At 36.5% G+C, this 49,967-nt stretch carries 40 protein-coding genes (1 of these 40 cut by a window edge); 21 read left to right on the top strand and 19 right to left on the bottom strand.

Annotated features, from left to right (window positions below):
- Positions 1 to 199 precede the first annotated feature (199 nt).
- Entirely contained in the window at positions 200 to 1,606 is a 1,407-nt protein-coding gene (locus tag CTN01_RS10530) for a sensor histidine kinase (protein WP_052666524.1), read from the bottom strand.
- 199 nt (positions 1,607 to 1,805) lie between these two features.
- Between CTN01_RS10530 and CTN01_RS10525 the strand changes: the two genes are divergently transcribed.
- The gene (locus tag CTN01_RS10525; RefSeq protein ID WP_244155947.1) at positions 1,806 to 2,441 is read left to right on the top strand and encodes a hypothetical protein; all 636 of its coding nucleotides are present in this window, start codon (positions 1,806 to 1,808) and stop codon (positions 2,439 to 2,441) included.
- Between the two features lie 76 nt (positions 2,442 to 2,517).
- Here CTN01_RS10525 and CTN01_RS10520 read toward each other — a convergent pair whose 3' ends face one another.
- The 3 genes from CTN01_RS10520 to CTN01_RS10510 form a co-directional block, all read right to left on the bottom strand.
- Positions 2,518 to 3,183 carry a response regulator transcription factor gene (locus CTN01_RS10520; RefSeq protein WP_045147394.1) on the bottom strand — a complete coding sequence of 222 codons (666 nt, stop codon included), beginning with the start codon at positions 3,181 to 3,183 and terminating at the stop codon, positions 2,518 to 2,520.
- Between the two features lie 162 nt (positions 3,184 to 3,345).
- Entirely contained in the window at positions 3,346 to 4,692 is a 1,347-nt protein-coding gene (locus CTN01_RS10515) for an ABC transporter substrate-binding protein (RefSeq protein WP_080896143.1), read from the bottom strand.
- Between the two features lie 2 nt (positions 4,693 to 4,694).
- Positions 4,695 to 6,674: a HAMP domain-containing methyl-accepting chemotaxis protein gene (locus CTN01_RS10510; RefSeq protein ID WP_045147396.1), complete on the bottom strand. Its 1,980-nt coding sequence runs from the start codon at positions 6,672 to 6,674 to the stop codon at positions 4,695 to 4,697.
- 341 nt (positions 6,675 to 7,015) lie between these two features.
- Between CTN01_RS10510 and CTN01_RS10505 the strand changes: the two genes are divergently transcribed.
- Positions 7,016 to 8,008 carry a lipoyl protein ligase domain-containing protein gene (locus CTN01_RS10505; RefSeq protein WP_107174364.1) on the top strand — a complete coding sequence of 331 codons (993 nt, stop codon included), beginning with the start codon at positions 7,016 to 7,018 and terminating at the stop codon, positions 8,006 to 8,008.
- 482 nt (positions 8,009 to 8,490) lie between these two features.
- Here the strand turns inward: CTN01_RS10505 and CTN01_RS10500 are convergent, their stop codons facing one another.
- Positions 8,491 to 9,678, bottom strand: a complete 1,188-nt coding sequence (locus tag CTN01_RS10500; protein WP_045147397.1) for a trypsin-like serine protease — start codon at positions 9,676 to 9,678, stop codon at positions 8,491 to 8,493.
- 428 nt (positions 9,679 to 10,106) lie between these two features.
- On the opposite strand from CTN01_RS10500, the gene CTN01_RS10495 reads away from it, so the two are divergent.
- A complete protein-coding gene (locus tag CTN01_RS10495) occupies positions 10,107 to 10,679 on the top strand; it encodes a PhnA domain-containing protein (protein WP_045147399.1) in 573 nt (190 codons plus the stop codon).
- 93 nt (positions 10,680 to 10,772) lie between these two features.
- Here the strand turns inward: CTN01_RS10495 and CTN01_RS10490 are convergent, their stop codons facing one another.
- Together CTN01_RS10490 and CTN01_RS10485 are read right to left on the bottom strand one after the other, a co-directional pair.
- Positions 10,773 to 11,213: an RDD family protein gene (locus CTN01_RS10490; RefSeq protein WP_045082238.1), complete on the bottom strand. Its 441-nt coding sequence runs from the start codon at positions 11,211 to 11,213 to the stop codon at positions 10,773 to 10,775.
- Entirely contained in the window at positions 11,206 to 12,624 is a 1,419-nt protein-coding gene (locus tag CTN01_RS10485; protein WP_052666526.1) for a coniferyl aldehyde dehydrogenase, read from the bottom strand. The genes CTN01_RS10490 and CTN01_RS10485 overlap by 8 nt, the downstream gene beginning before the upstream one ends.
- Before the next feature lie 205 nt (positions 12,625 to 12,829).
- Here CTN01_RS10485 and CTN01_RS10480 point away from each other — a divergent pair, with 205 nt between their 5' ends.
- A complete protein-coding gene (locus CTN01_RS10480) occupies positions 12,830 to 13,501 on the top strand; it encodes a glutathione S-transferase (protein WP_045147401.1) in 672 nt (223 codons plus the stop codon).
- 142 nt (positions 13,502 to 13,643) lie between these two features.
- Positions 13,644 to 15,974 carry a phosphocholine-specific phospholipase C gene (locus CTN01_RS10475; RefSeq protein ID WP_107342159.1) on the top strand — a complete coding sequence of 777 codons (2,331 nt, stop codon included), beginning with the start codon at positions 13,644 to 13,646 and terminating at the stop codon, positions 15,972 to 15,974.
- A 57-nt stretch (positions 15,975 to 16,031) separates the two neighbouring features.
- Here CTN01_RS10475 and speG read toward each other — a convergent pair whose 3' ends face one another.
- Positions 16,032 to 16,556: a spermidine N1-acetyltransferase gene (gene speG, locus CTN01_RS10470; RefSeq protein ID WP_005364831.1), complete on the bottom strand. Its 525-nt coding sequence runs from the start codon at positions 16,554 to 16,556 to the stop codon at positions 16,032 to 16,034.
- 159 nt (positions 16,557 to 16,715) lie between these two features.
- Positions 16,716 to 17,939, bottom strand: coding sequence for a XylR family transcriptional regulator (locus CTN01_RS10465; RefSeq protein ID WP_230626921.1), 1,224 nt, complete (start codon positions 17,937 to 17,939; stop codon positions 16,716 to 16,718).
- Between the two features lie 146 nt (positions 17,940 to 18,085).
- Here CTN01_RS10465 and xylB point away from each other — a divergent pair, with 146 nt between their 5' ends.
- From xylB to CTN01_RS10450, 3 genes are all read left to right on the top strand, one after another.
- A complete protein-coding gene (gene xylB, locus CTN01_RS10460; protein ID WP_045147403.1) occupies positions 18,086 to 19,537 on the top strand; it encodes a xylulokinase in 1,452 nt (483 codons plus the stop codon).
- A gap of 177 nt (positions 19,538 to 19,714) precedes the next feature.
- Positions 19,715 to 21,100, top strand: a complete 1,386-nt coding sequence (xylE, locus tag CTN01_RS10455; protein WP_045082244.1) for a D-xylose transporter XylE — start codon at positions 19,715 to 19,717, stop codon at positions 21,098 to 21,100.
- Between the two features lie 456 nt (positions 21,101 to 21,556).
- Positions 21,557 to 22,942, top strand: a complete 1,386-nt coding sequence (locus CTN01_RS10450) for an MFS transporter (protein ID WP_045130071.1) — start codon at positions 21,557 to 21,559, stop codon at positions 22,940 to 22,942.
- 220 nt (positions 22,943 to 23,162) lie between these two features.
- Here the strand turns inward: CTN01_RS10450 and xylA are convergent, their stop codons facing one another.
- Both xylA and CTN01_RS10440 read right to left on the bottom strand, forming a co-directional pair.
- On the bottom strand, positions 23,163 to 24,482 hold the full coding sequence (gene xylA, locus CTN01_RS10445) for a xylose isomerase (RefSeq protein ID WP_045147404.1): 1,320 nt from the start codon (positions 24,480 to 24,482) through the stop codon (positions 23,163 to 23,165).
- 146 nt (positions 24,483 to 24,628) lie between these two features.
- Positions 24,629 to 25,558, bottom strand: coding sequence for a LysR family transcriptional regulator (locus CTN01_RS10440; protein ID WP_045147405.1), 930 nt, complete (start codon positions 25,556 to 25,558; stop codon positions 24,629 to 24,631).
- Between the two features lie 117 nt (positions 25,559 to 25,675).
- On the opposite strand from CTN01_RS10440, the gene CTN01_RS10435 reads away from it, so the two are divergent.
- Positions 25,676 to 26,203 (top strand): NADPH-dependent FMN reductase, encoded by a 528-nt coding sequence (locus tag CTN01_RS10435; protein WP_045082247.1) that lies wholly within the window; start codon positions 25,676 to 25,678, stop codon positions 26,201 to 26,203.
- A 663-nt stretch (positions 26,204 to 26,866) separates the two neighbouring features.
- A complete protein-coding gene (locus CTN01_RS10425) occupies positions 26,867 to 27,625 on the top strand; it encodes a hypothetical protein (protein ID WP_045127569.1) in 759 nt (252 codons plus the stop codon).
- A 75-nt stretch (positions 27,626 to 27,700) separates the two neighbouring features.
- Here the strand turns inward: CTN01_RS10425 and CTN01_RS10420 are convergent, their stop codons facing one another.
- Complete coding sequence (locus tag CTN01_RS10420) at positions 27,701 to 28,879, bottom strand: MFS transporter (protein WP_107188288.1); 1,179 nt, start codon at positions 28,877 to 28,879, stop codon at positions 27,701 to 27,703.
- Positions 28,880 to 29,533: 654 nt separating this feature from the next.
- Here CTN01_RS10420 and CTN01_RS10415 point away from each other — a divergent pair.
- The 4 genes from CTN01_RS10415 to CTN01_RS10400 all read left to right on the top strand — a co-directional run bounded on the left by CTN01_RS10415 (position 29,534) and on the right by CTN01_RS10400 (position 33,106).
- A complete protein-coding gene (locus tag CTN01_RS10415; protein WP_045082250.1) occupies positions 29,534 to 30,208 on the top strand; it encodes a hypothetical protein in 675 nt (224 codons plus the stop codon).
- Positions 30,205 to 30,681, top strand: coding sequence for a hypothetical protein (locus CTN01_RS10410; protein WP_045147408.1), 477 nt, complete (start codon positions 30,205 to 30,207; stop codon positions 30,679 to 30,681). The genes CTN01_RS10415 and CTN01_RS10410 overlap by 4 nt, the downstream gene beginning before the upstream one ends.
- A 398-nt stretch (positions 30,682 to 31,079) precedes the next feature.
- A complete protein-coding gene (locus tag CTN01_RS10405; protein WP_039871986.1) occupies positions 31,080 to 31,742 on the top strand; it encodes a potassium channel family protein in 663 nt (220 codons plus the stop codon).
- Positions 31,743 to 31,762: 20 nt separating this feature from the next.
- Positions 31,763 to 33,106: a TrkH family potassium uptake protein gene (locus CTN01_RS10400; RefSeq protein WP_236687988.1), complete on the top strand. Its 1,344-nt coding sequence runs from the start codon at positions 31,763 to 31,765 to the stop codon at positions 33,104 to 33,106.
- Positions 33,107 to 33,186: 80 nt separating this feature from the next.
- Here CTN01_RS10400 and CTN01_RS10395 read toward each other — a convergent pair whose 3' ends face one another.
- The 5 genes from CTN01_RS10395 to phnW form a co-directional block, all read right to left on the bottom strand.
- Positions 33,187 to 34,596 (bottom strand): FAD-dependent oxidoreductase, encoded by a 1,410-nt coding sequence (locus CTN01_RS10395; protein WP_045147409.1) that lies wholly within the window; start codon positions 34,594 to 34,596, stop codon positions 33,187 to 33,189.
- Between the two features lie 143 nt (positions 34,597 to 34,739).
- Positions 34,740 to 36,899 carry an endonuclease/exonuclease/phosphatase family protein gene (locus tag CTN01_RS10390; RefSeq protein ID WP_211317080.1) on the bottom strand — a complete coding sequence of 720 codons (2,160 nt, stop codon included), beginning with the start codon at positions 36,897 to 36,899 and terminating at the stop codon, positions 34,740 to 34,742.
- Positions 36,900 to 37,065: 166 nt separating this feature from the next.
- Positions 37,066 to 37,875 carry a phosphonoacetaldehyde hydrolase gene (gene phnX / locus CTN01_RS10385; protein WP_045147417.1) on the bottom strand — a complete coding sequence of 270 codons (810 nt, stop codon included), beginning with the start codon at positions 37,873 to 37,875 and terminating at the stop codon, positions 37,066 to 37,068.
- Positions 37,876 to 37,904: 29 nt separating this feature from the next.
- The gene (locus tag CTN01_RS10380; RefSeq protein WP_045147607.1) at positions 37,905 to 39,269 is read right to left on the bottom strand and encodes an aspartate aminotransferase family protein; all 1,365 of its coding nucleotides are present in this window, start codon (positions 39,267 to 39,269) and stop codon (positions 37,905 to 37,907) included.
- 5 nt (positions 39,270 to 39,274) lie between these two features.
- The gene (phnW, locus tag CTN01_RS10375; protein WP_045082256.1) at positions 39,275 to 40,393 is read right to left on the bottom strand and encodes a 2-aminoethylphosphonate--pyruvate transaminase; all 1,119 of its coding nucleotides are present in this window, start codon (positions 40,391 to 40,393) and stop codon (positions 39,275 to 39,277) included.
- Positions 40,394 to 40,666: 273 nt separating this feature from the next.
- On the opposite strand from phnW, the gene CTN01_RS10370 reads away from it, so the two are divergent.
- Complete coding sequence (locus tag CTN01_RS10370; protein ID WP_045082257.1) at positions 40,667 to 41,680, top strand: putative 2-aminoethylphosphonate ABC transporter substrate-binding protein; 1,014 nt, start codon at positions 40,667 to 40,669, stop codon at positions 41,678 to 41,680.
- A gap of 66 nt (positions 41,681 to 41,746) precedes the next feature.
- Here CTN01_RS10370 and CTN01_RS10365 read toward each other — a convergent pair whose 3' ends face one another.
- Entirely contained in the window at positions 41,747 to 42,007 is a 261-nt protein-coding gene (locus CTN01_RS10365; protein ID WP_045127580.1) for a 4Fe-4S binding protein, read from the bottom strand.
- Entirely contained in the window at positions 41,994 to 42,602 is a 609-nt protein-coding gene (locus CTN01_RS10360; protein ID WP_045082259.1) for a molecular chaperone TorD family protein, read from the bottom strand. The genes CTN01_RS10365 and CTN01_RS10360 overlap by 14 nt, the downstream gene beginning before the upstream one ends.
- A gap of 124 nt (positions 42,603 to 42,726) precedes the next feature.
- Between CTN01_RS10360 and CTN01_RS10355 the strand changes: the two genes are divergently transcribed.
- The 6 genes from CTN01_RS10355 to phnR form a co-directional block, all read left to right on the top strand.
- The gene (locus CTN01_RS10355; RefSeq protein ID WP_045082260.1) at positions 42,727 to 45,189 is read left to right on the top strand and encodes a DmsA/YnfE/YnfF family dimethyl sulfoxide reductase; all 2,463 of its coding nucleotides are present in this window, start codon (positions 42,727 to 42,729) and stop codon (positions 45,187 to 45,189) included.
- On the top strand, positions 45,189 to 45,821 hold the full coding sequence (locus CTN01_RS10350) for a DMSO/selenate family reductase complex B subunit (RefSeq protein ID WP_045082261.1): 633 nt from the start codon (positions 45,189 to 45,191) through the stop codon (positions 45,819 to 45,821). Before CTN01_RS10355 ends, CTN01_RS10350 begins: the two co-directional genes overlap by 1 nt.
- A complete protein-coding gene (locus CTN01_RS10345; RefSeq protein WP_045147419.1) occupies positions 45,818 to 46,663 on the top strand; it encodes a dimethyl sulfoxide reductase anchor subunit family protein in 846 nt (281 codons plus the stop codon). The genes CTN01_RS10350 and CTN01_RS10345 overlap by 4 nt, the downstream gene beginning before the upstream one ends.
- A 221-nt stretch (positions 46,664 to 46,884) precedes the next feature.
- On the top strand, positions 46,885 to 47,958 hold the full coding sequence (locus CTN01_RS10340) for a putative 2-aminoethylphosphonate ABC transporter ATP-binding protein (RefSeq protein ID WP_045147420.1): 1,074 nt from the start codon (positions 46,885 to 46,887) through the stop codon (positions 47,956 to 47,958).
- Positions 47,959 to 48,066: 108 nt separating this feature from the next.
- Entirely contained in the window at positions 48,067 to 49,737 is a 1,671-nt protein-coding gene (locus tag CTN01_RS10335) for a putative 2-aminoethylphosphonate ABC transporter permease subunit (protein WP_211317082.1), read from the top strand.
- A 130-nt stretch (positions 49,738 to 49,867) separates the two neighbouring features.
- Positions 49,868 to 49,967: the start of a phosphonate utilization transcriptional regulator PhnR gene (phnR, locus tag CTN01_RS10330; protein ID WP_045147423.1), read on the top strand. It continues 602 nt past the right edge of the window; only the first 100 of its 702 coding nucleotides appear in the window; it begins with the start codon at positions 49,868 to 49,870; its stop codon lies beyond the right edge, outside the window.

Raw genomic sequence — 49,967 nt, 5'->3', positions numbered from 1 at the left:
AAATTAAATCAATTGAGTACGGGTGGCTAATACTATAAATCTATTGATTCAATAGGTAGTAATTATCAAGAGGTGAGAAATTTAATAATATTATTCTTAAAAAGAATTCGGTTATTATATGAGTTATTTAGTTCTATAAGTCATAATCAAAAAAAGTGATAGCCTGAAAGGATATCACTTTTTTTATTTTTATTTGAGGCTACTTTTTTGTTGTTTCTGTAACCGGTAATAATAGCGATATTTTTAAACCACCATCAACTGAACGACCCGCCTCGACTTGACCTCCAGTGACTTGCATCGCTTCTTTTACAATGGCGAGCCCTAAACCATAGCCGCCAGACTGTTTATCACGTGCCCCCTCTATGCGTGTAAACGGGTCAAAGATATGTTTTAAATGTTGCTTTGGAATGCCATCACCATCATCTGAGACCGATACAACAACATAAGACTTTTCCGTGTTCGTTCTTATACTGGTATGAATTGTAATATTGGCTTCACTTCCAGCATATTTAATCGCATTACCTATTAAATTTTTAATTGCTCGTACTAATAATCGCGCATCTGTCTGAACCATTGGCAGTGTTCTATCAATATCTTTAATGAGCGATTGGCCTTGCGCTTTAAGCTGTAGACATTGTTCAACCGTTGAATCACAGAAAGTTTGAACGTCGACAGGAATAAGCTTGATATTCGCTTTTGCATTTTCAAATTGACTAAATTCAAGGATCTCAGTGACGAGTTCATTCATCTCTTCTGATTCTTGCTCTAACCGATCCACTAAATGCAAATGCTCAGATGAGGTACGCTTTCGGATTAAATGTAATGATAAATTATGTCTAGCCAAAGGGGTTCGAAGTTCATGAGAAACATCACGAATTAAACGCCGTTGTTTCTCTGTTAATAATTGTATTTGATTGGCCATATTGTCGAAATCAGTCGCTAATTCATTAAACTCTTTTACTTTGTCTCCCATAACATGAGCGACACGCACTGAGAAATCACCATTCGCTAAGGTACGACTCGCTTGTCTTAACGTATCTAATGGTCGCTGCAAATAGCGTGCGATAATTAACGAAAACATTAAGGTGATCAGAATAGCAATCACTACCTGTATTAAGCCAAAATACAAAGAAAAATTTTTAGCCGGATGTAATTCATGAGGTAACTGAACCATCAATTTATTACCATTTTTTAGAGGTATCATAAAAATGGGTTGATTTACACGAGAATCTAAAATTGAATTTAATGGTCGAGCAAATTTCAGTTTAAACTTAAAATGCGGGTGCATTACTCGGGTACTTATCTCTTTGTTATCACTGTTAAGTGCAAAAGCATAATATTTTTGTTTACTCTCCCACAGAGCAAGTCGTTGCGGATCACCGTTTTCAGTAAGCAAAGGCTCTACATCTGTCGCCATCTTCATAATATCTTGTTGTACATGTTGAGGCACATGTAGCATGGTTTTAACTAGGGCTATTTCAGCTAAATTCTGAAGCCCTAATATGAGTAGTAACCCTACGGTAAAGTATGAAAAAAGTCGGAAAACTAAGCTTTGCTTATGCAAAGGAAGTCGATGCTTTCCTTGTATCACATTAGAAACACTCAATTGTTTATACTCCAAAACACTTGCTTCTCTTTTTATCTATAATAACTAGCAATTCAGCCTATCCTAGTCACAAAATATGAGCCTGAGATAGACGATACTGTATTTTTACATGACAATAGTTATAGCGTTTATTTTTAGCATTCATACTAATTTAAAATTATGCTTCTCAACTCTATTCATCACAGCAAAAGGAAGTTCTATGATGAAGACCATTATTAGTTTACTGACATTATTATTAGTCGGTTGTTCATCAGGTTTACAAGTCTCTGTTCCTGATTCAGTTTATGAGAATAATCAAGCCACAGGTTATCTTGTTGGTACTCTGGGTGCTAATACCGAATGGCCGAAAACAGGTAAAAATCTGATCACAACGATTAACATTCGCCCTCTAAACACCAACACTCCTAGTATTGCGGATAGTAATATTATTACGATCACCAATAACAATGAAGATGGGCATTTTGAAAATCCAACAATTAGCGGCCATTTGTTTAATATTGAGTTACCCGTTGGACAATACGAAATTTTCAGTATTCAACTGGAAGGCTCAGATGGTAATAAAACGCTGATCTCAAAAAACAACAGCAAAATGGATATTACATTTTCTATTAGTGCTAACCAAGCAAGCTATATTGGACAATTTCTTGCCGTTAGCCGTATAGCAAAAAGTGAACTTTGGAATCTTGAGTATCCAAGTGGGTATGGCTATTTACAGCATAGTTATGATCAACAACGTGATAAAACATTATTTTCTCAGCAATACCCAAAACAACAAGCGACTCCTTTTAACCTTGAATTACTCACTTTTACAGATAATCGTGTATTAAAGAATTGATGGTTGCTCTATTATCTAGACCGAAAAAATAAGACGATCATTGATCGTCTTATTTTTTATCTTTGAAACGAGCTCATTACTCCGAAACACACGAAGAATAGCTATACCCTCGCCCACGTATTGTTTTGATGTGCTGTTTAGACATTCCTGCTAATACCATTTTTCGACGTATATTACTGATATGCATATCAAGATTACGATCAAACGGGCTAAGTTCTTTCTTTAAAACGTCTTTTTGTAATGTGGCTTTTGAGACGACAATTTTATTATGCTTAATAAGGTATTTAAGCAGATCGAGCTCGGTACCAGTTAAAGGTAGGCGAGAAAGCTGACTTTCTAATTCAACCGATGATGAGGGCAAAGAATGACGCTGGCGCTCTAAACCGACTCTTCGTAAGATTGTCGAAATACGTACCAGTAATTCTTCGACTTTAAATGGTTTAACCAAGAATTGATCAGCGCCAGCCTGTAAACCATCAAGCATCGTTGTTTCATCTCCTAATGCTGTTAGCATAAGGATTGGTGTTGCAAAACGCTGACAAATACGACGAGCAACCTGCATGCCATCAAGTGTGGGTAACATTACATCAAGCAGTATCAGATCGACACCCGTTGATTGAAGATATGTTAACGCAGATTCACCACAATGAACGCAACTAACTTCATGACCTTCATCTTCAAGAACTTCAGTTAATAACGCACACAATTGAACGTCATCATCAACTACTAATATCTTCGACACAATACGACACCTAAACACAATGAAACTGCATATTAATCACCTGATAAACAGATAACAATATCTAATGCATCTATCCTATTAAGATAAATTAAGAATTTACCGCTACAAACAAAAAAGCGATGATCTATCTCTAGATAGTAGCTTTTGAAAACGCATATCTGGTTATTCTTGGCAAATTAAACTTGCAACTTTTGCTTCTCTTTGTGGCACATACCATGAATCTAACCCCGCTTGAACTAACTGTGTTGCTTGTTCTGGTGTCATTGTACCATTTAATACGGCAACACTGGTTTGATCGATTTGAGCCTCAAAACTCTGTTTACCCCGAGATAGAATCTGCGCAGCACTTCGGATAGTAGAATCACACTCATTACGCCATCCCATCATTTCCTTCGCTATCGGGTTTTCAACCTCGAAGAAATGGTTAGATAACGAGAAGAAACCAGGAATAGCGTTAGTCAATAACTCAGCATACTCAGCCGTTGTCATCCATTCTAGTAACGCTTTTGCCGCTGGATTATTCTGTGCTTTGGTATTTAACCCTATACCAATATCAGTATGATCACTGAAGTAACATTCATCACCGCGCTTTTCTACCGGAGGCGGAAATACGCCAAAATCAAGCTGCCCTGTAAAGGTGCTAATATCCCAAGAACCTGCAGGATATATAGCAGCCTTCCCTGTTTTGAACAATTCGATAGAATCGGCATATTTACGAGTCTGATACCCCTTACCTAAAAACTTATTCCAATTCGCTAACTCCTGAAACACTTGTCGGTATTTGGGTGAATCAAAACGCTCAGTGCCGTTAATCAATCCTAATCGCCCATCTTCGCCTTTCCAGTAATTAGGCCCTATATTTTGAAAACCCATAGTACTGGCTTCCCATTTATCATTCGTGCCTATTGCTAAAGGCACATACTGACCATTGTTTTTAATCATATTCAACACATGATTAAACTCAGCTGTTGTTTTGGGCGCACTTAAATCGAGTTTTTTAAATACTTCTTTATTAAAGAAAAAACCATGGATCACAGAGGCCATAGGTAAACAGAAGGTCTGTGCACCAGAATCAGTTTGCCAAGGACTTAATGCAAAGCTTGGGAAGTTTTCCATTCCTGCCATTTCTGTAATATCGCTAAGGTGCCCCTGATTAAACAGCTTTAGCGAACCATCAAATGGACGACAGGCAATCAAATCGCCAGCACTACCATTCGCGAGATTGGTATTCAAATCATCAAGAAATGAGGTCAACCCTTCTGGTGAACGATAGGTGATTTTAATATTTGGGTAATGCTTATTAAATGCTGGAATAATCTTTTCTTTCCAAATCGCATCATCTTGCCGCCAAGAATCAACCAATACCGTACCTTTTAATGAGGAATCATACTGTTGCGCACTCACCGATAGTGGTGAAAATCCAGCTAACGTGATACCGCTAATAACAAGGCTGCGACATAAGGTTGATTGAACCTTTGTATAAAAAGGGGAAGCCATTATCTGTTTCATATTTATACCTTAAATCGTTCAATCAATTGACGTTGCTCTGCAGCTAGTTTCGATAGCGATTCACTACTATTTGCAGACTCGCGCGCTTCTGATTCTGCGTTATAAGCAACACTCGCAATCCCATTAATATGCTCAGCGACATCTTGACTCACTGAAATTTGCTCTTCAGTTGCATGAGCAACTTGCTCTGCCATTTCAAGAATAACGCGCATACGATCTGCTATCGATTGTAATGTTTCATCGGTTAAGCGTGTCTGTTCAACACATTGTTCCGTTTGTTTGTGACTTCTCGCCATGACCTTAGTTACCATTTCAGCGCTGTGCTGAAGGTTATCGATCATCTCATTTATTTCTTCTGTTGATTGTTGAGTTCGATTTGCTAAAGCACGTACTTCATCAGCAACCACTGCAAAGCCACGCCCTTGCTCACCTGCTCGTGCTGCCTCAATCGCCGCGTTAAGAGCCAACAAATTCGTTTGCTCAGCAATGCCACGGATAACATCTAAAATACTGCCAATATTCACCGTAAAGCTTTCTAATTTGCGCGTTATATCAACCGCTTCAGTAATATCAACCGATAGTTGCTCTGTAATGTTTCGACTATTAAAAACTAGATCTCGCCCTTGTTGTGCGGCCTGATTTACTTCATTTACTTCACTCACAGTCAGATCAGATGAACGTGAAATCTCTTTCGCGCTGACTTCTAATTCAGAAATTGCAGCGGCTACTTGATCGGTACGTTGTTTTTGATCTTCAACACGGCTCATCGCTTGTTCACTTGTAACAGCGGTTTTATTTGCCTCTGTTACTAGCTGTAATGAACCATCGTTAATTTTTGTGAGAATTTCAGCCATACTTTCAGATAATTGGTCGATAGAGCGAGAAAGCGCACCAAATTCACACTGAGATTGGTAATTAGTACGTTGGGTCATGTCACCCGCAGTCATCTTACGTAATACTGCATTAATTCGTGCTAATGGTGTGTGGATGCTTTTTGCCGTAGTAAAGGCAATAATTAAAGCAATAACACCTGAAATCAAACAGGCAATAATAATACTGTAAGTCGCTTGGTTGGCTGCAGCATCAGCAGCATTTCGACTATTAGATGCATTGCTACTCGCATACTGCATATAGTCATTAAGTGCTGTTTGAGTAATAACAACTTGCTTATTAGACTGTTGATTCAGCGCTGATAGTTGACTTTCTAACTGGTTATTTTCAGCCATAACTGCCAATAAGCCTGTTTTACCCAATGCTAAATCATGGACGCGTTGTAAATTACGCGCGTAACGCGCTTTCACATCTTCAGGCACATTAATACGCTCTAAACCTTGTTTTGCTAATTCAATATCTTTAGCAAGTACTTGGCTTAGTTTTTCAAAGTTAGTATTTTTATTAGCACGACGAACATTTTTTAAGTCACGACTGATACCACTGGTAATAAGTTCTGCTCGATTGCTTAAAGAACGTTTTACACTCGCACGTTGGAGTAATAAATTCGCGGCCCATTGATAAGTATCTTCTAAACGAAGAAACGACAAATTAAGCTCTGTTAATCGGTCGTTAACTGCAATCCATTGATTATGTGTGTTAATTGTTTTTTGTGATAATTCAAAAAACTTATCGGCTGCAGCAAGTGCTGTAGATAGTTTTTCTTGCGCTTCTTCATCAACAGCATATTGCAATGCTTGCTGTTTTGCGGTGTTAAATTCACTTTGAGCCTTTGATACCGCTTCTTTTCGCTCGTTTAATAAGTTCGATGATTGAGTCGTACGGTAATCAACAACTGATAGCTGATTTTCACGTAAACTCGCGAGTAATTGACTTGCCGATGTAACCATAGGTGTCGACACCTCAGTTACATCGGTAAGGCGATCATGGATTCGACTAGTATTGATATAACTAATACTTCCAACTACGGCAATAAGAATAAACATTATTATAAAGCCGACAATGGTGCGCTGTACTATTGATAATGACATAACATGCTTCTATTTATGATTAAATCACGCCGCAGCTGATTAAATAAGATAAGTATGAATATACTTATTTCGCGGTTCTAAATAAAAAGTTAACAACAGAATCAATATCAAGATCACACTTTATTATTTAAATAGTCATAAAGGTATTTATTGTTTTTAATAAAATTCTGTTCAAATTCCAATTTGGTATTAAATGACAGTATTTTTAAATTTAAAAATAACTAATGCGATGTACCTCATATAAATACTTTTAATTCTTAGTTATCTCACTTAATTAAACTTGGCGTATATGCAACAATATACCTTTTATAATTCTAAGATTGATGATGAGAGATAATTTCATGAAACTGTCTATCTATTATTCAGAATCAACAGATCCAAGCTTCAATCAAGCGATTGAAGAAACATTACTGAAACAAGTAAATGGCAACAATATTATTGCTTTTTTATGGCAAAATCAGCGCTCTGTTAATATAGGGAAAGACCAAAACCCTTGGCGTGTATGTAAGCCAAAGCTACTTCGTAGTGAAAATATTAACATTGTAAGGCGTCATACAATTGGCGGTGCTATCTATCAAGATTTAACACACACAAATATTGCTTTAATCGGCCCTACTCATTATTTAACACAAGGCATAATTGAAAAAATATTAATAGACACATTTGAGCCATTGAAAATAGATATCGCAGTATCTGACAATCTTGAATGCTTAGTTGAGAATAAAAAAATTTCTAATACAGCATTATCAGTCTCTGAAGATTATTTATTTTTTCATACAACTTTAAGAGTAAATACCTCTCTTGCTGATATATCAAAGTATATGAATAGTCGTTATTCTATTCTCAATCATCAAAACCTTGAACGATCTTATACCTCAATTAACCAACATATTCGTCCATTAGAACATAATGAATTATGCCATTACATTAGTGATAGTATTCAAAAAACACTAAAGCTTGATGTAGAAAATACAGTTATTGTCAATAACCAGCATCCAGATTGGATCGAATTTAGTACCATTTTTTATCGTCTGAAAAGTTGGGACTGGAATTATGGTCAATCACCTAGTTTTATTGAATCATTAGAAACTGAATTTTCATGGGGGCACGTCGAACTGAAATTGAATGTTGATGCTGGAGTGATCACCAAAGTCTACTATGATACGACTATCCAATACCACCATATGATGAATGACTTAAGTCAAGCGGCAATTGGTTATCCATTTAATGCCAAATCTGTTATATCCATTGTTTGTGGCTTATTGCTCACGCATTCAGAACATTATGATGAACTAATGGCACTTTCTGAATGGCTACAACAAGAAATTGCATAATACTAAAGATGCTAACTTTTAAGGAAAAATTTAGTTTTATGTCTATATATTGAACTAAATCAATTAGGCATCAATTACATGATTTTTATCATTAACAACTTCTTGACTTTAGCAGAGGCGGCACCAAATCTAGCCTATCTGCTTTTCCCACAGAGTTATACACAGCTTCTGTGGATAATAGGGACAATTAGTTTCTCCTTACCATACTTATTCCAAGAGTAGCTTTGTAACACTAACGACCGATAAAAACAAAAATTAAACATTAACATTCATTAACTTAAGTAAAATAAACAAATAAATTGATTCTAAATAGTTATTAATTTCACTTTATTTATGACATAAAAATACTGTGAATAAATCGTTTTAATTACTCATAATTCAATACAACTTTTGATAATTTTATGCTACCTAACTACATAAATACCCTCCATAAAAAAACCACCAGCTTACACTGATGGTTTATATTAAAAATATTGAGCCTGTTAACTCTTCTTTCGCCTTAAGTAAGTCATCATTCCAAGTAAACCAAGCGATAAAACACCGATATGGCCGCCACTTCCACCATCATCTTCATTGATATTACAGTTATTAGCAGAAATACTGTCATTACAAGCTCTGATAATTTTATTTTTTTGTTCCGATATAAAATCAGGGTATATAACAGGTTGTTCAGGAACAGTATTTGTAATTTTTGCTATCCAATCACTAAAAGTACCTGTTCTGGCATAAAAAGTAGGATTTGAATATGAGCCACATGCAAGCCCCTGAGTCACAGCACTTCCGCTAACGATACCGATTTGATACCAATCACCATTGTTACTTTGAGTCATTATTGGGCCACCGCTATCACCAAAGCAAGCGTCAGCACCAGAAGCAACAGGCACTCGAGACAATAATTTAGGTGGTAAACTACAGATTTTTAAGAGACTAGCCGGATTATCAATAAATTGGCCTTCAAAACCACCATCACTATAATATTGATAACATTCTTGAATAGGATAACTAGTTAAACTTGCTTCTTGTAGATAATCAGATGGATTATCACCACTTATTGTTGTTGCCCCCCACCCTTTTATAACTAGGTTCGATTCTCGATTATCATTATTCCATTGCAAAGTTAGTTGTTTGTCTAATTCATTAGCTTTAACACTTGATGGTATTTGTACTCGACCGACATTAGAAAAAGTACGTTTCACGCGAATTAATGCTACGTCATTATCTAAAAACGCAGATGTGATTTCTGTTATATTTTCATCATTATCCGTTTTAAATCGAACTTCTGGACTGTATGAAGGATGGACAACAACATGACTAGCTTGATATTCATCTTCTGCTGTATATTGACTATTATCAGTAATTCCTGCTGTAACCATTACCTGACTAGGTTTAAGAACATCATATTTATTATCTGATGAAGTACTTTGAACCTCATATACAACACAGTGAGCCGCAGTTAATATCCAATTATCATCGATAACAGTTGCACCACAAAAAGGTTTTTTATCTCCCTCATTTATTCTCAAAGATGCCATGAAATTATCAGAAGGTGCTACTGAAACTTCATTACCACCAATAATATATGCACTAATATCACTTTCTGATGCCGTTGCAGAAAGAGGAAAAGACAGTATTCCTGCAATAGCTAGCCCTAACGTTGTAATTTTATTCATACAAGCCTTCTTAATTATTTCCTTTTAATTAGGCTTATAAAGTAACAAATTATTACCAAGCAAGCAGAGGAGAGAAGTAAAAAAGTGACACCACTCATAGCCTGAATAAGAATAATTACTAATTACAACGGCTATTTTAATCATCATGACCATTCAATAAATAAAACATCGTAAACATAACTATGGCTTTAATTTTGGTTTTGGTTTTGGTTTTGGTTAAAAAGGTTAAAAAGGTTAAAAAGGTTAAAAAGGTTAAAAAGGTTAATTACTTTTTGGTTGGCTTCTAGATAAATTCTTATGACTTTTTTCTTCCTTTGGACACTAAACAGTCTGATGTACTATATATTTCGTGATCTCGCGCTTGTTTTCTTCCCTTATGATTATTTGATGTGCATAATGTGCCCACAATAACTCTATGGACAATTCCCATGACTATCGAACAAGCTTTAAAAGATCGTAGCGAATCAAAATGTGAACTATGTTCTTCTGAAAATAACCTAGCTGTATACGCAGTTCCAGCGTCTGAAGATAAGAGCGCAGGCTGTAGTGTATACCTTTGTGATACTTGCCGTGGTCAGCTTGAAGATCCAGAGACAACAGATGAAAACCACTGGCGTTGCCTAAACGACTCTATGTGGAGTCAGGTTCCAGCTGTACAAGTAATGGCTTACCGTCAACTTAAGCGTCTATCTTCAAAAACTGACTGGGCAATGGACCTAGTTGACATGATGTATCTAGAAGATGATGTTAAAGAGTGGGCAGATAAGGGCCTTGTTGAAGAAGAACAAGCTTCTGTTCCAACGCTTGATGCAAACGGCGCAAAACTACAAGCTGGTGACAACGTAACAATCATCAAAGACCTTCCAGTTAAAGGTTCTAGCATGGTAATTAAGCGTGGTACACCGGTACGTAACATCAGCCTGACTGATAACCCTCTTCATATCCTAGGTCGTGCAGACGGCGTTCAAATGGTTATCATTGCAGCATACACTAAGAAATAATTCTTTCGTTTCGCTGAACATATATAAAAGAAAGCCCTTAGCGATCTCATCGTTAAGGGCTTTTTATTATCTCGTCATTTATATCTAGGCAGATTATTTTGATTTCTTGATCACAACCGTATTGGCTAATTTATCATGCCAGCCTTGTTTTCGTTTATCCCAACCAACAGCAAGCAAGCCTATTCCTAAAGGGATTGCTGATACAAAATAACCTAAATAACGAATAATAAATTGCTTAACCGTTGGTTTATTCCTTGTTGTTGCATCAACAATGATTGACTGTATTGCCATTTTCCCTGGCGTCGCTGATTTGTAAAACCAAAAAAGCATCACGCCGATGAATGGCAGACCATAATTAATGAGTACACTCGCAGGATCAAAAGTCGAGTTTGTTCCCGTCGAGAAGAAATCACCATATAAACTATACAATAATGGTGCAGTGACTAATGAGACAACCAATGTATCAACAATCGTTGCGACAACACGTTGCCAAAAGCCCACATAAATTACGTTACTGCGACTATAATCAGTCATATTTTCCAAACTTACGATTAATAATAAAGTTAATCATACGTTTACCTAATGATGAATACGGTGAATATAATAACTTCATCGATGACAATGAAGCTTGATACATTACAGGACGCATCTTCGATAAACGTTCAAAGCCTTCTTTGCCATGATAATGACCTATCCCACTATGGCCTGAACCACCAAAGGGTAAATCATCTTGCGCTACATGTAACATTACATCATTAATTGTTACGCCACCTGAACGTGTCTGCTGAATTACCTTTTGTTGTAAATCTTTACTGTTAGAAAAGAGATATAAGGCCAGTGGTCTATCACCTTTATTTATTAATGATATAACTTGCTCTATCGATTGATAGCTAATGATAGGTAAAATAGGGCCAAAAATCTCACGCTGCATGACTTGCATAGTTTCATCCACACCTGTAACAAGATGGAGTGGGAATTTACGCGAATGCAAATCTGGTGATGAATTGGGGATCAAATTATAAATATCGGCCCCTTTCGCTTTTGCATCTTCTAATGTCGTCACTAATCGTTCAAAAGACTGACTATCAATAATTGATGTGTAATCTTGGTGGTTAGTATCAACAAAGCGCTTAGCAATAATTTTTTTGGCTTTATTTATAACTTCTGGCAATAAATCCTCTGGAACATATAGGTAATCTGGCGCTACACACGTTTGGCCACTATTGTAAGTTTTACCGCCTAAAATTCGCTCTAATGCCTTCTTTATATCGTAATCATCGGCAATAATAGCAGGTGATTTTCCCCCGAGCTCCAAGGTTACTGGTACAAGGTTTTTCGCCGCATTTGCCATTACTGCTTTACCCGTTGTACTTGAACCAGTAAAGACTAAGTGATCAAACGGTAATGCTGAAAATGCTTTACCTGTGCCTCCCTCTTCCGCAATAAAACGCACCTTTTCTCGTGCAAATGTATCTGTAAATAACTGCTGTAACAATCGACAGAGCTCTTGGGAATTTTCAGACATTTTCACCATCACTGAATTACCTGCAGCAATCGCGGCAACTAATGGTGCAATAGCTAAAAATAAGGGATAGTTCCACGGCACTATAATACCAACAACACCAACAGGTTGAGGCATGACTCTATTTTTAGCGGGTTTAAACCACATCGAGGTATGACGTTTTTGTATTCTCATCCAACGAGACAGATTTTTTTGTGTATATTTAATACACTCAATGCTGGTAAATATTTCAAGCAATGCTGTTTCAGCAACTGAACGCTGACCAAAATCCTGTGCAACCGCATGACAAATAGCATGTTGATTCTGCGTAATTAATAACGAGATCTTCTCTAAATCTGTTAACCTTTCTTGTAATTCAGGCATAGGGCATTGTAGAAACGCCTGTTTTTGTTGTGTTATATATTGATCTAACTGCTCGTCCATCCGTATTACTCTCATCACAGAATCAAATTAAAACAAGATAAATAATCGTTGCATAGGTTGTAAATTTATCGTATACACAGAACTTTATACTCTAATTTGTTAGCTTATAGGAATGAATAAATACAATACAATACATACATATACGCATCATGCGATATTTTAGACTACCCTCAATAACAAAGGGGATGAGTAGAAGGTTTTAGATATGTCAGTACCTATTTTATATACACTAAGACAATGCCCTTATGCTATCAGAGCAAGATTAAGCCTAATACTTGCTGAAATTGAGTTTGAGCAACGTGATATTGATTTAAGGCGAAAGCCTGACGAAATGTTAGACATAACACAGAAAGGAACCGTACCTTTACTTGTATTAGAAAATGGTGATTATATTGATGAAAGTTTAGAAATCATGATCTGGGCTTTGAATAAGAATGATCCTCACAATTTACTACTGAGTCATGCCCCTCACTTCTTTCCTGAAATGCTCAGCCTTATTGCAAGAAATGATCATAAATACATTTCAGCATTGGATCATTATAAAGCCGATGCCCGCTATCATAATCCAGAAGTACCAATATATCGTAAACTTTGTGAATCATTTCTAACCGATCTCGAAAACCGACTGTCCAATCATCAGTATTTAATGACTGACACACTGAGCTTAGCTGATTACGCGATATTACCTTTTATCCGACAATTTTCGCATATTGAACGTCAATGGTTTAGACAAACTGATTATCCAAATATAAAGCAATGGTTAAGTAGCCTTTATCAAGACCCTATTTTTTCAAAAGCAATGAAAAAGTATCCATTCTGGGATAATGGTAGAAGCACAGTTACCAATAAATACAATGACTTAACCATGACGAATTAGTGAATTAGTGATGAATTTTACGTAACGAATGTCAGTGCTATGTTAATAACTACACTAACAACAATAGTTTAATAGTTCTGAAATATTTCTTATTCAAATTAGCTGAAGGTTGATTAAACCTCACTTTTAATAAGGAATTGTTATGGTAAACGATAGTCGTCGCTCATTTATAAAAAAGTCTGCCGTTGTTGGTGCTGGCGCTGCTGCAATTAGTACAACCCCAAATGTGTTTGCAAGTATTGAAAAGGCACTTTCAATTCCTGCAAACCGCAAGCATGGCAGTATCAAAGATGTTGAGCATGTCGTTATTTTAATGCAAGAAAACCGTTCCTTTGATCATTACTTTGGCACAATGCCGGGTGTTAGGGGCTTCGCTGACCGTTTTCCATTAAGACAACCGAATGGCGATTTTGTTTGGAATCAGCATAACCCAAATCCAGACGAAGTAAGTACTTTCAAAAAGACTTTATTACCTTGGTATTTTAATACCAGCAAAAATATTGGATACGAATTTTTTGCAGGTACCCCCCATTTTTTTAATAATGCTCAATATGCAAATGCACACGGTAAAATGGACCAATGGCTTCCTAATAAAACTGATAGGACAATGGGATATTTCACTGAAAAAGAGGTCCCTTTTCAGTTTGCTCTCGCTAACGCTTTTACCTTATGTGATGCTTATTATTGCTCAACTCAAACAGGTACTAATCCTAATCGTGTAGTCCACTGGTCAGGTACAAATGATCCTCACGCAAAGAAAAATGGCCCTGTAATCAATAATAATCATGAAAACTTTTATACACCAGATGAAATCGAAAACGGTTATAAATGGACTACCTATCCTGAGCGATTACAACAAGCAGGTATATCGTGGCGTTTAGTGCAGAATATTAACAATAATTACACTGACAACCCGCTTGCTGGTTTTAAAACCTTTAGAGATGCGCACCATAATAATCCATCTGCACCTTTCTATTTAAATGGTATCGGAACAGAAATACAACCTTCTATCGAAACATTCCGAGAGCTTTATAACAGTGAGGAAGGTTTACCCAAGGTCACTTGGATTGTTACTGAAAATGATTTGTCTGAGCATCCAGGTTGCTCAACTCCAACCTTAGGTGCAGCTTATACATCTGAAGTCTTAGATATACTCACTTCAGATCCTAGTATTTGGGCTAAAACGGTGTTTATTGTTAATTTCGATGAGAATGATGGCTTATTTGACCATATGCCACCACCGTCGGTTCCTCACAAAACACCAGATAACAAGGTATACGGTAAGACGAACATCAGTACCCATAATGAGTATTATTATGATACCGACTATTCAAAAACTGAGGAAAATGTTGATGATTTTGTAAACAATGCTTCACATGGATTAGGACCACGTGTTCCTTGTTATGTTATTTCACCGTGGAGTATTGGAGGGAATATTAACTCACAGGTGTTTGATCATACTTCAGTTTTACGCTTCTTAGAAAAAGTAACAGGCGTTGAAGAGCCGAATATTTCCACTTGGCGACGTGAAATCTGTGGCGACCTCACCTCTTGTTTTGACTTTGAAAAGCGTAATGACGCGATTGATATTCCACATGGTAAATCAGAATCTCAAGCCCATCAGTTAAAAGCCGCAGCAGAAAAAGAACATGAGAAACATTCGACTAAACCTGGACATGAGCGTGAGTACGGTTACGATGAGTCTGGAAAAAGAACGAAGCCACAAATGAGTTTAGTTGGTTTACCCGTTGTTACACAAAACGGTTCTCGCCCATCTTGTCAACTCCCATATGCGCCGAAAGTAGATATTCATTTTAAATCTGATGCCGTAATGTTTGAATTCGCTAACCAAGGTAAACAAGGAATCGTATATCAAACATATAACTACCTTGCACATAATGAGCCCCAGCAAGACAAATTTCTCGCACCTGAAAATAGCCCATATGATATGACCATGCCGCGTCAATACAGTGTAGCGTCTAAAGGGGCTAATAAACTTGAGCCTACAGTTTCAGATAAGTGGACATTTGGTGATCACAGAGACTTTGATTTAATGACCTTTGGTCCCAATGGGTTCATTCGTAGAGTTAAAGGTTTAACATCTGAGCATCGGGAGATGCCAATTGTTTCAATCGATCATAAGGAGTCAAGAGCAGGTCATGCTACCCCTCACCTATCAATTAAAATTGAAAATCATTCGAAACAAACTCAAGTTATTACAATAACAGATAATATTTACGGTAAAGATCCTGTGGAATTTAAGATCAAGGCTGGGAAAGTAGAGCATATCGCTTATAAAACCTGTAAACACTGTTGGTATGATTTATCAATAACAGCCGATAACTGTGAATATTTCTCATTACAAGCCGCAGGACGTATTGAGATGAATCACAAACACAACTTTAAAGCTGTGACAGATCCTGAGATGGGTAATTTTTCTTGTGATAACGAGCTAAATAGCTTAATAAGTTAATTTTTATCATTAAAATCCGGCAAGTAAGAAAATTAATTAGCTTGCCGGGTTTTCGAATTATTTACTGCGACTCAAGAAGTATTCGTCTTGTAATATATACATGCGCTTAATATCGCTGTATTTACCATTTATAAAGATTTCCTTTACTAAATGGCCTTCTTCCTTAAATCCACACTCTTCGTACAAATGAATGGCTTTTTCATTTTCAACTGCTACATGCAAATATACTTTATGCAGATTAAGAATCGTAAACGCATAGTTTAGTGCACGATTAATTAAAGTGCGCGCATAACCATTACCCTGATATTCAGGTGCGATTATAATTTGAAACTCGGCATTTCGGTGAATATTGTTTATTTCAACGAGCTCAACTAAACCAATTGATTTCTTTTCTTCGTTTTCAACAATAAATCGACGCTCAGTACTATCATGGATATGCTTACGATATAGCTCTTCAAGTTCATCAAATGACTCATAAGGCTCTTCAAACCAGTACGCCATAATTGTGCGGTTGTTGTTTAACTGGTGAATAAAACGCAGATCTGTGCGCTCTAATGCGCGTAGTTTGATCTCATTACTCATTAATATAATCCTAAAAAGATGACGACGATTGACGACATTGTGCGTTCTGCCCGCATCGTGAAAGTATCACTAAATAAAAAAAAGAAAATACAAAACTTGTAACCAAATATTCCAAGAAAAACACTGGAAAAGCAGTTCTTTTTTGTCTGTTTTTCTAAGCTAACAACAACTTTCTTTAACCCTAAATTCTTTCGGTGTGTACCCTAAATCTTTTTTGAATACGCTATACATATATTGTAACGATGGATAACCGCTTCGATCAGCAACGCTTTGGATAGGGATATTGATGTCACATAATAATTCACAAGCATACTTCAACTTTTCTTGATGGATTTCGTGATGAATCGAATGACCTCTTTCTTCTCGGAAACGAGTATCTAAATTAGAGCGAGAAATACCAATATGATCAAGAACTTGTTCAACTTTAATTCCTTTACATGCATTCCTTTTAATAAAGTGCATCGCTTGAATAACAAATGGATCATTTAATGATACGTATTCAGAGCTTTGTCTTTCATGAACTTTATTAGCAGGAACCACAATTCGTGGCAATGATGTTCGCTTTTTTAATAACTCTGGTTGTAGTAAAGATTCATGCATTAATTTGGCTGCTTGATAACCCATTTCAAGGCAACCTTGTTCAACAGAACTTAAAGGTATTTTAGTTAAAAAACGAACCACTTCTTCGTTATCGATACCAACAATTGCAATTTGTTCAGGTACAAGTATGTTATTTTGTTCACATGCTTGAATTAAATGCCTTGCTCTTGAATCTGTCACTGCGATGATTCCTGTTGGAACAGGCAGGCTTTGTAACCAATCAGCTAATCGATTCATATCGTATTGCCAATTAGTCACCGAAGATTCAATACCTTGAATAATATTCTTTTTGTAACCCAATTTATCTACAACTTGTTTAAAAGCTAATTCCCTTTCCTTAGCCCATGGTTTGTCACAATTATTTGCCAGGCCATAGAAAGCAAAATTTTCAATACCTTTATCCTTTAAATGATTAAATGCACTTTTTAACAAGTCTTGATTATCTGTTGCAACATAAGGTACCTCTGGATAATCATTCGGATCATTAAATGAGCTCCCTACTCCAACAATTGGAACATCAACCTGACTTACTAATGTCCGAATATTATCGTCATCCATATCAGCAATGATGCCGTCACAAACCATGGAATCTAACTTCTTAGCACAATAAGTAAAGTCTTCTTCCATGAGTAAATCCCAGTCACAGTGATATTTATCGAGGTAGTTACCGATCCCTTCGATCACTTGGCGGTCATACGCTTTATTTGCATTAAAAAGCAATATTAATCGATAATTTTTGGGCATGTATGCATCTATCTTCTTTTTATTCAGATAACTATTCACATACTAACACGACATATAAACCTTCAATGTGATGTGTTACTCAAATATAAAATCCATAATTAAGGCTACTAAAAAACATAATTGCGTCTTTTATTTAACCTGACAACATTGTTCATCTATCGAGTAATTTCTTATAGGAAGTGAATATGTATTTAGGTATAGATCTAGGGACATCAAGTGTTAAAGTTATTGTTACTAACGAGTGTGGTGATATTTTAGCTAGCGCATCTTCACCATTGAACGTATCTCGACCTCACCCTTTATGGTCAGAACAAGAACCAACTGAATGGTTTTCTGCAACGACAAAAGCCGTTAGAGAAATTGCCAATATTCATGATTTAAGTTTGGTTAAAGCAATCGGACTTTCAGGACAAATGCATGGCGCCACACTATTAGATAAAAAAGGTAATTGCATTAGGCCTGCGATACTGTGGAATGATGGCAGGAGTCAATCAGAGTGCGAATTACTCGAGAAAGAAGTTCCAAATAGTCGTCAAATAACAGGTAATATCATGATGCCTGGTTTTACAGCCCCTAAAGTAAAATGGGTACAACAAAATGAGCCAGAGGTATTTGCACAAATAGACAAAGTCTTATTACCTAAAGACTACCTTCGCTTCTGCCTCACAGGAGAATTCGGAACGGATATGTCAGACGCTGCAGGTACAATGTGGCTTGATGTTGGAAAAAGAGAGTGGAATCAAGCGCTATTAGCAGCCACGGGGTTAAATATCTCTCACATGCCTAAACTGTACGAAGGTAATCAAATTACAGGCTATTTAAATGATAATTTAGCCCTTAAATGGGGAATGCATAACGTTCCAGTAGTAGCTGGTGGTGGCGATAATGCGGCTGGTGCTATCGGTGCTGGCATAATAAAGCCAGGTCAATCAATGTTATCACTCGGAACTTCTGGCGTTTATTTTGCTGTCAGCGATAGATTTACTATTAACCCAGAGTCTGCACTGCACAGTTTTTGTCATGCATTACCTAATACATGGCATACAATGTCAGTGATCTTAAGTGCTGCATCATGTTTAGATTGGGTTGTAAAACTGGTTAATTATGAATCAGTATCAGAAATGCTAAATGATGTAGAAAGTAATGCAAATCCAGAGTCAAACCTGCTATTCCTTCCCTATTTATCCGGAGAAAGAACCCCTCATAATGACCCACTTGCCTGTGGCGTTTTTTATGGTCTGAATCATAATACGACACGAAGTGACATGGCTCAGGCCGTTCTTCAGGGAGTTGGTTTTGCATTAGCCGATGGCTTAGATGCACTTCACGTTACGGGGCAGCAGCCCGAAGAAATCACATTGATTGGTGGCGGCACTCAAAGTCATTATTGGCGCCAAATGTTATGTGATATTTTCGCACAGTCGCTTACGCTTCGTGAAGGAGGTAATGTGGGCCCTGCATTGGGCGCTGCAAGGTTAGCGCAACTTGCTATAACCGAGAGTAAAACTCTCGAGGAGGTATGTCCAACGCCTCGCTTAATAGAAACACATCAACCCAATATGATACGTCACCACCACTATTCAAAATTACGTGAGAAATTTACACAGCTTTATCAGGCAACAAAACACATACATTAATCTTTATAATAAAACTTAATATTCAAGGCTACTTAACCAGTAGCCTTTTTTAGTTATGGGTCTTCATCACAATAATAAAATAGCGTAATACAATTATCGTTTATCGTAATTTATCCCATTGCTTGTAGGTATAAAAATAGCTCCACAATTCTAACATTTCCCTACGGAGCACAAAGTATGAAACATCCTAATGTTTTACAAATAACTCTCGTGGTCGCACTTGGCGGTCTCCTCTTTGGTTATGATACTGCTGTAATCTCAGGAGCGACAGAATCTCTGCAAATATTCTTTAACCTTAACCCAGCAGAGCTTGGCTTTGCCGCTGCATCCGCACTAATAGGTTGTGTTATTGGTGCAATCGCGGCCGGCTATACCAGTACAAAATACGGACGTCGTGGTGCGTTACTCATTGCGGCATTACTATTCTTTATTTCAGCGTTAGGCTCTGCTGTCCCAGACCAATATTGGACCTTTATTTTCTATCGCATTATTGGTGGTATTGGTGTGGGTATCGCTTCTATGGTTTCACCTATGTATATTGCTGAAATTGCACCACCACAGAAACGGGGAGCGCTTGTATCATGTAATCAGTTTGCAATTATCTTCGGTATGTTAGTGGTATACTTTGTCAATTATGGTATAGCCTTAATGGGCTCTGAATCTTGGCTAAACGAAATGGGCTGGCGTTATATGTTTGGTTCAGAAATGATCCCTGCAGGTCTGTTTTTCTTCTTATTATTTAGTGTCCCTGAAACTCCTCGATGGCTTGCAATGCGCGGACGTGATGAACAAGCCAAAGAACTATTATCTAAAATTAGCAAAGGAAAAGACTTTGATAGCCAATGGAAAGAGATAAAGGATTCATTGGTTGAAGTTAGTACCGCAAGTATCACCTCTCGAAAAATTTTACCTATTTTAGTGATCGGAATAATGTTGAGCGTTTTACAACAAGTCACTGGTATAAATGTTTTTCTTTATTATGCTCCTGTAATTTTAAAAAGTTTTAGTTCATCAAGTACTGATATAGCACTTCTCCAAACAATATTAGTTGGAGCGGTAAATCTTACCTTCACTGTTATTGCAATTATCACTGTTGATAAATACGGTCGAAAACCTCTCATGATGTTAGGTGCTGGTTTGATGGCTATTAGTATGATAGCTATCGGTACAGCGGCTTATTTGAACGCAATTGGTGGATATTTACTCGTCTTTGTGCTTACTTATATTGCTGCATTTGCATTATCGTTAGGTCCAGTTACTTGGGTACTTCTTTCTGAGATTTTCCCAAATAATGTTCGTTCAAAAGCCTTATCAATCGCTGTTTTTGCGCAATGGGTTGCTAACTATGCGGTATCTCAAACATTCCCAATGATGAATGATCAAAATAGTTGGCTATTTAAAGAGTTTAACGGTGGTTTTCCATTCTGGTTCTATGGTGTTATGGGTTTAGTAACAATTTATTTTGTCCATCGCTTTGTTCCAGAGACAAAAGGAAAGTCGTTAGAGGAATTAGAAGAATTGTGGGAAAAGCCTGATGAGTTGGAGACCGTTACTCATAACTAATTAGTGCTTAGTATGTTTTAAAAATAATTAAGTAAAAGTAAATTTGTAGCTAATAAGTATTCTTTGCTAAAAAATGCCTGACTTATCTCAGGCATTTTATTTATTACACTTCATCATCTAGCTGCAAATAAACGCACCCACAACAAAATAGCGCAAGTAAGTAAACATTAAATCCATTTTTTACTTTACAGTCAGCTTGCCTCCTCTCATTTTATTCTAATTAGGTATTTATATTTATATGAAAATCGATTAAGATTGCCATCATAAAAGCCCACAAATCTTACAAGGGTGACTAGAACACTTTTAGTCCGTAAGCGCTGACGTTATTGAGCGCGCTACAAATCATTTAATCAATGGTTCGATAGCGTGCGGAAAATCCCTATGTTATCGAATTTATAGGGAGAGTTATGACTAATTTAAAGTTGCAACAAATAATGACAAAGGGGGTATTTTATAATGAATAATTCCCTTTCATCTAATCGATTAACAGGCCTTACGCTACTAATAGCTATTGCATTCTTTATGGAGCAGCTTGATAGTACTATTGCTGTTACTGCAATTAACAATATTGCAGACGATTTATCTGTTCATTCGACTACAATAACAATGGCAATAGCTGTTTATATTATGACGCTTGCTATTTTCTTACCAATCGGTGGTTGGTCCGCTAAAAAATTTGGATGTAAAAACACTTTTTTATCTGCCATTATATTATTTACTGTCGGCTCTTTGGGTTGTGGCTTTAGTAATAATATATATTTATTCCTTAGTTCAGAGATTGTTCAAGGTGTTGGTGCGGCCTTAATGGTACCTGTCGGTCGTCTATTTGTTATTCAAAATAGTAAAAAGAGCGAACTTGCTAAGAGGATATCGATATTAGTTTGGCCTGGCTTAATTGCGCCAATATTTGGTCCATCATTAGGTGCATACATAACAACTTATTACTCATGGCACTGGATTTTCTTTATTAATATTCCAATTGCAATGATTTTATTTGTCTTAGCTTGGTACTTTTTACCTACAGAATATATTAATAAACAATCACGAATTAAGTTAGATTCACTCGGCTTTTTACTATCATCGCTTATGCTGGTAATGGGACTTGGAAGCTTAGACTGGCTGAGTAACTTTGGTATTAATAACATAGTACCTTGGGGATTGCTCACAAGTAGTGTTATTTTGGGGGTGTTATTAAACCATCATATTAGTAAATCTAAATCCCCTATCATTTCCTTAGCACCATGGAATAACGATGTTAACTTTAAACATACATTAATATCAGGAAGTATTTGTCGCGCTGCACTCAGTGGATTACCGATTTTAATCCCTTTGTTCCTTCAATCTGAACTTGGTCTATCAATGATTGAATCCGGTAATATTATTTTAACGATGTTTGCTGGTAACCTTTTGATGAAGATATTTACAACCTCGATAATAACTAAATGCGGGTTTAAAAAACCACTTATCATATCTTCATTAATAAGTGCATTATCAATATTAGGGTGTTGGTATGGTCAACATAATATTTTATATATTTGTGTAATGCTATTTTTAATTGGTTGTATGAGATCATTACAGTTTAGTTTATACAACACACTAGCATTTTCAGAACTACCAAAACCATATTTAAATTCAGCAAATGTATTAAACAACCTGTTTACTCAAATATCATTCGCTATGGGAATCACCTTGGTTTCTATATTTATACGGCTTGGAAGTGATAGTGGTTTAATATCATCTAATATTTCAATATTACCATTCTTGGGCTTTGCTTCGCTGGCATTATTACCTCTGTTTTTTTTACTCTTTATAGAAAAAGACTATGGTAATAGCGTTAGATAATAATTTTCATTTTATATAACTTAAATACCTCAGCCTTATTCGTTATTTTTATAAGGCGGAATTAATTTCAACGTTAAAGTTATTATTTAAATATTCTCCATCTAATAACATCATAAGGAAAATATTGATTAGCATAATATGAGATTTCTATATCATATAGGAAGTTTAACGAAATTAAAAAGGCCAGTCTGAAACTGGCCTTTTTATCTAATACAAATCACTATTTATAAATATAACGATTAACTACATTTTCTAATGTTTCTTGTTGACCAGAAATTGGTTTAGGTTGGAAATTATTGGTAATAGCTCTGTCTGTTAGTGCAGCTAATGATAAATTACCAGATAAGATTTCCTGACCTAATGGTTGACTCCAGCCTTTATAGCGCTCAGCAACATGTTGAGAAAGTTTATCATCCTTAAGCAAGTCAGCTGCATTTAATAATGATTTGGCCATTACATCCATTGCACCAATATGACCCGTGAATAAATCGCTGTTATCAATAGATTGGCGACGCACATGCGCATCAAAATTAAGCCCACCAGTTGTAAAACCACCAGCTTTTAAAATTTCGTACATAACTAATGTATTTTCTTCAACACTTACAGGGAATTGATCCGTATCCCAGCCTAATTGTGGGTCACCTCTATTAGCATCAATAGAGCCAAAGAGGCCTAATGAAATAGCTGTTGCGATTTCATGATGAAAACTATGGCCAGCTAAAGTTGCATGATTCGCTTCAATGTTTACTTTAACTTCATTTTCCAAACCAAACTGTTTTAAAAATCCGTACACAGTCGCAACATCATAATCGTACTGATGTTTAGTTGGCTCTTGTGGTTTAGGTTCAATTAGAATTGCCCCTTTAAAACCAATTTTATGCTTATGCTCAACAACCAATTGAAGCATACGCCCTAACTGTTGGCGCTCTTGGCGTAAATCAGTATTTAAAAGTGTTTCATAACCTTCTCGCCCACCCCATAAAACGTAGTTCTCTCCACCAAGTCTTTTAGTTGCCTCCATTGCATGAGAAATTTGACTTGCTGCATACGCAAATACTTCTGGATTAGGGTTTGTAGCTGCGCCACTCATATAACGAGGGTTTGAAAAAGCATTCGCTGTCCCCCAAAGTAATTTTAAGCCGGTTTCCTCTTGCTTCTGTTCAAGAATATCCACCATTTCAGAGAAATTATTACGGTATTCAAAAAGAGAGCTTCCTTCAGGCGCAACATCAGTATCATGAAAACAATAGTAAGGAACGCCAAGTTTAGAGAAGAATTCAAAAGCAGCATTTGCTTTTGCTTTTGCCATTTCTAATGGGTTTGATGGTTGCTGCCAGCGACGGTCAAATGTCGGTGAACCAAAAACATCAGCACCAGGCCAACAAAAGTTATGCCAATAACAAGCCGCGAATCGTAAATGCTCCTTCATCGTTTTACCTAGTACCACTTGATCTGGCTGATAGAAACGAAACGCTAATGGATTGTCACTTTCTGGTCCTTCAAACTCAATTTTTGTAATACCTTGGAAATATTCAGTCATTGTTTTACATCCTGATTTGTTTTGAAAGTAAGACTATCCTGACTGATTTCCCCTTCTTCGCTCAATTATGTTATTTCACACCATTATTCATGAATTTAGTATCTGTGTCCTTGCTCTCATATTTGATAATCAAACAACTTGCTTTATTAAAAAACATCGTGATCTAATGATCTATTTTTATTTATTAGTAACTTATCCAACACTTCGAAGAAGAATCTTACTTTCGATGTGACATGTTTACGTGTTGGGTAAAGGGCATAAACGTCAATTTCAGGGAATATGTAATCATCAAATAATAACGTTAAGTCACCTGATTGTAGTTGTGTCTCAATATAAAATTCAGGTACACGGATAATACCCAATCCTTTTGTAACCAGTTCTAGTGACATTTCCGTATTATTGCTCAATACACGCTGCTGTACCTCGACTAGCGTTTTGTTGCCTGCTTTATCTAGGTATTCCCACATATTGAATTTTTTCAAATTTGTATAGCAAAAGCAGCTGTGAGCGGATAATTCGGACGGATGTTGAGGGTAGCCATGGTCTTTTAAATACTGTTTTGTTGCCACTGTGCAAATTCTACTTCTATAGATACGCTTACAAATTAGACTCGAGTCATCTAATTTAGCAGTTGCACGGATAACTAAATCATAACCGTCGGCAATCACATCAATAGGCTTATCACTCATATCTAGATCAAGTGTTACTTCAGGATATCGAGATAAATATGTTGTGAAAACATCGGCTAAATAATGTTTGCCAAACCAAACTGGACAACTCACTTTTAGCGTTCCTTTTGGCTCAACGGTACTTTGTGTTATTTCCGCAATAGCTTGTTCTGCATCACTAATCAGTTGAACACACTCTTGATAATAAGTCTTCCCTTCAGGAGTTAAAGCAATGCTCCTTGTGGTGCGATTAAGTAGTCGAACCCCTAATCGGCTTTCAAGTTTGGTGATTTCTTTACTTACATAAGAATTAGAGTGTCCTGTAACTTCGGCAGCTGCACCAAAGCCACCGCACTTCACTACTTGGACAAACACAGTGATGCCATCAAACAATTTATTATTAGCCATTTGGAATCTATCTAATCACTTTTAGCCTATTAATTACACCTGAACTCTAATATACACTCTGCACAAAGGTTAACATCGGCATGTTGTTAAAAGACTTGTGGATATGGGGATTTAAAAATGAAACTACTTGCTTTTGCGGCATCGAATAGCCAACACTCTATCAACCGTGCATTAGTGACTTATGCGGCATCACAAGCTAATACCGATGACGTTGAAATTTTAGATCTTAATGATTTTGAGATGGCGATTTACAGTATTGACCGTGAAAATAATTCAGGCATTCCAGAGCAAGCACAAATCTTTTTCGATAAGATTGGCCAAGCGGATGCTATTTTAATTTCGTTTGCAGAATATAACGGTTCATATACATCGGCTTATAAGAATATTTTCGATTGGACCTCACGTATAGATCAAAAGGTATTCCAAAATAAACCTGTGATCATGCTAGCTACTTCTCCAGGTCCTGGTGGCGCTGCTAGCGTATTAAATAGTGCTGTTACGTCTGCACCTTATTTTGCAGCCGAGGTGGTAGGATCATTATCTATACCTAGTTTCTATCAGAACTTTGATTTAGAAAAAAACAAATTGAATAACGATGATTTAAACCAGCAGTTAACAGAACTAGTTAATAAATTAGAACGTTAACAGCCTACAAAAGAAGCAAACATAAGACTGATGATTTTTATAATCAAATCGCTTTATATGTGAGAGTGGTAAAAAACAAAAACTCACCATTAGTCACTCTAATTAGCTACATGATAAATTATAAGATTGCTGTATCAATACACTAGATATAGCAATCTTCTTTTCACTGCCACTATTCAGTTGCCACCATCACACTTGACGCTTTAATGACAAGAAAAGCCTCTTTTCCAACCGTAGGCCCTAATTAATCACAAGTCTACTTAGTCAAAATAGATGTTAATTCTACATTCGGCGCCACTTCAACAGTCACTTCCCCAAATTCTATATTGGTGACAATCCCCTTTAGCTGATTTCTTGCACTTTATTTCATTTTACATCCCACACTCGATGAATTACTCACAAAGCTTAACAGCTCTGCACCTAAATCCTTTTATAGTGTAGATAAACAACTAAAAATTACGGAATACCACAAATCAAAATATATCTCACACAAGACATAATAAAAAATAGATCGCTATTCATAGTAAAAATGTCGTAATTCTCAATTTTCTCTATAAAAACAATCATTATCGACAATATTGGTCACATTTAAACATTTGAAACGTGAAATTCGTATAATTATGTATCATGCTTAAAGAGCAGTAGCGTTAAAGGAGTACGCTTATGAGCACAAGGTTATGCGAAACTGCCAGCCTAGAACTCGAAGTTCAAAGTGCTGTGCAGCAAATCCTAACCACTATGGCATTAAATCCATCATCTAATAGCCATAGTGCAAAAAAAAATGCGTGTATCTTTCAAAATAAGATCACTTACACGCTCTACTTACTTCTGCAATCATTTCAAGGAGAGTCTCTCAATACCATCAGCAAGCAATGCCATTATGGATCGAGTGTCAGCTTTCAGGATTTTGATCAAATAAGACAGAAATTGACAGAGGTTATTCGTCAATCACAGCACGACTTTGCTATTAAAGCGGCTAATAGGCGTGGAACACTTACCCATATCACTTTGAAAGAAACAGCTGATTTGGTTGAAAATACATTTAATACTGAATGTGAAATGGTCATGTCTGCTTTATCTATTCAACAAATTACATCACTCATAAACGCATTTACAAAGCAAGAAGATATAGCACAAAGTCTCGATCTTGTATTTAGCCGAGTTATTGTTAATCAAGATATTGATGAAGGGTTTCAACTATCAAAGCAAGCGACATATAAACTTGTCGAACAAATTTCACACTCGATTACTGGTGAACTATGCCAACTTATTTTGACGCAACATATCAGCCAACAACACCAAGAGGATTTTGAGCAATACTTACAGACAGTCAGAACGCTTGCTGAGCATTTTGTAAGTCAATCTTATTTGCTCAATGCTCCTTTTCTAATAGATAAGACTGATTTCGATAATTTAGAATAACTAAAAGTAGCAGGATTTAATTTCCTGCTACTCACTTTTTAAAATCATAGCTATGCAATATTTCTAAGCATTATCCTAATTTTCAAAATCATCTACCCCTTTAAAACATATTTGTTTTTTATTAAATGATATAAATCCAATAAAACCTATTACAACGCACATAATACAAACAGCTAACCAAGCATGATTAACATACAATAAAGCTGAAATTTTAGAACCAAAAATACCACCCAATATAAATGAAGTCATATAGCAACTTGCAGCTTGTGATTCATTTCCATTACAATTTATATATATATTAGATTGATTATTAACGTGTATTAATTGAATCATAGCATCAATAATTATTGATCCAATAGCAAGAATAATTATATTATTTTGAATTACAGATAGTATAAAAAATGTCATTAATAGTATAAAAAAAAGTGGTTTACTATTATATTTTATTTTGTTTAATATACTATTAGAAAAAATAGAAACAGAAACTCCTGCAACGCCAGTTAAAGAGAACAAACCTATATATATTTGATTTAATGAAAAGTTATCTGAAAGATATATTGATATATTATTCCAAAACGCAGAAAATACTGCCATTACCATAAAACCATATATACTATAAATTCTTACATCCTTATTTTTAAACAAAAGCGACAAGCTATTTATAACAATATCAATATATTTAAACGCTTTTTTTGTGGTTTGTTTAAACTCTTGTGGAAGTACCTTTTGAATTGCAAATAATGAGACGATCATCATTATTGATGAGAATAAATAAATACTTCTCCAGTTCCAAATAGAAGTAAATAAACTTGATAAAAAACGTGATGATAGAGCACCTAACAATACACCAGACATTATTTTACCAATATACATTATTCCAAAATCTGCATGAGTACTAATATATGAGATCGTGATTGGAATGATACAAACACCAATACCAAGAAAAAATGAACAAATATATATCTCATAAATATTTGTAGAAATAAACAAAAGTATACAGGAAAGGGATAATGTTAAAAATAATATACTGATTAACTGTTTTCTGTCAAAAAAATCACCTAATGGAGTTATAAATATTAGAGATGTGACATTACCTGCTAAAGATATAGTGTAAATCATTGACACCATATAATATGAAATATGTAAATCATTCATAACGATAGGTACAATCGATTGGATGTAATATATATTAGCAACTGTAAAGCCACATATTACAGGTAATAAAAATGAGACCCATTTTTTATTTGATGCCAAAATATACCTCAATAGTTTAAAAAATTACAATATAAAAGGAAGAAAACTATATTTTAGAAACAAACTAATATCAAACAACTTTTAGTTATTACACTATGACTAAAAGTACTCCTATTAAAAAATAATAATATAACGACTACGCAAACGACCTCTGATTCCCCCCCCTTAAAAACCAATAACCAAAAACACTTAAAACAAAGCGAAGTAATAAATTAACAATTTTTATTAAATATAATTGAAAGTTATTTTAAACTAGCAAGAATATGAACACATGTAGTTACTTAGGAATAGTAATATATATTCCTATCTTTTAAATGGACATTAGCTTATTAAAGACTAAATCTCTCCACACAAACGCCTAAATAAGCAATGAATTATAAGATTAAGACATTATTTTTTATCTAATAGTACATATTATAAATTTTTACCATCCGTAAGCCTTGACCAGTCAATAATAATTTTGTAATTACTTCCCCATTAAATAAGACAATAAATTAAAACGTTAACATTTAGTCTATTGATAATTAGTTAAAAATTATTAACAATTTGAAATAATTTCGCTTGATTGTGTCATAATATTGAAAACCATTGTTAATGTGATACAATTCACATCATATTGTTAACTGATTCCATTCGACTAAACAAAAATATTTAATGACATACACTATTGGCAAAGCAACTTTTTATCCTAAATTGAATCTTATTCGAATAGATAACCGTGAAGTAACACTTGATTTTAATGAAGTTAAAATCATTCATTTCCTACTGAAAAATAAAAACAAAGTAATCTCTGTTAATAAGATCAAAAATAATTGTTACTTAGATGAGGGAAATGTTGAGGATATCGTTAAAAAAACTATTAAAAACATACAGAAGTTGATTAATAGCCACAGCAGTGACGGCACGATTTTGCTTTCCTTTGCTAGCATTGTATATTTCAAGTTTAAAGAGGGAGATAAATCTAATTATGGCCTTCTTAAGAGACTTTTCGTTACTTTGTCTATTTTTCTAATTATCACTTCTGTTTATATATTTTTCCATACTCCTAAACGTGAATATGTTGACCAAAATTTAGATATTTATAGCATCAATAACAATGGTCACACAGTTAAGATAATTAACAATATCAACAATAATATTAACAATAATATCCTAGCCCATTTAAAGAAAATAAATAATCAAGATATCACTCTTTTTTACTTTGAAAATGAAAATGATGTTACTTTTTCCGTGCTAAAGGATAAGAATGTTAGCATAAAAAGCCATGTCATTAGCAAATCACCACCAAAGCTTTTACTTTCAGAGTTGGATAGAGTATTAAAATTGTGAAGAAATACTATTTACTATTAATAACATCATTTTTTATTTTTTCATTTTCTGTAGGACATTATATTGATTATAAATACTCCACTCTTATCGATGGCTTTTGGTCTGCCAAAGAAATCAAAAAAATGAGCGATAATAGTAGTCCAATTATTACTGAGAGAAACTTAAAAATTGATGGTTATTCATTCAAAAGTACAATTGTTAATAAGGGAGGAAATGACCATCATATTATTGTGTATGAATATAGTGGAAAATTGAATCCTATAAATGAAACCAGTTATGATTTCATTTCAGACACTTTTACTTTGCAATTTCCCAAAAACTCATGGAATCACGATTTATTATCAGAGACTTACCAACGAAAAGAGCAAGCTCATGAACATGGAACTGGTAAAGTACTCTATTACCGTAACAAAACATGTGTTGTTATTCACGAAAGACAACAGAAGATCGTTATTTACAATAGACTTACATAAAAAAATTTCCCCAATAGCATACTATAAAAGCTTATAATTACTCATAAATTTTTCAATTTTTAGAATTTATACTAAAAATAAGATTACTCTTTTTGAAAGATAGCAAAGTTATCTGTAATAATTTCTTTTTTATCAATGTGTTATGTTATGTCATCGTGGTTTTTATGAGAAGGGAAAGTTCATATGAGTATTTTCAACTTGTATTACAAAAAAAATCCTAGCAATATGCGCGATCTCTTTTGAAATTGGAAATATGTAATGACTATGGAATTTAAGTAATATCCTCCATTGCGAGTTTTCATTTACTTGCATAGTCATTACAATATTTTAAGAAAATGTATTTTGAATCAACAACAAAGCAATTAAAACGCTACACTAAAACAATTTGGGGAAAAACAATGAGTCCTGAAGATAAGCAATTTGCCGTTATTGGTCTTGGCAGATTTGGTATGTCACTTTGTCAAGAACTTAGCGAACGCGGTGCTCAAGTACTTGCTATCGATCTTGATGAAACCTGTGTGCGTAAAGCGGCTGATGTCGCAACTCAAGCTGTTGTTGCTGATTGTTCAAATGAAGCTACCATTTCTGAGCTAAAATTGGACGATTATGATCTTGTTATGGTGTCAATAGGTGAAGATGTTAATGCTAGTATTCTTACCACCCTTCTTTTAAAAGAGGCGGGAGTAAAAACTGTGTGGGTTAAAGCTAAAGATACATCACATAGCAAAATCTTATCAAAAATTGGGGCTGATAAGATCATCCGCCCAGAACGTGATATGGGTATTCGGATAGCTCGTAATATGTTGGACAAACGTGTTTTTGAGTTCTCTGAGCTAGGCAGTGGTATCTCTCTTGCTGAAGTGGTCGTTACGGCAAAAAATATGGGACGTAAAATCTCTGAACACCCATGCGGCTCTCATAAAGAAACCCAAGTATTAGCACTAAAACGAGGTCCTGAAGTGCGTAAAGATCCTGACCCAAGCACTGAATTACAAGTTGGTGATATTTTAATTATCACCGGCCCTGAAAAAATACTAAATGATACTTTAAGAAAGCTATGAGTTTCATTCCAAACAGGGGCATGTATGTCCCAATCAAAACTGACAACCATAAGAAAAGATGGTCTGAACCTCAGATCATCATTTTTAGTTTTTTAGCCATTTTAATACCCGCAGCAATCCTGCTTACATTACCAGCATTTTCAGTCTCAGGACTGAGTTTTGCTGATGCTCTATTTACTGCGACCTCAGCAATCAGTGTAACAGGCCTAGGTGTAGTTGATACAGGCTCACATTTTTCCACTAGTGGTAAAGTGTTACTAATGTTACTCATGCAAATTGGCGGTTTAGGGCAAATGACATTGTCTGCCGTTTTACTTTACATGTTTGGATTACGTTTAAGTCTACGTCAACAAGCATTAACGAAAGAACAATTAGGACAAGATAAATTCACAAATATTCGCCGCCTTGTAAAACACATCATTATCTTTGTGCTTATTTGTGAATTAATCGGTATATTTTTTCTGTCGCTACGCTGGGTACCTCAGATGGGTTGGGAGCAAGGTTTATTCTTTGCTGTCTTCCATTCTATTTCAGCCTTTAACAATGCTGGTTTTTCTTTATTCTCTGATGGCTTAACACGGTATGTTGATGACCCACTCGTTATCATCACGATTTCATCACTATTCATATTAGGTGGTTTAGGTTTTACTGTTATCTCTGATATTAAACGAAATGCACACCGTGGATTCCACTTTTTATCTTTGCATTCAAAAATAATGATAATAGCAACACCTATCCTACTATTTGCTGGTACCGTAATAATTTGGCTTTTAGAACACCATAATAGCCATACTCTAGGGCCACTCAATGAATCAGGGCAATGGTTAGCAGCCTTTTTCCAATCTGCTACAGCACGTACAGCCGGTTTCAACAGTGTTGATATTGGTAAATTTACCGAACCAACTATGTTGGTCATGATGCTATTAATGCTTATTGGTGCAGGTTCAACATCTACAGGTGGTGGTATTAAGGTATCAACCTTTGTCGTAGCCATTTTGGCAACATGGTCGTTCTTAAAGCAACGTGATCGTGTAGTACTGTTTAAGCGCACAATTTCAAACCAAACAGTGACGAAATCATTAGCTATCATTGTTGTTAGTGGCATTGTACTTACCATTGCAATGTTTGCCTTAATGATCACGGAAAAAGCACCATTCTATGAGGTAATGTTTGAAACCATTTCAGCATTTGCAACAGTAGGCGTTACTGCGGGTTTAACTGCAACCTTATCTGAACCCGGTAAATATATCATGATAGTAGTCATGATCATTGGTCGTTTAGGACCTCTAACCTTGGCATACATGTTAGCTCGTCCTAAACCAACCTTGCTTAGATACCCTGAAGACAACGTGGCTGCTGGCTAAAGCTTTTTCGAGGTATAAACAGAAAAAGGCTTGTTCTTGAAATCTATTAGAACAAGCCTTTTTCTTATTTACTCTATATATCAAGCCTTATCAGCTTTACCGGCTGCGTTAGCAAATTTTGCTAATTGCTTATCTAACCAAAGAGGCGATTTACCGTTATCTTCAGCGCACTCTTTCCGACGAATTGCATTACGCACCATCATCGCACCACACCATCGAATTGGCTCAGGCGGAAAACTACCTTTAGGCCCTGATACAAGACCACTTTGGCTCCACTCATTCTTTTGTTCGAGTACTAATGAAGATAATATTTGCCCACCAATCCAAGTTTGTGCCACTCCATTTCCCGAATAACCTAAACCATAAACAATATCTTTATTGCCATCTAATTGGCCGAAAAATGGTAAGCCCGTCGTTGAACGATCCGATGCGCCAGTCCACGTCGCAGCAAATTTTTCTTCTTCAAGCTTTGGAAAAAGCTTATTAAATGATCGTCGCAACAGCTTGCTATAACGACTCGGTGAATCAAATACTTTGCTAATTTTATTACCATAGGAGAAATAATTCCCTCCTTTGCCCAGCATTAAACGCCCTTCGGACGTAGAGCGATAATAGTGCACAAAAATACGTGAATCGATAACTGTTTTACCATCTTTTAATCCCATCTCATTAAGCTTTTCAGGAATTGGTTGAGTGATAGCCATATCAGAGCTAACTAAAACGACATTTCGTTTGAACTGCGGAAATTGTTCTAGCATCCATGCATTTAACGCGAGTACAACTTTTTTGGTAAAAATATCGCCTTCTGGTGTCGTGATTGAAATTGGAATTTCTGTGCTGATATTTTCCATAGGAGTATTTTCATAAATTTTAATCCCCATGTTTTCAGCAACATGCTTAAGTCCACGCGCTAATAACGCAGGTTGTACGCTTGCTGCTGCGGGTGAATAAAACCCTTCACAATGTAGCTTTGAGCCAGCTTCTTGCTGGACCTTATCATGTTGCCACTCCTGCCAACTATTCACTTCATGTTTAGATAGTTGTTCAAGTACACCTTTCATTGCACCTTGCTGCGCTTTATTTGTTGCTGTATATAAAGTGCCATTAAGACGTAGATCAGCATCAATATTATTTTCTTTACAAAAATCAGCTATTTCATAAACAGCACGTTCAGATGCTTGTACTAGTTTTACCGCTTCCTCTTCACCGTAGAGTTTCTTCATGGAGGAATATTTAGTTGACCATGTCAGCATACATCCCCCATTTCGACCAGATGCACCACTACCACATAAGCCTTTATCTATAATCACAATGTCGAGATTCGGCTGCTGTTTCTTTAGCTCAATAGCGGTCCATAAACCAGTGTAACCACCTCCAACAATACATACATCCGTTTGAATATCGTGTTTGAGTGAGGTAACTGTATTATCAGATTCTTTCTTTAATGCTTCTGAAAACCAAAATGGTTGGAAATGACTATTATTATGCATACCCTACTGCCCCCTTAATTGGTATAGACCACTAAAGAAACAATAAAATCTTTGTATGACGTTTTAATAACAATAAAGAATTGAAATATAAATTTAATATAATAAAAAGCCACGCTATAACGTGGCTTCTTATTTAATTAAAATTATTTATTATTAACAATTTTAAACTTCGTAACGACTGCGCTATGATCTGATACCCAACTAACCGGATGGTAATGAGTTACATAACTTTTCACTGGCTTTAAACTATAGTTTAGATCATCATTATTACGATACATAATATGATCAATCCTTCCCCATGCTAACTTATCTCTCTGAAACCACCAACTTCCTGTATATCCTGGGTCTTTTTTAACACTAGGATGTACAACTCTATATGAGTCTTTAAAATGCATATCATCAATCAACTTAGATGACATTGCTAATTTTAATTCAGCATAAGTTTTGACATTACTTTCAATAGAATTATCACCAAAATCTGAATTCATGACAGTATTAAAATCACCAACAATCAAGTCAGTTGTTTTAGGATTTTGAGGCTTAAATAAGTTTTCTTCAACTTTATTAAGTGAAGCTAATTTATAATTTAATTCATCATTTTGAATTCCATTCCAATTTTCAACTGTATAGGATTGATTATAAGCAATGTCCCATGCATTAAAATTAGATGATTTAGGGTGCATAATACCTAAACTATAATTTCTATCGTTTTCATCATCTTTTAATTTAACAGACATAGATTTATCTGTTTCATTTTCTACAACTTCAATATCAAATCGAGAAACTATCGCTGGTGAATAGCGACTTCTATGACTATGCTTTTTATAGTGCCACCCTAATTCTTTTGCAACTGACTCTGCATTAAAATATCCTTCTGTTAACACAGCGATATCCGCTCCTGCATTTTTGATCACTTCAGCAATATAATGTGAACCATATCTATGTGCAGCCATAGTTCCGTTACTACTTATCCCCCATACATTAAACTCCATTACTGTAAGAGAATTTTTATGTTTTTCCTTTAAATCTTTGTCATTTAGTCTTGTTTTAAATTCGAAGGTATCACTCATTTTATCGTTATAAGAAACACGCCAAAAATACCTTTTATTTCCATCTAAGGTTTTATCTACATGAACTTTATTACTGTAAGTTTCATTACTATAAATAATATTTTTAAATTTTTTATCTGTTGATATTTCAACGAAATATACAGCATCATCTGGCTGCATTGCTGGATGAGTTAACCAGCTTAAATCAGGGTTTAATTTAACATTTTTAATTGTATCTGATGGTGTTGGATTAAAGACTGGAACAAAGATTGGATCTTTTTTCAAATCAAAATGATATATTGATTTAACTTGATCATTTGATAAAGAACCAGTGAATAAGCGGAAATCACCAATTAAAAATTGACCGTGATTTCCTATTTTTTTACTTCCGTCGTCTAAAGTCTCCGTTTCTTTACCTAAGGTAGTCACCCCCCCTAATTCAAAGTCAACATGTTCTTTATAAACAACTTCCCCATCAACATATACTTTTAACTTGTTTTCTGTTCGGGATATCAAAATATGCTGCCATTTCCCAGGCTTTAGATTTTTATAAATAGGCTTTGAATTTGAACCATTATTTTCTTCCATCCATAATACATTATTTTCATCAATAGCTAATGATCTTATACCACTATATATGTAATTTTTCTGATTATTTAAATCTTTTATTTCATATTTAATTCTAAAAGATGCAGATGTATTAGGACTCTGGTTTTTTAGATAAAAGTTAAATAACTTTATACTTGTATCAGCAGGTATAAGTATATTATTTAACTCATCAACAACAATTTCACCTGTTCCAAAATACTTCTGATCTTGATAATAAGGAACATCAGTATATATATTTTTTACTTTATTACTGCTTTCTTTAACAAAATGGACTATTTCGTCAATATTACTGATCTTATGATGAGGATGTAGAAAACAAGAGTATAAACCATTATCATTATTAATGGTCAGTTTACTCTCTCCATGTAAATTAAAGCTTTCACACGTGAAAAATTCATTCTTTGACTGATTAAAGATCCTAATATTAGCGATATCCCCCTCTTTAACGAAGTCTTTTAAACAAGGTGTATAATTATTATATTTTTGATTTTGATGTGCCTTTACTCCACCATAACAACTATCTGGAACTTGATTTATATACGGGATAAGTGTGTTGTTGTCAGTATCGTTATGAATATCAATTTCAAATGAATTTGCATTAGCAGAACATAGTGCCCCAACAAATAAAGCCAAATATTTCATCATCACTCCTTTTTTGGTATATACCAAGCAATAGTAATAATGAAACATTACAATTTGACCTTGTTTTCATTAAGGTTAATTGTCCTTTTTAAATTACATTATCTTTAATTTAAAAAGGGATGCTAAATGCATCCCTTTTTATTTATTCATCATATTAAATTATTGTCTGCTATGGCTTTTCACCTTGTGCAAGGCGAAGATTAATATCAGCCACTACTCTAGGTAAATCTGCAATGGTATCAATTTGATAGTGGGCACCAGAATGACTAAACGCTTTTTGCGCTTTTTCACGTGCCGCGTTTAAAGTATCAATATCGGCAGATTCAAATTGCTCTTGAGTTAAGCCAGCTTCGTTACCAGATAATAATAACGCCACAGTCCACATCCCTGCATTTAATCCTTCACTAATGCCAGGAACAGAGTCATCCACTTTAATACACGTTGTAACATCACCAAGTCCTAGTTCTAGCATGTTTTTTAGTGCCATAAAGGCTGCAGGACGACCACCTACAGCTAGATCATCAGTGGCAACAACGCAATCAGGTACAAAGCCATTAGCATTTAAAGCAGGCAGTAAGGCGTCTAGCACTGCGCGAGGATAACCAGTACATGCACCTATTTTAATATCTTGCTCACGTAACCCAGCCACAACACTTTCTGTGCCTGGAATTAAATCAGCATGCTCACCAACTTTTGCAATTTGTAATGGCATAAACGTTTCATAAATCGCATCAATGTCTGATTCTTCCATTTTACGACCAAACTGTGCGTGCCAGCGCTCTGCAACTTCCGGTAACTCACCCACCGCCTTAATGTGATCCCACTTCCCTAACCCCATTGGTACACGGGCTTCTTGTAATGAAATATCAAAATCAAAACCGCGTCGAAATGCCTCTACAAAGATGGTGGTTGGTGCAAATGAACCAAAATCAACCACGGTTCCAGCTAAATCAAAGATCACACCCTTAATCTGTTTCATTTTCTATCCTTTTAATTTTTCACATCAATTCAGTCAATAACGATTTCGCTAATAGCTTGCTCGACAATATCTAATGCACGGGCAAGATCTTCTCGCTTGATAATCAGTGGGGGGCTTAATTGTAGTACGTTACCTTGCGAGACTTTAAAACTTAGACCTAGCTCTAAGCAGCGATATAGCACTTGTTCAGCAGCGTCATGAGCGCGTGTTTTAGTTAGGCGATCGGTGACAAGTTCAATCCCCCATAACAACCCTAACCCTCTTATATCGCCAATGACGGGATAAGATTTTTGCATTTGAGATAAACGCTCAGATACATAATCTTGGTCTTGCTTTACTTTATCTAATAGCTTTTCAGATTCGATGACATCAATGGTCGCAAGCGCGGCGGCACAACCTATCGGACTTTTCTCATGGGTGTAGTGACCCAATGAAATATCAGCAGCTTGGTTATATTTATCTTTAGTAATTAAGGCCGCAAATGGCACAACACCACCACCTAAGCCTTTGCCGATACATAAAATATCAGGTTCAATTCCAAAAGCTTGATAGCTAAACCAGTTACCCGTTCTTCCCATACCATTTGGAATATCATCAATGATCAGCAAAACATTGTGTTTGTCACATATTTCACGTACCCGTTGCCAGTAGGCTTTTGAAGGCACTTGCACATCAGTATTGCGTAACCCTTCTGCGATAAACGCTCCTACACCGCCCTCTTTTTCAATGACATATTCAAGGTAGTCGGCGTAATGTAAATCGCTATTATCTTCACGTGGAAATGCACCTCGATAGGTAATCGGTGGTGGAATACGCTCGACGCCAGCCATTAATGGTCCCATCCCCTGCCGAAAACACGCTTCACCACCTACTGATATGGCATCTAAAGACGCGCCATGAAATGAATCCCACAACGAAATCACTTTCGCATTACCCGTAACAATGCGGGCTAATTTCAATGCCATACCAACCACGGATGTTCCACCGGGAGCAAACAGCACGCGATCGAGTTCTCCACCAGCGATTTCTGTTAGTTTCTTTGCACAATCTATTGCAGCTTGATGAGTAAAACGTCGTGGAGCAAAGGGCAATTCAATCAATTGTTGTTGAATTCTTTCCAACACTTTAGGGTGGCCATAACCCAGCTGGTGAACGTTATTACCATGAAAATCCATATAACGTTTACCACTAATATCTTCGATATATATACCGTTGGCCGCTGCTAATGCGTTCATACAAGGTGTAGACATGGATTGATGTAAAAAGTACTCGCTGTCTTGCTCTAACATTGCTTCAGTTTGCGGTGAGTTTAAGTTTCGATACCACTGTTTTCGAGCCTCAGTAGTATTGGTATCCCCCTCACAACGCAGATACAGATTTTTTTCAGCAGTCATACTCATTATTGTGTAGCCTTCTGCCAAAACATGGTTTGCGCAATTGCATCTAATAAACGGTGAATATCATCGATATGGACGTCACCAATGTTACCAATACGGAAACAATCAGCGTTTGAAACTTTCCCCGGATAAATAACAAAACCATGTGATTTCAACTGAGTATAAAACTCTTTAAAATCGTAATTTGGCGCTGTTGGTGAGTAAAATGAAGTGATAATTGGTGAATGAAGTGATTGAGGTAGTAAACACCTGAAGCCTAATGACTCCATGCCCTTTACAAGTAAGCGTTGATTCGATAGATAGCGTTGATAACGAGCTTTCACACCACCTTCTTGTTCTAGCTCTAACATGGCTTGATAGAAAGCACGTACGGTATGCGTAGGAGAGGTAAAACGCCACTTACCGTTATTTTTCTCCATACAATCCCATTGATCATAGAGATCTAGCGATAATGATCGTGCTCGTCCTTGGCATTGTTTTAACTCTGACGTTTTTGCAATAACAAAGCCAAATCCAGGCACGCCTTGAATACATTTATTAGCAGAGCTGATCATAAAATCAACACCAAGCTCACCAATATCCATTGGAATACCACCAAAACTCGACATTGCATCTAAGATCATGATCTTATTACGTGATTTAACTAAATCACAAACCGCTTCAATCGGGTTCAACATACCTGTCGTGGTTTCACAATGTACCATGGCAACATGTGTAATATCTGAATCGGCATCCAACAAATTAGCAATATGCTCAAGATCTGGCTGTTCAACTTCACTTAGCTCAATAATATGATGCTCAATATTTAAATACTCAGCAATTTGAGTGATGCGCTTGCCATAAGCACCATTATTAATGACTAATAATTTGCCATCAGCAGGGATAACTGTGCCAATTGTTGCTTCTACTGAGGCGCTCCCACTCCCTTGCATCAGTACTGATGTGTAGCCGTTATATTCTGTTGCCAAATCAACCAATTTAGTGCGAATCACTTCAACAATATCTTTGTTGTAATCATCGTCCCATGTACACCAGTCTTTTAACATTGCCTCACGGACAGACTGCGTTGTTGTCAAAGGGCCGGGGGTTAACAGCAAGTATTGATTCGTCGAGTTTTCCATCTTTTAATCTCATTTGGACTATACCAGTTTAAAAAACTATAACGAGTTAAAAACCAAGCTGTAAATGGCTCATCTAAAGAGTTAATAAAAGATTCATATTAGAAAACTCTCAACTTTGTTTAGTCATATAAGCCACATAAAACCGCCTTAAAACTGAAATACAGTAATCATCTAAGCGTCATAAAGACCCCCTAGCATCGTAATGGCTCACAAACTGGTACATACCAAAATTACGACACTGAGTTAGATTTTATCAATCATGGAGATACAACAATGAAGAACCGTTGGATACTAGCCCCTCTTGCTGCTATTTCAGTACTTTCAGCTACACATGCTTTTGCCGCAGAGGAACTAACGGTATACAGTGCATTTGAAACCGATATGTTAGCTAAATTTAAAGATGGTTTTGAAAAAGCTAACCCAGATATCAAAATCAAATGGGTACGTGACTCAACAGGGATCATGACTGCAAAATTACTTGCTGAAAAAGACGCACCACGCGCTGACGTTGTTTGGGGCTTAGCTGGATCTTCTATGGCATTACTGAAAGAAAACGGCATCTTAAAACCGTATTCTCCAAAAGGTTTAGATCAAGTTCGCCCTTCTCTTATTGACCCACAAGCAAATAAAGCATGGTTTGGTAACGACGCATTTTTTAATGCGGTTTGTTATAACGAAGTGGTTGGAAAGAAACTCGGTTTAACTAAACCTGAATCTTGGCAAGATTTACTAAAACCTGAATACAAAGGCCATATTGCAATGCCTAACCCTGCTTCTTCGGGTACTGGCTATATGCAAGTTTCAGCATGGTTACAAACCATGGGAGATAAAGCTGGCTGGGAATACATGGCTAAGCTTGATAAGAACATTGATCATTACACTCATTCAGGCTCTAAGCCATGTGTTCAAGCGGCACAAGGTGAAGTAGCTGTCGGTATCTCTATGGCCATTCGCGGTGCAACACTTAAATCACAAGGAGCACCTATTGACGTGATCATGCCTAAAGGTGGTGTTGGCTGGGAAGCGGAAGCTGTTGGTCTTGTAAATAATAAATCGGCAGCGGCGAAGCGCCTAGTCGATTGGTCAATTTCAGCTGATGCGAACAAATTATACAACGAATTCTATCCAGTCGTAGGTCGTAAAGCAGAATCTAAACCAGTACCAAACTATCCTGATGTTGAAAAAGCGATGGTTAAAATGGACTTCTCAAAAATGGCGTCATCTCGCAAAGACGTACTAAGAACATGGTCCGAAAAATTTGATTCGAAATCTGAGCCAAAATCTTAATTAATCTAACTTTAAAACGCCGAGCCTATCACAGGCTCGGCTTTTTAAATGCATAATGCATTAATTCTAGCTAATAGAAATTGCTGAAATATAACAACTAATTATGCATTCTTTGCAAAGCGTGCATTTTTCGTGATCAACGACAGGCTTACTCTCAGCTAACCAGTTAATCGCTTGCTGCTGACAACTGTCACTACAACTTTCACAATAACCATAAATATTATCGCAAGTATTACTTATCACGATTTTTTCTTGGATCACCTGAGTTTGTGTTCTTGCAAATCGGGTAAATAACTCTCGACGACTATATTGCTTAGCTTCGCGCATTAAAATAAACCTTACAAGGAATTGCTTCAGCATCAAACTCCTCAGTAAGCACCTCAAGAAACTCTTGTCCTAATAGGGCTAACTGATAGTAAGCACCTTCTGGTGCCGCTTGTTCTAATAACGTTAAATAATGACTTGCCCATGGCAATATATGAACAGAAAGCAACTCTTTAACAGCATCAAATTCCTTGGCATCTATTAAGCTTGAAACAACCATTAACATCAATCCAAATTGATCTTCTGGTTCATTATGACAAGCTTCAAATTCAATATCATATTGCTTTAAAAAAGCACGAAAAGCTAAAGTCGATTCACCAAACACTACAGACTCTCGATCTAAATAAACCGAGCCCCAAGGTGGTGCTTTCATTTCACCAACCCCAGTGAAGAGCTCATCATGCCAAACAGCTAACACATCTGAATCAGTGTTTAAAAAGGCATTAGTTGTAACATCAAATTGCGTATACCCCGTTTTCTCCAATGCAAGTACGGTTCTTACACCAGAAACGTCATATTGGCTTGGATGGTAATAAAATAACCCCCCAATAACACGACTAAATACTTTTATATTATTCAGATCAGCACTGTTATACATTACAACTCACAATTCATTAATTTTACCGTCACCATAACAATACTTTGTAATCATTTTACATATATTGATATAAAACAATAAACGAACATTCCAAATAGGGATAATTGCAAACTTCAAATAAGCAATGTCCCAAGGAAATATCGTGTCTAACTTAAAAAAGTCATTGAGCATTACTCGACGTAATGTATTGAAAAGTGGCTCTTTATTAGCTGCGAGTGTTGGCGGAATGTCCCTACCATTCACCAGCGTAAAAGCACTAGCAAAAGAAACACCTACTAAGCCTAATGAAAAAATCGTCTGGTCATCTTGTACTGTAAACTGTGGTTCTCGATGCCCATTACGAATGCATGTTGTTGATGGTGAAATAAAATATGTTGAAACAGATAATACTGGTGACGACATTTTCAACCATTCACATCAAGTCAGAGCTTGTTTACGTGGACGTTCAATGCGTCAACGCGTTTATAATCCCGACCGCTTAAAATATCCATTAAAACGTATTGGTAAACGCGGTGAAGGTAAGTTCCAACGTATTAGCTGGGATGAAGCTTTTGATATTATTGGTAATAGTCTTAAACATACCATTAAAGAGTATGGAAATGACGCTGTTTACCTAAATTACGGCACAGGTACCCTTGGTGGCACTGTTACTAAAAGTTGGGATCCTTCAAGTACGTTAATTGCTCGAATGATGAACTTATGTGGTGGCTACCTTAACCATTACGGTGATTATTCTGCCGCTAATATTGAACGTATGAGTGAATTCTTTTACGGCTCATTTGTTGATAACAACAGTATTGATGACGTTCAAAATGCCGACTTATGTATCATGTTTGGTAACAATCCAGCTGAAACACGCATGTCTGGTGGTGGTCAGGTTCATAGTTTCGTTGATGGACAAAAGATCAATCATACTCGCACTATTTGTATTGATCCTCGCTATACGGACACCGCAGGTGGTCGAGAAGATCAATGGGTTCCGATTAAACATGGTACTGATGCTGCATTGTGCGCTGCGATTGCCCATGTATTGATCACCGAAAACAAAGTCGACCAAGCTTTCCTTGATAAGTATTGTGTTGGTTATGATGCGAAAACCCTTCCAGCATCAGCGCCTAAAAATGGTAGCTATAAAGATTATATTCTGGGTAATGGCAACGATAATACAGCTAAAACACCAGAATGGGCTGCTCCTATTACAGGTATTCCAAGCGATATAATCATTAAATTAGCCCGCGAAATTGGCAATTCTAATCGTATTTATATTACTCAAGGTTGGGGTTTACAACGCTCTGCTAATGGCGAACAAGCCTGTAAAGCAATCATGATGTTATCTCTACTGAGAGGTCAAGTAGGCCTTCAAGGTGGTGGTACTGGTGCTCGTGAAGGCAACCATAGCTATCCTTTTGTTCGTTTTCCTAAAGTAGAAAACCCAATCAAAACAGCCATCCCAATGTTCCTGTGGACGGACGCTATTTTCCGTGCTCATGAAATGACAGATAAAACGGATGGTCTTTTAGGTGCAGAAAAGCTTAATAACCCAATTAAGTTTATTTGGAACTATGCGGGTAACTGTTTAATCAACCAGCATTCTGATATCAACCGTACCCATGACATCCTACAAGATGAAAAAGCGTGTGAGATGATTGTTGTTATCGATAATCACATGACATCATCTGCAAAATATGCCGATATTGTGCTACCTGATTGTACAACTTCCGAACAGTCTGACTTCTGTATGGATGGCGCAGCGGCATCAATGCCTTACTTTATTTTCGCAAGCCAAGCAATTAAACCACGCTTTGAGTGTAAACCTATTTACGACATCATGACGGGTGTAGCGAAGCGTATGGGTGTTGAAGAAGCCTTTACTGAAGGTCGTACGCAAGAAGAATGGTTACAATGGATGTATGCCGAAACCGTTAAACAAAATAACGATCCGCATCTTCCAGATTACGACACAATGCGTAAGCAAGGGATCTACAAAAAACAATTTGAACGTCCACATGTTCCTTACGAAGATTTCCGTGCAAACCCTGAAGCGAATCCATTGCCGACACCGTCAGGTAAAATTGAAATCTATTCAGAGCAATTAGCGACCATTGCTAAAGAATGGGAATTAGACAGTGATGAGCATATTACGCCTATCCCTGAATACCATTCCACCTTTAATGGTTGGGATTCAAAAGATCGTAAAGAATACCCACTACAACTTACAGGTTTCCACTATAAAGCTCGTGCCCACTCTACTTATGGCAACGTTGCCTTGTTAAAAGCCGCAGCACCACAAGAGCTATGGATGAACCCTATTGATGCTCAATCTCGTGGCATTAAAAATGGTGATCTTGTCAATGTGAGAAGCAAACAAGGTGAATTGAATGTTCGAGTGAAAGTAACACCGCGTATTATGCCGCATGTTACAGCACTAGGCGAAGGTGCTTGGTACTCTCCGAACAGTAAAGGTGTTGATCAAGCGGGTTCAATTAACGTATTGACCACCAGCCGACCTAGCCCACTGGCAAAGTCGAATCCATCTCATACCAACCTTGTTGAAGTTAAACTAGTGAAAAGCATGGGAGCTTCATAATGACACCTAAGAAACAATATGGCTTTTACATCGATTCCAGTAAATGTACTGGCTGTAAAACCTGTCAGCTTTCATGTAAAGATAATAAAGATCTAGGTATAGACCGTAACTTCCGCCGTATTTATGAATATGTTGGTGGTAACTGGAGTGAAAATAACGGCGTTTTCCGCCAAGATGTTTTCTCTTACTATCTTTCAATTTCATGCAATCACTGTTCAGATCCTGCATGTACAAAAGTTTGCCCATCTGGTGCAATGCATAAGCGTGAAGAAGATGGTCTAGTTGTTGTTAACGAAGACGTCTGCATTGGTTGTAAATACTGCCATATGGCTTGTCCATACGGTGCACCACAATACAGTGAAGAAAAAGGCCACATGACAAAGTGTGATGGCTGTTTTGAACGTGTTGCTGAAGGGCTGATGCCAATTTGTGTTGATAGTTGTCCACTGCGTGCCATCGAATTTGGTGAGATCAGTGAACTGCGTAAAAAATATGGTAATAACGCAAATTGTGCGCCGTTGCCAGATTCAAGTATTACGCACCCGAATTTGATCATTAAATTAAATCCAAATGGTAAACCTGTTGGTGATACTAGCGGATTTTTACAAAACCCTAGAGAGGTTAAATCATGATTTATCCTGAATTACCCCTAGTCATATTTACCGTTCTAGCACAGACAGCTGTTGGTGGTTATATCATCATGGCTTCTCGTCTGTCTGCGATGGGAGCAACATTTAAGCAGCGTCGCCCTATTGTTCTAAGTATGTTTATCTTATGGGCATTTATGGCCGTTGGATTTGCAGCTTCAACAATGCACTTAGGCAGTCCATTACGTGCATTTAATGCATTAAACCGTGTTGGACATTCTGGCCTCTCAAATGAGATTTTAACGGGAAGCCTATTTTTTGCTCTTGGTGGAATTTACTGGCTTGCTGATCTGTTTAAAGTCGTCAGCGAGTCTATTTTAAAGCTTGCTCGTATTGTTGTTTCAATTGCTGGTATTATCTTTATGGCAGCAATGGTCAAAGTTTATTTAATAAATACAGTGCCAGTTTGGAACAGTAGTTTTACTTATGTTGAATTCATTGGCACCGTATTAATGTCAGGAATACTATTAGCATATGTATTACTAAACTTAACAAACTCATCAAGCCGTGAACTAAATGTAAAATTGGCTATCTTAGGCGTAATCATTATTGCTCTACACCTCATTGTTACAGCATGGCAATTAGTTGATATAGCTGAGATAACTACGTCAATTCAATCAGGTGCTAGCCATTTAGCAAGCTACTCTGGTTCAATAGTTACGCGTTTAACTTTATTAGTTATTGCGGCTGGATTATGGCTAACATCGGCCTTTAAAGCTTCACTTACAACCAAACTCGGTTTACTCGCGTTTATCGCGATGTTTATTGCTGAGATAATTGGACGTGGTGTTTTTTACGGATTACATTTCACCGTCGGTCTTATTTGATACGTTGAATAAGGCGAGATAACACTAGAGGGTGTTGATAGACTAATCAGATGTATATTTGTTATCAGTCAGCACCCTTTTATATATTTTTTGCAAAAACATACTGACCTTTCCTAATATAGCGCAAATATAAACTGTCTTATTTGCGTAAAACTTACGTCATTGAAGTGTAACTCTTGAAGACTAAATTTGGTATATACCAATTAGCATGAGTTATCACCATGAGTACATATCTCCAAATTGACAAGCTTTGTAAGCACTTTGGTCAATTCACTGCCTTAAAGAATATCTCCCTCGCTATCAATAAGGGGGAGTTTATTTGTTTTCTAGGCCCTTCTGGTTGCGGTAAAACAACATTACTTCGTGCAATTGCTGGCATGGATATCGCGAGCTCAGGTCATATCACTCAAGATGGTAAGGACACGACTTTCCTTGCGCCTGAAAAGCGTGATTTCGGTATAGTATTTCAATCTTATGCCCTCTTCCCAAACCTAACGGTATCAGAAAATATTGCATTAGGCTTACGTAACCAAGGCAAATCTCATAAAACAGCTAGTGACATTGTCACATATTGGTTAGAGCTCATTGGATTGCCAGATTCAGGCGAAAAGTACCCAAGCCAATTATCGGGTGGTCAACAACAACGTATTGCGCTAGCTCGCGCACTCGCCTTGTCACCGGGGTTACTATTACTCGATGAGCCTCTATCCGCATTAGATGCAAAAGTACGAACACACCTTCGTGATGAAATTTGCCAACTTCAACGTAAACTTGGCATTACCACAATCATGGTGACTCACGATCAAGAAGAAGCCCTATCAATGGCTGACAGAATTGTTGTAATGAATCACGGTGTCATTGAGCAAGTTGGTACACCTGAAGAAATCTATCAAAATCCCGCTTCACGCTTTGTCGCAGAGTTTGTTGGTAGCATGAACTTTATAGATGCATCTGTTGTGAGTGACGATAACATCCGAATTGGTGAAACTTTGTTACCTTCACCGAACGAGCACCTTAATCGTGGGCAACGTATTGAATTAGGGCTGCGCCCAGAAGATCTTCATTTCACCGATAATAATCAACAATCAGCATCCTCGATCCCTGTTCAAGTTGAAGATTTAGAATTTCAAGGCACTTACGTTCGCGCAAATTGTCGATTACAAGGCTATAACCCCGCTAAAAATATTAAAGTCGATGTACCAATCAGAGAACTACGACGTCTTGCCATTAAGGAAGGTCATTTCCTCTTCGTAAATATCACTCAGCAATATACCCACATTTTTAAAGCTCAGTGATTTAATAATTTTAAAGGATCAATGATTATGGCTTCTTTACTTCCAGCTAAAGCAATTCCAAATAGTCGTCATCAAATAACATCACTACCACTTAATGTGCGTTTGGCAATGTTAAAAAATACTGTCACCAAGAACAATGTTATTGTCGCGGTCATACTCATTCTACTTTTGGTAATGATGGGGATTTTTGTTATTGCGCCACTCTTTTCTATGCTTCAGAAAAGTATGCAAAACGAAGCTGGACAATTTGTTGGTTTAGCCAACTTTGTGGAGTATTTTTCATATTCTTCAGTATGGCAATCAATCAGAAACACGCTCGTTATTGGTGTTACTGTCACTTCTCTCGTTGGTCTATTTGCTTTTTTTTACGCATATGCACTAACCCGAAGTTGTATGCCATTTAAAGGGTTATTTAGTGTTTTAGGAACTGCGCCAATCCTTGCACCTTCTCTATTACCAGCACTCAGTTTAATCTATATCTTAGGTAATCAAGGTATTGCTAAAGAACTTCTAATGGGACACTCCATTTATGGCCCTATCGGTATAACGATTGGTTTAACCTTCTGGTGTTTTCCTCATGCTTTGATGATCATCAAAACGTCACTTCGTACCTCAGATGCAAGATTATATGAAGCAGCAAAAGCTCTTAATACTTCGCCATTAAAAACCTTTTTTATCGTTACGCTACCAGGCGCAAAATACGGCGTGATAAGTGCGTTGATTGTGGTATTTACACTTGTTGTATGTGATTTTTCAGTACCTAAGGTTATCGGCGGTAGCTATAACATTCTGGCAACTGATATTTTCAAACAAGTAGTTGGCCAACAAAACTTTGAGATGGGTGCGGTAACCAGTGTTGCGTTACTGGTGCCAGCAATTCTTGCTTTTACGGCTGATCGTTGGGTACAGAAAAAACAAAAAGGGCTATTTGACTCTCGCTCTGTCGCTTATGTGCCTCAAGCTAACTTTATCCGAGATGGGTTATGCTTTATTTTTTGTAGCCTTATTTGTCTCGTTATTATAACAATTATTGGTATGGCGATTTACGGCTCACTCGTCACATTTTGGCCATGGAATACTACCCTTAGTCTTCATAATTATAACTTTGCGCAATTTAGTGCATCCGGTTGGGAACCATATTTTAATTCGATTAAGTTAGGCTTATTGGTTGCCGTTTTCGGAACAATAACCATTTTTCTAGGTGCATACTGTATTGAAAAAGGACGCTGTCTGGGTCCGCTTCGTCAATTACTACAAATGTTTGCAATTATTCCAATGGCAGTTCCGGGAATGGTACTTGGTTTAGGTTATATTTTCTTTTTCAACAATAGCGCGAACCCGCTAACTATTATTTACGGCAAACTTACTATTCTGGTCATTAATACTGTAATGCATTATTACACCGTGGGACATATGACCGCAGTCACCGCATTAAAACAATTACCAGCAGAGATCGAAGCTATTTCTGCATCACTAAAACTGCCACAATATAAAGCGTTCTTTAAAGTTACTTTACCTGTGTGTGCTCCTGCAATTCTAGATATTTTTGTCTATTTGTTTGTTAATGCAATGACGACAACCTCTGCGATTATATTTTTATATTCAACAGATACTATGCCAGCGTCAGTTTCCGTACTTAATATGGATGAAGCTGGACAAACAGGACCAGCAGCTGCAATGGCCGTGATGTTATTAATCACAACTGCACTGGTAAAAATAAGCTATGTCGGTGTTAGTAAATTACTTGAAAAAACAACACAAACATGGCGAAAACGCTGAATAATATAAGGGCAAGCGAACCCTTGCCCTCTTGTATATTAATTCTTTTATAATTGTATTTTATATACATATAATACTGTTTAATGGATAGAAAAATTAAATTCGACACGAGCAAGAAGAGAGTGGTTTAGTGCAATATTTAAAGATCAAGGAAGCTATCTTTGAACAAATTGAATCAGGTCAATTAGGACAAAAGCTGCCATCAGAAAGGAAATTGGCAGAATCATTTA

The organism is Photobacterium angustum (assembly GCF_003026365.1).
GTDB lineage: Bacteria > Pseudomonadota > Gammaproteobacteria > Enterobacterales > Vibrionaceae > Photobacterium > Photobacterium angustum.
Note: the sequence above shows the minus strand (reverse complement) of the source record. Positions and strands in the feature narration are given on the sequence as shown.

What these genes read in the sequence shown, in the direction of transcription:
- CTN01_RS10525 (WP_244155947.1), top strand. Translation starts at nt 1,806, where the DNA reads ATGATGAAGACCATTATTAGTTTACTGACATTATTATTAGTCGGTTGT.
- CTN01_RS10515 (WP_080896143.1), bottom strand. Translation starts at nt 4,692, where the DNA reads ATGAAACAGATAATGGCTTCCCCTTTTTATACAAAGGTTCAATCAACC.
- CTN01_RS10510 (WP_045147396.1), bottom strand. Translation starts at nt 6,674, where the DNA reads ATGTCATTATCAATAGTACAGCGCACCATTGTCGGCTTTATAATAATG.
- CTN01_RS10505 (WP_107174364.1), top strand. Translation starts at nt 7,016, where the DNA reads ATGAAACTGTCTATCTATTATTCAGAATCAACAGATCCAAGCTTCAAT.
- CTN01_RS10500 (WP_045147397.1), bottom strand. Translation starts at nt 9,678, where the DNA reads ATGAATAAAATTACAACGTTAGGGCTAGCTATTGCAGGAATACTGTCT.
- CTN01_RS10495 (WP_045147399.1), top strand. Translation starts at nt 10,107, where the DNA reads ATGACTATCGAACAAGCTTTAAAAGATCGTAGCGAATCAAAATGTGAA.
- CTN01_RS10490 (WP_045082238.1), bottom strand. Translation starts at nt 11,213, where the DNA reads ATGACTGATTATAGTCGCAGTAACGTAATTTATGTGGGCTTTTGGCAA.
- CTN01_RS10485 (WP_052666526.1), bottom strand. Translation starts at nt 12,624, where the DNA reads ATGGACGAGCAGTTAGATCAATATATAACACAACAAAAACAGGCGTTT.
- CTN01_RS10480 (WP_045147401.1), top strand. Translation starts at nt 12,830, where the DNA reads ATGTCAGTACCTATTTTATATACACTAAGACAATGCCCTTATGCTATC.
- CTN01_RS10475 (WP_107342159.1), top strand. Translation starts at nt 13,644, where the DNA reads ATGGTAAACGATAGTCGTCGCTCATTTATAAAAAAGTCTGCCGTTGTT.
- speG (WP_005364831.1), bottom strand. Translation starts at nt 16,556, where the DNA reads ATGAGTAATGAGATCAAACTACGCGCATTAGAGCGCACAGATCTGCGT.
- xylB (WP_045147403.1), top strand. Translation starts at nt 18,086, where the DNA reads ATGTATTTAGGTATAGATCTAGGGACATCAAGTGTTAAAGTTATTGTT.
- xylE (WP_045082244.1), top strand. Translation starts at nt 19,715, where the DNA reads ATGAAACATCCTAATGTTTTACAAATAACTCTCGTGGTCGCACTTGGC.
- CTN01_RS10450 (WP_045130071.1), top strand. Translation starts at nt 21,557, where the DNA reads ATGAATAATTCCCTTTCATCTAATCGATTAACAGGCCTTACGCTACTA.
- xylA (WP_045147404.1), bottom strand. Translation starts at nt 24,482, where the DNA reads ATGACTGAATATTTCCAAGGTATTACAAAAATTGAGTTTGAAGGACCA.
- CTN01_RS10440 (WP_045147405.1), bottom strand. Translation starts at nt 25,558, where the DNA reads ATGGCTAATAATAAATTGTTTGATGGCATCACTGTGTTTGTCCAAGTA.
- CTN01_RS10435 (WP_045082247.1), top strand. Translation starts at nt 25,676, where the DNA reads ATGAAACTACTTGCTTTTGCGGCATCGAATAGCCAACACTCTATCAAC.
- CTN01_RS10425 (WP_045127569.1), top strand. Translation starts at nt 26,867, where the DNA reads ATGAGCACAAGGTTATGCGAAACTGCCAGCCTAGAACTCGAAGTTCAA.
- CTN01_RS10415 (WP_045082250.1), top strand. Translation starts at nt 29,534, where the DNA reads ATGACATACACTATTGGCAAAGCAACTTTTTATCCTAAATTGAATCTT.
- CTN01_RS10405 (WP_039871986.1), top strand. Translation starts at nt 31,080, where the DNA reads ATGAGTCCTGAAGATAAGCAATTTGCCGTTATTGGTCTTGGCAGATTT.
- CTN01_RS10400 (WP_236687988.1), top strand. Translation starts at nt 31,763, where the DNA reads ATGTATGTCCCAATCAAAACTGACAACCATAAGAAAAGATGGTCTGAA.
- CTN01_RS10395 (WP_045147409.1), bottom strand. Translation starts at nt 34,596, where the DNA reads ATGCATAATAATAGTCATTTCCAACCATTTTGGTTTTCAGAAGCATTA.
- CTN01_RS10390 (WP_211317080.1), bottom strand. Translation starts at nt 36,899, where the DNA reads ATGATGAAATATTTGGCTTTATTTGTTGGGGCACTATGTTCTGCTAAT.
- phnX (WP_045147417.1), bottom strand. Translation starts at nt 37,875, where the DNA reads ATGAAACAGATTAAGGGTGTGATCTTTGATTTAGCTGGAACCGTGGTT.
- CTN01_RS10380 (WP_045147607.1), bottom strand. Translation starts at nt 39,269, where the DNA reads ATGACTGCTGAAAAAAATCTGTATCTGCGTTGTGAGGGGGATACCAAT.
- phnW (WP_045082256.1), bottom strand. Translation starts at nt 40,393, where the DNA reads ATGGAAAACTCGACGAATCAATACTTGCTGTTAACCCCCGGCCCTTTG.
- CTN01_RS10370 (WP_045082257.1), top strand. Translation starts at nt 40,667, where the DNA reads ATGAAGAACCGTTGGATACTAGCCCCTCTTGCTGCTATTTCAGTACTT.
- CTN01_RS10365 (WP_045127580.1), bottom strand. Translation starts at nt 42,007, where the DNA reads ATGCGCGAAGCTAAGCAATATAGTCGTCGAGAGTTATTTACCCGATTT.
- CTN01_RS10360 (WP_045082259.1), bottom strand. Translation starts at nt 42,602, where the DNA reads ATGTATAACAGTGCTGATCTGAATAATATAAAAGTATTTAGTCGTGTT.
- CTN01_RS10355 (WP_045082260.1), top strand. Translation starts at nt 42,727, where the DNA reads ATGTCCCAAGGAAATATCGTGTCTAACTTAAAAAAGTCATTGAGCATT.
- CTN01_RS10350 (WP_045082261.1), top strand. Translation starts at nt 45,189, where the DNA reads ATGACACCTAAGAAACAATATGGCTTTTACATCGATTCCAGTAAATGT.
- CTN01_RS10345 (WP_045147419.1), top strand. Translation starts at nt 45,818, where the DNA reads ATGATTTATCCTGAATTACCCCTAGTCATATTTACCGTTCTAGCACAG.
- CTN01_RS10340 (WP_045147420.1), top strand. Translation starts at nt 46,885, where the DNA reads ATGAGTACATATCTCCAAATTGACAAGCTTTGTAAGCACTTTGGTCAA.
- CTN01_RS10335 (WP_211317082.1), top strand. Translation starts at nt 48,067, where the DNA reads ATGTTAAAAAATACTGTCACCAAGAACAATGTTATTGTCGCGGTCATA.